At 61.8% G+C, this 56,885-nt stretch carries 56 protein-coding genes (1 of these 56 running past the window's edge); 19 read left to right on the top strand and 37 right to left on the bottom strand.

Annotated features, from left to right (window positions below; all coding sequences use genetic code 11):
• Positions 1-27 precede the first annotated feature (27 nt).
• From SSPSH_RS08800 to SSPSH_RS08865, 13 genes are all read right to left on the bottom strand, one after another.
• Positions 28-531 (bottom strand): chemotaxis protein CheW, encoded by a 504-nt coding sequence (locus SSPSH_RS08800; RefSeq protein ID WP_006912615.1) that lies wholly within the window; start codon positions 529-531, stop codon positions 28-30.
• A gap of 35 nt (positions 532-566) precedes the next feature.
• Positions 567-2,633, bottom strand: a complete 2,067-nt coding sequence (gene cheA / locus SSPSH_RS08805) for a chemotaxis protein CheA (RefSeq protein WP_006912616.1) — start codon at positions 2,631-2,633, stop codon at positions 567-569.
• A 117-nt stretch (positions 2,634-2,750) separates the two neighbouring features.
• Positions 2,751-3,689, bottom strand: coding sequence for a flagellar motor protein MotB (gene motB, locus SSPSH_RS08810; protein ID WP_006912617.1), 939 nt, complete (start codon positions 3,687-3,689; stop codon positions 2,751-2,753).
• The gene (motA, locus tag SSPSH_RS08815; RefSeq protein WP_021031614.1) at positions 3,686-4,567 is read right to left on the bottom strand and encodes a flagellar motor stator protein MotA; all 882 of its coding nucleotides are present in this window, start codon (positions 4,565-4,567) and stop codon (positions 3,686-3,688) included. Before motA ends, motB begins: the two co-directional genes overlap by 4 nt.
• Before the next feature lie 123 nt (positions 4,568-4,690).
• Positions 4,691-5,245, bottom strand: coding sequence for a flagellar transcriptional regulator FlhC (gene flhC, locus SSPSH_RS08820; RefSeq protein WP_006912619.1), 555 nt, complete (start codon positions 5,243-5,245; stop codon positions 4,691-4,693).
• A 12-nt stretch (positions 5,246-5,257) separates the two neighbouring features.
• On the bottom strand, positions 5,258-5,716 hold the full coding sequence (gene flhD, locus SSPSH_RS18430; RefSeq protein WP_006912620.1) for a flagellar transcriptional regulator FlhD: 459 nt from the start codon (positions 5,714-5,716) through the stop codon (positions 5,258-5,260).
• Between the two features lie 346 nt (positions 5,717-6,062).
• A complete protein-coding gene (locus tag SSPSH_RS08830; protein WP_006912621.1) occupies positions 6,063-6,365 on the bottom strand; it encodes an EscU/YscU/HrcU family type III secretion system export apparatus switch protein in 303 nt (100 codons plus the stop codon).
• The gene (fliK, locus tag SSPSH_RS08835; protein WP_152522772.1) at positions 6,362-7,495 is read right to left on the bottom strand and encodes a flagellar hook-length control protein FliK; all 1,134 of its coding nucleotides are present in this window, start codon (positions 7,493-7,495) and stop codon (positions 6,362-6,364) included. Before fliK ends, SSPSH_RS08830 begins: the two co-directional genes overlap by 4 nt.
• Positions 7,496-7,538: 43 nt before the next feature.
• Entirely contained in the window at positions 7,539-7,880 is a 342-nt protein-coding gene (gene fliT / locus SSPSH_RS08840) for a flagellar protein FliT (RefSeq protein ID WP_006912623.1), read from the bottom strand.
• A 4-nt stretch (positions 7,881-7,884) separates the two neighbouring features.
• The gene (gene fliS, locus SSPSH_RS08845; RefSeq protein ID WP_006912624.1) at positions 7,885-8,331 is read right to left on the bottom strand and encodes a flagellar export chaperone FliS; all 447 of its coding nucleotides are present in this window, start codon (positions 8,329-8,331) and stop codon (positions 7,885-7,887) included.
• Positions 8,332-8,353: 22 nt separating this feature from the next.
• Positions 8,354-9,763, bottom strand: coding sequence for a flagellar filament capping protein FliD (fliD, locus tag SSPSH_RS08850; protein ID WP_021031615.1), 1,410 nt, complete (start codon positions 9,761-9,763; stop codon positions 8,354-8,356).
• Positions 9,764-10,354: 591 nt separating this feature from the next.
• The gene (locus tag SSPSH_RS08860; RefSeq protein ID WP_006912627.1) at positions 10,355-10,777 is read right to left on the bottom strand and encodes a hypothetical protein; all 423 of its coding nucleotides are present in this window, start codon (positions 10,775-10,777) and stop codon (positions 10,355-10,357) included.
• Complete coding sequence (locus tag SSPSH_RS08865) at positions 10,774-11,148, bottom strand: hypothetical protein (protein ID WP_006912628.1); 375 nt, start codon at positions 11,146-11,148, stop codon at positions 10,774-10,776. The genes SSPSH_RS08860 and SSPSH_RS08865 overlap by 4 nt, the downstream gene beginning before the upstream one ends.
• Positions 11,149-11,279: 131 nt before the next feature.
• Here SSPSH_RS08865 and SSPSH_RS08870 point away from each other — a divergent pair, with 131 nt between their 5' ends.
• Genes SSPSH_RS08870 through SSPSH_RS08880 form a run of 3 tightly spaced genes read left to right on the top strand, consistent with a single transcriptional unit; the run spans position 11,280 to position 13,490 of the window.
• Positions 11,280-12,125: a uroporphyrinogen-III synthase gene (locus SSPSH_RS08870; RefSeq protein WP_006912629.1), complete on the top strand. Its 846-nt coding sequence runs from the start codon at positions 11,280-11,282 to the stop codon at positions 12,123-12,125.
• Positions 12,126-12,163: 38 nt separating this feature from the next.
• Complete coding sequence (locus SSPSH_RS17910; protein ID WP_006912630.1) at positions 12,164-12,610, top strand: DUF3429 domain-containing protein; 447 nt, start codon at positions 12,164-12,166, stop codon at positions 12,608-12,610.
• Entirely contained in the window at positions 12,603-13,490 is an 888-nt protein-coding gene (locus SSPSH_RS08880; RefSeq protein ID WP_006912631.1) for an alpha/beta fold hydrolase, read from the top strand. The genes SSPSH_RS17910 and SSPSH_RS08880 overlap by 8 nt, the downstream gene beginning before the upstream one ends.
• Positions 13,491-13,546: 56 nt before the next feature.
• Here the strand turns inward: SSPSH_RS08880 and SSPSH_RS08885 are convergent, their stop codons facing one another.
• A complete protein-coding gene (locus SSPSH_RS08885) occupies positions 13,547-14,911 on the bottom strand; it encodes a 3-oxoacyl-ACP reductase (RefSeq protein WP_006912632.1) in 1,365 nt (454 codons plus the stop codon).
• A gap of 293 nt (positions 14,912-15,204) precedes the next feature.
• Here SSPSH_RS08885 and SSPSH_RS18710 point away from each other — a divergent pair, with 293 nt between their 5' ends.
• Together SSPSH_RS18710 and SSPSH_RS08895 are read left to right on the top strand one after the other, a co-directional pair.
• The gene (locus SSPSH_RS18710) at positions 15,205-15,420 is read left to right on the top strand and encodes a hypothetical protein (RefSeq protein WP_021031617.1); all 216 of its coding nucleotides are present in this window, start codon (positions 15,205-15,207) and stop codon (positions 15,418-15,420) included.
• Positions 15,417-16,541, top strand: a complete 1,125-nt coding sequence (locus tag SSPSH_RS08895) for a hypothetical protein (protein WP_006912634.1) — start codon at positions 15,417-15,419, stop codon at positions 16,539-16,541. Before SSPSH_RS18710 ends, SSPSH_RS08895 begins: the two co-directional genes overlap by 4 nt.
• Before the next feature lie 10 nt (positions 16,542-16,551).
• Here the strand turns inward: SSPSH_RS08895 and SSPSH_RS08900 are convergent, their stop codons facing one another.
• From SSPSH_RS08900 to SSPSH_RS08915, 4 genes are read right to left on the bottom strand one after another with little or no spacing between them, the layout of a single operon-like run.
• Entirely contained in the window at positions 16,552-16,830 is a 279-nt protein-coding gene (locus SSPSH_RS08900) for an acyl-CoA-binding protein (protein ID WP_006912635.1), read from the bottom strand.
• Positions 16,831-16,855: 25 nt separating this feature from the next.
• Positions 16,856-18,157, bottom strand: a complete 1,302-nt coding sequence (locus SSPSH_RS08905) for an alpha/beta hydrolase (protein WP_021031618.1) — start codon at positions 18,155-18,157, stop codon at positions 16,856-16,858.
• Positions 18,158-18,163: 6 nt separating this feature from the next.
• Positions 18,164-19,426, bottom strand: a complete 1,263-nt coding sequence (locus tag SSPSH_RS08910) for an EstA family serine hydrolase (protein ID WP_006912637.1) — start codon at positions 19,424-19,426, stop codon at positions 18,164-18,166.
• Positions 19,423-21,921 (bottom strand): acyl-CoA dehydrogenase, encoded by a 2,499-nt coding sequence (locus SSPSH_RS08915; protein ID WP_006912638.1) that lies wholly within the window; start codon positions 21,919-21,921, stop codon positions 19,423-19,425. The genes SSPSH_RS08910 and SSPSH_RS08915 overlap by 4 nt, the downstream gene beginning before the upstream one ends.
• A 145-nt stretch (positions 21,922-22,066) precedes the next feature.
• Here SSPSH_RS08915 and SSPSH_RS17915 point away from each other — a divergent pair, with 145 nt between their 5' ends.
• A complete protein-coding gene (locus SSPSH_RS17915; protein ID WP_021031619.1) occupies positions 22,067-22,777 on the top strand; it encodes a TetR/AcrR family transcriptional regulator in 711 nt (236 codons plus the stop codon).
• Between the two features lie 54 nt (positions 22,778-22,831).
• On the opposite strand, the gene SSPSH_RS08925 is transcribed toward SSPSH_RS17915, so the two are convergent.
• The 7 genes from SSPSH_RS08925 to SSPSH_RS17920 form a co-directional block, all read right to left on the bottom strand.
• Positions 22,832-24,664, bottom strand: coding sequence for a long-chain-acyl-CoA synthetase (locus tag SSPSH_RS08925; protein WP_006912640.1), 1,833 nt, complete (start codon positions 24,662-24,664; stop codon positions 22,832-22,834).
• A gap of 103 nt (positions 24,665-24,767) precedes the next feature.
• Positions 24,768-25,508, bottom strand: coding sequence for an Abi-alpha family protein (locus tag SSPSH_RS08930; protein ID WP_006912641.1), 741 nt, complete (start codon positions 25,506-25,508; stop codon positions 24,768-24,770).
• Between the two features lie 52 nt (positions 25,509-25,560).
• A complete protein-coding gene (locus SSPSH_RS08935) occupies positions 25,561-26,829 on the bottom strand; it encodes a DUF445 domain-containing protein (RefSeq protein WP_006912642.1) in 1,269 nt (422 codons plus the stop codon).
• 176 nt (positions 26,830-27,005) lie between these two features.
• On the bottom strand, positions 27,006-28,442 hold the full coding sequence (locus SSPSH_RS08940) for a TolC family outer membrane protein (protein ID WP_021031620.1): 1,437 nt from the start codon (positions 28,440-28,442) through the stop codon (positions 27,006-27,008).
• Positions 28,439-31,564, bottom strand: coding sequence for an efflux RND transporter permease subunit (locus SSPSH_RS08945; RefSeq protein WP_006912644.1), 3,126 nt, complete (start codon positions 31,562-31,564; stop codon positions 28,439-28,441). The genes SSPSH_RS08940 and SSPSH_RS08945 overlap by 4 nt, the downstream gene beginning before the upstream one ends.
• On the bottom strand, positions 31,561-32,718 hold the full coding sequence (locus SSPSH_RS08950; protein ID WP_006912645.1) for an efflux RND transporter periplasmic adaptor subunit: 1,158 nt from the start codon (positions 32,716-32,718) through the stop codon (positions 31,561-31,563). The genes SSPSH_RS08945 and SSPSH_RS08950 overlap by 4 nt, the downstream gene beginning before the upstream one ends.
• Positions 32,715-33,200, bottom strand: a complete 486-nt coding sequence (locus SSPSH_RS17920) for a GbsR/MarR family transcriptional regulator (RefSeq protein ID WP_006912646.1) — start codon at positions 33,198-33,200, stop codon at positions 32,715-32,717. The genes SSPSH_RS08950 and SSPSH_RS17920 overlap by 4 nt, the downstream gene beginning before the upstream one ends.
• Positions 33,201-33,358: 158 nt before the next feature.
• Between SSPSH_RS17920 and SSPSH_RS08960 the strand changes: the two genes are divergently transcribed.
• From SSPSH_RS08960 to SSPSH_RS08975, 4 genes are all read left to right on the top strand, one after another.
• Positions 33,359-34,459 carry a permease gene (locus tag SSPSH_RS08960; RefSeq protein ID WP_006912647.1) on the top strand — a complete coding sequence of 367 codons (1,101 nt, stop codon included), beginning with the start codon at positions 33,359-33,361 and terminating at the stop codon, positions 34,457-34,459.
• 121 nt (positions 34,460-34,580) lie between these two features.
• Positions 34,581-35,654 (top strand): sulfite oxidase, encoded by a 1,074-nt coding sequence (locus tag SSPSH_RS08965; RefSeq protein ID WP_006912648.1) that lies wholly within the window; start codon positions 34,581-34,583, stop codon positions 35,652-35,654.
• Between the two features lie 3 nt (positions 35,655-35,657).
• On the top strand, positions 35,658-35,972 hold the full coding sequence (locus SSPSH_RS08970) for a DUF202 domain-containing protein (protein WP_006912649.1): 315 nt from the start codon (positions 35,658-35,660) through the stop codon (positions 35,970-35,972).
• Between the two features lie 72 nt (positions 35,973-36,044).
• Entirely contained in the window at positions 36,045-36,740 is a 696-nt protein-coding gene (locus SSPSH_RS08975) for an HAD-IA family hydrolase (RefSeq protein ID WP_006912650.1), read from the top strand.
• A gap of 52 nt (positions 36,741-36,792) precedes the next feature.
• On the opposite strand, the gene SSPSH_RS08980 is transcribed toward SSPSH_RS08975, so the two are convergent.
• The gene (locus tag SSPSH_RS08980; protein ID WP_006912651.1) at positions 36,793-37,110 is read right to left on the bottom strand and encodes a DUF190 domain-containing protein; all 318 of its coding nucleotides are present in this window, start codon (positions 37,108-37,110) and stop codon (positions 36,793-36,795) included.
• Between the two features lie 16 nt (positions 37,111-37,126).
• Positions 37,127-37,522 carry a fluoride efflux transporter CrcB gene (gene crcB / locus SSPSH_RS08985; RefSeq protein ID WP_006912652.1) on the bottom strand — a complete coding sequence of 132 codons (396 nt, stop codon included), beginning with the start codon at positions 37,520-37,522 and terminating at the stop codon, positions 37,127-37,129.
• A gap of 174 nt (positions 37,523-37,696) precedes the next feature.
• Here crcB and SSPSH_RS17925 point away from each other — a divergent pair, with 174 nt between their 5' ends.
• Positions 37,697-38,104: a hypothetical protein gene (locus tag SSPSH_RS17925; RefSeq protein ID WP_006913670.1), complete on the top strand. Its 408-nt coding sequence runs from the start codon at positions 37,697-37,699 to the stop codon at positions 38,102-38,104.
• Between the two features lie 87 nt (positions 38,105-38,191).
• Here the strand turns inward: SSPSH_RS17925 and cyoD are convergent, their stop codons facing one another.
• The 5 genes from cyoD to SSPSH_RS09015 all read right to left on the bottom strand — a co-directional run bounded on the left by cyoD (position 38,192) and on the right by SSPSH_RS09015 (position 43,653).
• Positions 38,192-38,527, bottom strand: coding sequence for a cytochrome o ubiquinol oxidase subunit IV (gene cyoD / locus SSPSH_RS08995; protein WP_006912654.1), 336 nt, complete (start codon positions 38,525-38,527; stop codon positions 38,192-38,194).
• The gene (gene cyoC / locus SSPSH_RS09000) at positions 38,524-39,144 is read right to left on the bottom strand and encodes a cytochrome o ubiquinol oxidase subunit III (RefSeq protein ID WP_006912655.1); all 621 of its coding nucleotides are present in this window, start codon (positions 39,142-39,144) and stop codon (positions 38,524-38,526) included. Before cyoC ends, cyoD begins: the two co-directional genes overlap by 4 nt.
• A 28-nt stretch (positions 39,145-39,172) precedes the next feature.
• Entirely contained in the window at positions 39,173-41,251 is a 2,079-nt protein-coding gene (locus SSPSH_RS09005) for a cbb3-type cytochrome c oxidase subunit I (RefSeq protein WP_021031621.1), read from the bottom strand.
• Positions 41,252-41,274: 23 nt separating this feature from the next.
• Positions 41,275-42,216: a ubiquinol oxidase subunit II gene (cyoA, locus tag SSPSH_RS09010; RefSeq protein WP_006912657.1), complete on the bottom strand. Its 942-nt coding sequence runs from the start codon at positions 42,214-42,216 to the stop codon at positions 41,275-41,277.
• A gap of 459 nt (positions 42,217-42,675) precedes the next feature.
• Positions 42,676-43,653: a YeiH family protein gene (locus SSPSH_RS09015; protein ID WP_202962145.1), complete on the bottom strand. Its 978-nt coding sequence runs from the start codon at positions 43,651-43,653 to the stop codon at positions 42,676-42,678.
• Between the two features lie 158 nt (positions 43,654-43,811).
• Between SSPSH_RS09015 and SSPSH_RS09020 the strand changes: the two genes are divergently transcribed.
• The 3 genes from SSPSH_RS09020 to SSPSH_RS09030 all read left to right on the top strand — a co-directional run bounded on the left by SSPSH_RS09020 (position 43,812) and on the right by SSPSH_RS09030 (position 46,308).
• Entirely contained in the window at positions 43,812-44,759 is a 948-nt protein-coding gene (locus SSPSH_RS09020) for a LysR substrate-binding domain-containing protein (protein WP_006912659.1), read from the top strand.
• A gap of 70 nt (positions 44,760-44,829) precedes the next feature.
• Positions 44,830-45,417, top strand: coding sequence for a PRC-barrel domain-containing protein (locus SSPSH_RS09025; protein WP_006912660.1), 588 nt, complete (start codon positions 44,830-44,832; stop codon positions 45,415-45,417).
• A 168-nt stretch (positions 45,418-45,585) separates the two neighbouring features.
• Positions 45,586-46,308 (top strand): DsbA family protein, encoded by a 723-nt coding sequence (locus tag SSPSH_RS09030; protein WP_006912661.1) that lies wholly within the window; start codon positions 45,586-45,588, stop codon positions 46,306-46,308.
• Positions 46,309-46,332: 24 nt separating this feature from the next.
• Here the strand turns inward: SSPSH_RS09030 and SSPSH_RS09035 are convergent, their stop codons facing one another.
• The 5 genes from SSPSH_RS09035 to SSPSH_RS09055 all read right to left on the bottom strand — a co-directional run bounded on the left by SSPSH_RS09035 (position 46,333) and on the right by SSPSH_RS09055 (position 52,115).
• Positions 46,333-46,611, bottom strand: a complete 279-nt coding sequence (locus SSPSH_RS09035; protein WP_021031622.1) for an AMP-binding enzyme — start codon at positions 46,609-46,611, stop codon at positions 46,333-46,335.
• A complete protein-coding gene (locus tag SSPSH_RS09040) occupies positions 46,601-48,082 on the bottom strand; it encodes a DUF3482 domain-containing protein (protein WP_006912663.1) in 1,482 nt (493 codons plus the stop codon). Before SSPSH_RS09040 ends, SSPSH_RS09035 begins: the two co-directional genes overlap by 11 nt.
• Position 48,083: 1 nt before the next feature.
• The gene (locus SSPSH_RS09045; RefSeq protein ID WP_021031623.1) at positions 48,084-49,511 is read right to left on the bottom strand and encodes a DUF2868 domain-containing protein; all 1,428 of its coding nucleotides are present in this window, start codon (positions 49,509-49,511) and stop codon (positions 48,084-48,086) included.
• A 205-nt stretch (positions 49,512-49,716) separates the two neighbouring features.
• Positions 49,717-50,724 (bottom strand): cytochrome d ubiquinol oxidase subunit II, encoded by a 1,008-nt coding sequence (gene cydB, locus SSPSH_RS09050; protein WP_006912667.1) that lies wholly within the window; start codon positions 50,722-50,724, stop codon positions 49,717-49,719.
• Positions 50,724-52,115 carry a cytochrome ubiquinol oxidase subunit I gene (locus tag SSPSH_RS09055; protein ID WP_021031624.1) on the bottom strand — a complete coding sequence of 464 codons (1,392 nt, stop codon included), beginning with the start codon at positions 52,113-52,115 and terminating at the stop codon, positions 50,724-50,726. Before SSPSH_RS09055 ends, cydB begins: the two co-directional genes overlap by 1 nt.
• A gap of 235 nt (positions 52,116-52,350) precedes the next feature.
• Here SSPSH_RS09055 and moaA point away from each other — a divergent pair, with 235 nt between their 5' ends.
• The 5 genes from moaA to ligD form a co-directional block, all read left to right on the top strand.
• Positions 52,351-53,412 carry a GTP 3',8-cyclase MoaA gene (gene moaA, locus SSPSH_RS09060; protein ID WP_006912669.1) on the top strand — a complete coding sequence of 354 codons (1,062 nt, stop codon included), beginning with the start codon at positions 52,351-52,353 and terminating at the stop codon, positions 53,410-53,412.
• A 134-nt stretch (positions 53,413-53,546) separates the two neighbouring features.
• Entirely contained in the window at positions 53,547-53,771 is a 225-nt protein-coding gene (locus SSPSH_RS09065; protein WP_006912670.1) for an addiction module protein, read from the top strand.
• The gene (locus SSPSH_RS19885) at positions 53,768-54,070 is read left to right on the top strand and encodes a type II toxin-antitoxin system RelE/ParE family toxin (protein WP_084623537.1); all 303 of its coding nucleotides are present in this window, start codon (positions 53,768-53,770) and stop codon (positions 54,068-54,070) included. The genes SSPSH_RS09065 and SSPSH_RS19885 overlap by 4 nt, the downstream gene beginning before the upstream one ends.
• A 30-nt stretch (positions 54,071-54,100) precedes the next feature.
• The gene (gene ybaK / locus SSPSH_RS09070; RefSeq protein ID WP_006912671.1) at positions 54,101-54,574 is read left to right on the top strand and encodes a Cys-tRNA(Pro) deacylase; all 474 of its coding nucleotides are present in this window, start codon (positions 54,101-54,103) and stop codon (positions 54,572-54,574) included.
• Positions 54,575-54,679: 105 nt separating this feature from the next.
• On the top strand, positions 54,680-56,885 hold the 5' portion of the coding sequence (gene ligD, locus SSPSH_RS09075) for a DNA ligase D (RefSeq protein WP_021031625.1). It continues 335 nt past the right edge of the window; only the first 2,206 of its 2,541 coding nucleotides appear in the window; its start codon is at positions 54,680-54,682; its stop codon lies beyond the right edge, outside the window.

Raw genomic sequence — 56,885 nt, forward strand, 5'->3', positions numbered from 1 at the left:
GATGAACAACCTACTGAAAGATCACAGCTATGACGCGATGGCTTCGACGTCTTCGACGAGCGCGAGTTCGCGACTGCTCATCATTTGATCAATGTCCACCAGAATGAGCATGCGGTCATCGACACTGCCCAGCCCCAGCACATGCTCGGTCGATGTCGCCACACCGAAATCCGGCGCCGGCTTGATCTGCTCGGGCGTAAGCGTCAGCACATCGGATACGCTGTCCACGACCACGCCAACCACACGCTCACCGACGTTGAGCACGATCACCACGGTGTGCTGATCATAGGCGGCATTTTCCAGGCCGAATTTGATACGCGCATCGATAATGGGAACGATGCTGCCGCGCAGGTTGGTCACACCCTTGACGAAATCCGGCACGTTGGCGATTCGGGTCACCTGGTTATAGCCGCGAATCTCCTGAACCTTGAGAATATCGACCCCGTATTCCTCGCCGCCTAGAGCGAATACCAGCACTTCCATATCCGCGGTCGCATCACGCGGGGTTTCATTAGCAATGACTTCAGCCATGTCGTTTACTCCGTGTAACGTCCATGTATAAGGGATCAGGCGGGCGCTACTTGCCGCACCTGGGTTTCGCTCTGACGGCCTGCGCGGGAAAGCGCAACCACGTCGAGAATCAGCGCGACGCTACCGTCGCCAAGAATGGTGGCCGCCGAGATACCCACCACCTTGCGATAGTTGGTTTCCAGATTCTTGACCACCACCTGGCGCTGGCCGACGAGTTCGTCGACAAGCACCGCGAAATGGCGGCCTTCGCTTTCGATCACCATCACGATGCCGCGCAGCACATCCGTCTGGGCACCATCGATATCGAATACACGATGCATCTCGACGAGCGGCAGATATTCGCCGCGCACATACACGAGTTGCTTGTCCTGCGACACACGCTTGAGCTGGTCGGCCTGAACCTGCATCGATTCCTTGATGGCGCCCAGCGGCATGATGAATACTTCTTCACCGACGCGGATCAGCATGCCGTCCATGATGGCCAGCGTCAGTGGCAGCACGATACGAATCGTCGTGCCCTGGCCGGCCGCGGACCGAATATCGACATGCCCGCCGAGCTCCTGGATGTTGCGTTTGACCACATCCATGCCCACACCGCGCCCGGAGACGTCGGTGACCGCTTCGGCGGTCGAGAAACCCGGCGCGAAAATCAGCTGCCAGACTTCATCGTCGCTCATCGTGTCAGTGACCGATAAACCGTTCTGACGCGCCTTCGACAGAATGCGCTCGCGATCAAGGCCGGCGCCGTCGTCGGAAATATCGATGAGAATGCTGCCGCCCTGGTGCTGGGCAGCCAGCGTCAGCGTACCTGCAGCCGGCTTGCCGGCCGCCGTGCGCCGTTCCGGGGTTTCGATGCCGTGATCCAGGCTGTTGCGCACCAGGTGGGTCATCGGATCCATGATGCGCTCGATCAAACCCTTGTCGAGCTCGGTCGATTCGCCTTCCGTCACGAGATTGATTTCTTTACCCAGCTTGCGGCTGAGATCGCGCACCAGACGCGGGAAACGATTGAAGGCATAGTCCATGGGCATCATGCGCACGGACATCACCGCTTCCTGCAAATCGCGGGCGTTGCGCTGCAGCTGATTAAGGCCCTCGAGAAGCGCGCTATGCGCTTCGCTATCGAGCCCGCCGATGGTTTGCTCCAGCATCGACTGGGTGATCACCAGTTCGCCTACCAGGTTGATGATTTCATCGACCTTCTCGGTCGATACGCGCAGCGAACTGGATTCGCCGGCGGACTTCGCAGCGGCTTTCGGCTTGGCAGCCGGCGCCGCGGGCGTTGCGCTGGTCGGCGCCTTGGCCTCGTCTGAGGCAGCCGCGTCCTGCGCCCGGCTTGCGTGCTCTTCGGCAACGACCTCGCTCACGGCCTGGGCTACAACAGTCTCAGCTTGCGCAGCGGCATCCTCGGCCGCCGCGCCATTGAAATGCAGCTGGTCGGCATCGACAACGAAGCACAGCACCGATTCGATATCCTCGGCGCTGGCGTGCCCAGCTAGCGTCACTGTCAGCGTGTCGCCTTCGAATGTCTGACTTTCGATATCGCCGAACAGGCCAAGCTCTTCGACAAGTGCCGCGCATTTGCTTTCTTCGATTCCACTGATCGAAACCTGGCGTACCGCGCCTGCGGGCGGCGCAGACTCGGGTTGCGCAGCCTCGGCGGTTTCACTCGCAGCAGCCGCCGCGCCTGAATCGGCCGCCAGTGCACCGCTACCTTGTTCGTCGAGCGTTCGCAGACGTTGTGCCATATCGTCGAACGCCTGCTTGTCCGGCTCGGCCGAGGCACGATAAGCATCGATCTGGCCCTTGAGTACATCGCGGCACTCGAGAAACAGATCGACCGCTGTACGATCCAGCACCAGCTCACCGTGACGCGCGCGGTCCAGCAGGTTTTCCAGCAGATGCGTGGTTTCCTGCAGATGCGTGAACCCGAACGTTCCGGCACCGCCCTTGATGGAGTGCGCTGCCCGGAAAATCGCGTTCAGATCTTCACTGTCCGGCGTCTCGATATCGAGATCGATAAGCAGACGTTCCATTTCGTCGAGCAGTTCGTCTGCTTCGTCGAAAAAGGTCTGGTAGAACTCGGCGATATCTAACGTCATGCCTGGTTATTCCGCTGTCGCTCGTGGTCGAACCCGAAAACTGATGTCCTAGGACATATCGTTCGATCGAGACATTGCTTTAGGTTTCGATCGGATATGAATCGCAATTACACGTGATCAGCCGGATTTCGCGTCGGCCGGCGGCTCGTTCGCGTCCACCTTGACCATGCGCTCGTTGGCCCCGCTGTGCGTGTCGGCATCAGCGGACAGCGCCTGCGGGGGCGCCGCGCTTTCATCCTCGATCCGCATTTGCGCGTGTTCGTTTAGCACCAGGATGCTGATACGGCGGTTGGCTGGCGCGGCCGACGATTCCACGCCCGGCCGACTCGCCGTTGCAGCCGCGCCGATCACGCGCAAGAGCTTGTCGGCTTGCATGCCGCCCTTGATGAGCGCACGCCGTGCTGAATTGGCACGATCGGCCGAGAGTTCCCAGTTGCTGTAGCGGTGATCGCCGGAAGCAAAACGCAGATCGTCCGTATGCCCGGTCAGCGTGATCGGGTTGGGAAACTCGTTCAGCTTGGGCGCGATCTTGTAGAGCAAGGCGCTGATATAAGGCGCAAGCTCGGAACTGCCCAGCGCGAACATCGGCCGCTGCTTGGTATCGCTGATCTGTATCAGCAGACCGTCTTCGACCACCTTGAAGCTCAGCTGCGAGCTGACGTCGTCCAGCCTCGGATCGGACTTGATCATCGACTCCAGGCCGCTTTGCAGATCACGCAGGGGCCGATGGCTGGGACGGTAATTGGTAGCATTCGGCGTGGTCAACGAGACCTCCCCTTCCGAATGCATCGGATCGTCGCCGCCACCGGGAATGGCACTGTTGCTGGCGGAAGCCTTATCGCCGCCCATGATCGCCACCTTGAGCGGCGTACGAAAGTATTCGCTCATTTCCTTGAGCTCAGCCGAACTCAGCCCCGACAAGAGCCACATCACCAGAAAGAACGCCATCATCGCGGTCATGAAATCCGCATAAGCGATCTTCCATGCACCGTGGGTTGCGTGACTCGCCGCCTTCTTGCGGCGAATGACGATCGGCCGTCGATTCGGATCGCTCACGGCGCGGCCTGCGCTGTGCCGCCCGACTTGACGCTGCGCACATGCTCTTCAAGTTCGTTGAACGAGGGGCGCTCGCTGGAGAACAGCGCTTTGCGACCGAATTCGATCGACAGCGGCGGCGCATAGCCGTTGAGATTCGCCAGAAGCGTGACCTTCACGCTCTGCATGATCTTGACGACTTCCTCGACCTGCGATCGCACACGCGCCGACAGCGGGCTCACGAAACCGTAAGCAAGCAGAATACCCAGGAACGTACCCACCATCGCGTGCGCAATCAGCGGGCCGATTTCCGATGGATCGAGCGCCGCCGACCCGAGCGCATGGACCACACCCATGACCGCCGCAACGATACCGAAGGCCGGCAGTGAATCGCCCATGGCCGCCAGGCCGTGCGCTGGAATCTCGGCTTCGTGCTGGAAAGTTTCGATCTCGTGGTCCATCAACGCCTCGATTTCGAAGGCGTCCATGTTGCCGCTGATCATCAGGCGCAGGTAATCAGTCAGGAAATCCATGATCAGCTTGTCTTCGACAAGCTTCGGGTACGCCGAGAACAGCGTGCTTTCACGCGGGTTCTCGATATCCTGCTCGAGCGACATCATGCCGGACTGTCGCGCCTTGGCGAGCAGCAGGTAAAGCAGGGTCATCAGATCGACGCAGATCTCTTTGGAATACTGCGAGCCACGCAGGAGTTTCGGCAGCACACGAACGGTCGCGCCGATGCCCTTGCCGTTGTTGGCGGCCACGAACGCGCCGATACCGGCGCCAAAAATGATGACGAGCTCTGCCGGCTGATACAGCGCCCCCATATGCCCGCCGACCATGGCATACCCACCGAGCACGGACCCGATGACGATGACGTAACCCAAGAGTATAAGCACTGTCGCCTTCCCTGACTGGACATGGCCGTAAATACGGACCGGCAATCTCTAGGGAGTGTTAGCGGCCGACAGGCCAATAGCTTGAATGGGTCGATGCCGAGAACTGCGGTCGTTACCGCGCGCTTATTCCTTCGGCTTGCGACTTTTCGTCTTCTTGAGCGTTTTGCCCGCGCGGGATGGCGGCTGGCAAATACCGCAGACAAAATCCTGATCGAGACTGTAAGCGCGGTTCACGAACTTGCCTTTGCAGCGATTACACACCGACAGCATCATCATGTCGCTTTCGAAGAAGCGCACCAGCATCCAGGCTCGAGTCAAGCTCAAAACCGGCTTGCCATCCTCCTGTAACGGCGTCTGTTCGTTGTAAAGCCGATAAGCATTGACCACGGCTTCCATGCGACTGCGCTCCTTGCGCCGACGCAGGTAGCAGTAGGTGTTGTAAAACAGCGACGAATGAATGTTCGGCAGCCAGGTCACATACCAATCGGTAGAAAACGGCAGCATGCCCTTAGGCGGCGAGACCCCGTGGATTTCCTTGTACAGATTGATCAGACGACGCCGGCTGATGTCGGTTTCGGTCTGCAGCACCTGAAGTCGGGCACCAAGTTCAATCAGCTCGATCGCCAAGCCGATCTGCTTGGCTTCGTCGATGACGCTCTTGTTCGTCGTCGTATTCATGCGGCTCGTTAGCTACCCTTCACCACTGCCGCTTTTGCGTTCCGCTTCGCGGTCCGCCTCACGACGTGGCTGCTTGCGGCGAGCCGGCGCCTCCGTATCCCCACCACCGTCGCCTTCGCGGCGGTCGCCAGCGGACCGACGCTCGCCGCCGCGGCGATCGCTTTTACGCTTGTTCTGCGATGACAACAGAATGCCGGCGTGCAAGCGCCGCATATCGTCATCGCGCGGCGCATTGACCAGCGCAAACAGTTGTTCCGCGCTGTCGAGGGAGAAATGACATAGGAGTTGGTTGCACCGGGCGAGCTTGGCGAGATCTGCGACCGGGATCTGGCTCAGCAGATCCGCCATGTCTTCATCAATCTTGAGACGGAACATCGCCAATTCGCGATCAGTATTGATCAACCGCTGCATCAGAATCAGATAGGACAGATTCAGATCGCGAACATCATCGAGTAGATGCTCAACACTCATTGGTGCCTCCCCGAGAATACGCCGCGTTGTGCAAAGCGAACTCTTGAATTTCTGGCGATATCTCCCGCTCGAAAACTGTGGTTATCCTTTGCATCGACGCGTTGCCCTTTCGCGCCGACCGATAACACGCTATCAGCAAGGAACCCCTATTAACTTTGCCTTTACAAAAATGTCGCGCCAATTGCTTATTCCGGAACGCTATATTGTCCAAAATGCTACACGGCGTAGTAAAAAGCAAAAGCGCGCAGCGACGAACTGTCGCCGATAGACGACAGCCTATTATTCTATAATGGATTGTGCGCTATTAACACGACCGAAAATCGATCGCGCCGAACAGGGTTTGCGCTTAATCAAGCGATTGCGCGTCGGCTGCCGTTTCGAGCCGGTAAACCCAGGCCAGTAATTCGGCCACAGCCGTATACAGCTCGGGCGGGATGCGCTCATCGAGATCGACACGCATGAGTAGACGCACCAGCTCAGGCGAGCGATGCACGTGGAGACCGTGTTTTTCCGCTCGATCCATGATCGCCTGCGCAATATCACCGTACCCCTTGGCCACGACCCGTGGGGCATCATCCTGTTCGGCATAGCGCAGGGCAACGACGCCTGCACGATCATCGCCAGGCCGAGAACGATCGACCGCGCTCATAGGACATCAGCCTCGATCAGTTCGACATGCGCTCGGGTGAACCCGGCCTGTTCGAATCGCTCCTTCAATTCGCTTGTGGCGGGCGAAACCGCGGCCGCGCCCCGTGCGCTCGACGCGAAGGCATAGACCTCGATTCCACCGCTTGCGAGATTGAGTGCGACTTCAATCTTGCCCAGCTTGGGAAGGTCCAGATGCAGCCGCGTCGAAAACGACGCCTGCTCTTGCGAGGCCGTCTCGTCGCCTGAGTCTCCCTCATCGACGTTTTCGTGAATCTCCCAGTGCATGTCGACACCGGGCCAGGCCGCACCATGCCAGCGAAAGACCGGATTACTGAGTACATCGAGCTGCTGGCGTACGACAGAAAGCAGACGCTCGTCGACGACTTCGCCGCGCGCGCCATCACCGCGGGCGTTCGATGACGTGTCCTGGAATGTGCCGGGCGCGAGCAATGCGTTGGCGACCGAATTCGACAGCGTCTGTCGAGAGGTCGCCGGTACCGGTTGCCCCTGCGCCCTGGCCTCATTCGAGGCAGTCGTTTGCGGCTTTTGATTGTGCGGTTCTTCGAGCAGCTCCGCGAACGGGCGCTGCCCGTCGAACCACTTGCTCAGGTGCGATTCATAGAACAAACCGCTGTGCGCTACCTGCTGCCCGAGTATGGCCGCCAGAATAGGCGTTGCCGGTACGCGTGCTGCCCCGAAAAGCGCCGCGGCATGAGCCGGCGTCGTATGCGCAACCGGGGCATCCCGGCGCGCCAGAAGCGAGGCAATCAGCCCACCCTCGCGACTCAGCTGTGCACGCGCCGATTCACTGTGATTGCCGCCTTCACTGCGAGTGGCCGGCAGGTAACGCTGGCTGTGCGTGATCTCACGCATAGCCGGCTTGTCCGGGCCCTGGCGTGAAGCCGGGTTATTACCCGTTGCGATCTCACCATCCGCCGAGCCACGGCCACGCAAATTGTTTGCGCCCGTACCCGGCGTGGGCCGATCAAACCCATCGGTTCGCACGCGGGCCACGGGATCGACCGGACCGAGCGGCACATTGACCCGTCCGCCGGTAAACCGCGCCATATCCGCACGGCGCCCGAGCACCTGCGGCAACAGCGTGTCGAGCATGGGCGTGATCGTGCTCACAATGGCATCTTTCGCTAGGGCCTATCTCGCAGTGCGCACGGCACTAGCAAATGGCTGCCTTTTCGTAGGCCTTTTTGACACGACGCTGGGAGCGCGCCTGCGAAATAGCACCGGAAAGTTCGTCCATACGCAGTTGTAGCCGATCTCGCAGTTCCTGCTCGGTCGCTGCGATCTGTATCAGTACCGCACGCTTGGCTTCGCGAAACGCGTCGTTCACCGCGACGTCATATTCGATACTCATGAGCGTTTCCACCTGACACAGGTGTTCGCTCTTCATTTCCACGAGGTTTTCCCACTCGCCGGCGACCGCGATCTCGATCATTTTCTTGTTGAGTTCAAGAAGCGCGGCGTAGCCAGCGACGATATCCTGCTGCTGCTCATTCATGATCTCAGGCCTGCTGTAGCGAGGAAACGGGCTGCGGCGCTGCCACCGAGGGCATGCTCGGCACGTTGCCTATTTGCTTCCATGCCGAACCGATATCGTCGAGAAGCGTATCCACCTGGGCGATCAGCGCCGTATCGCTCTTGATATTGGCACGAATCAATGTACGGGTCATATAGTCGTAGAGGGCATCCAGACGCTCGGCGATTTCGCCGCCACGTTCGATATCCAGCGCGGCACGCAGACCGAGCTCGATGATATCGATGGCTTTCGACAACGCCTGGCCCTTGCCGGCCTGGTCGCTCTGGGAAATAGCCCATTGAGCACGCCCGAGAGCGCTGCGTGCGCCGTCGAACAAAAGCACGATCAATTGATGCGGGCTGGCGCTCATCGCGGCGGTTTCGACGCCGAGTGTCTTGTATGCGCTTGCCGCCCGGTTTGCATAAGAGGCCATGAGCGTTCCTTGCTATGAATGCCTAATCGCTCGATTGGTTGAGCGATGCGAATTGCTGGGTGAGGTAGTTGCTGGTCGAGTTGATCGACGCCATGATCGAGTCGAGCTGCACGAACTGTTTCTGGTAGCGCGCGATGGTCGAATCGATCGATTCCTGCTCGCGTTCCATGCTGTCGGTTAAATTATCAATACGGGTTTTCATCCCGTCGCTGGCCGATTGGAGCAGACCCTGCTCGCCGGCAACGGCCTCGAGCGTGGACACGAGCACCTTCGACAGACCGTCGTTATCGCCCGTGCCGCCCATTAGCTGGCCGATGTCGGCGAGGTTGTTTGCCAGAGCCGCGTCGAGCTTTTCGTCGTCGATCTCCATGGTGCCGTCGCGCTGCAGGCTGATGCCGATTTCCGCCAAACTGGAAAAGGCACCGCCGCTGATCGGCGTATTCAGTGCGCTACGCACGCGCGTCTCGGCGGTGCGGGCAGTGGAATCGCCCAGCAGAACGCCGCTGACCTTTTCTTCCGCGTCGAAAGCCGTGAGCTTGTCGGAGAGCGAATTGACGCTGTTATAGGCCTTGACGAATCTCTGCAAGGCCGATTTAACCGAATCGGTATCGCGCGTGGCTGTCAGAGCCTGCGGCTCGGTCGTGGTCTTGCTGAGCGTAAGAGTCACGCCCGCAATGGCTTCCTCGACACGATTGGTCTGGCTGACGATCGCAATCCCGTTCACCGAAAGCTTGGCGTCACGCGCGGCGACGGTCTCGCTCATCGCGCTGCTGCCCGCGGCGCTGTCATAGCTCAGCAGATCGCCCAACGGCGTCGAGCCGTCACCATTTGTCTCTGCCACGCTTACAGAAATTTGTGACGCCGTACCCGTGGTATTGGACGAGAGCACGAGTCGGTACGGCGTACCGCTGCCGTCGTTGACGATCGAGGCATTGACGCCGATATCGGCCGCATTGATGGCATCGCGGATACCGGACAGGCTGCTATCCGCGCTGTCGATATCAATATCGACGGTTTCGCTGACGTTACCGCCAGTATCCCCGAGAGACAGCGTAATCTTGCCGCCGTTACCGATCTTGTCGTCTACGCTGGCCTCGCCGGCGCTGACCAGTGACTGGCTGCGCGCCAGCTGATCGACTTCGATGCTGTAGCTGCCCGGGTCGGCCTTTTCGCCGGCAACCGCGGTGAATGCATCGCTATCGGTGGTGGTCTTCACACCATCGTAGAGACTCGCCTTGCCCAGGGCTTCGGCCGAGGTCTGGAAATTGGCGAGCGAACTCTGCAGCGTGCCGTAGGCCGACAGCTTGGTGTTATAGCTGCTCGCCTGTTTCTGCAACGGCACCAGGCGCTGCTGTTCGGAGCTTCGAAGTCCGTCCAGCAACGAACTCAGGTCCAGACCCGAACCGATTCCAAGTGAAGATGTGACTGCCATGGCGTACCTGCGAATAACACGTGCTCGATACAACGAGCTTGGTTGCAGAGCCTATCGGCGCCGGGGTGCGAATCCTTTAACGTATTACGACAATGACGGAATTTTTTTTCCGGCATGGCTTCGTGGCGTATGCGCGCTACGTTTCAGGGCGATGTAGACCACGTCCGCGCAGGCTCGTCGGCCTGCTGCCCCGCCGGGCACTCGATCGTTCGCGTGGTGTAGGTTCGCCCGCTTTCCCCACGACATATCGTTGCTCGATCCGGCTCGCCGTCGTAGCCATCGAGCCGATAGTTGTCGGGCACATAATTCGATGGCCAGTGCTCGCTTTCCGGATCCATATAGATCTGGATTTCCGGGCCCGAATGTCGATACCCCCCGCACGCATGGGGATCGTATCCACCGTGGCCGTGAACACTCGCCCGCGAACCGGCTGACGGTGCGCCTGCGGGCTGTGCCAAGAGAGGCGAGATACCGAGCGGCACAAGCGCGAGCATCAGCAGGCTGGCATACGCCGTCATGGAGTTTGACCGTTTCATCTTGGGATTAACGGCCCGATGCCTGCTTACTTGAGGCCACTCGCCGTTATCCGGATCAGGGCTTGTCAGACGGGCCATTACGGCCATTGTTCGAACCCTGTTTTTCACGCCATTCGTCGAGGCTCTCGCTGTGTTTCTTCGGCCCCGGCGCGAACAGCCCGGAGACCGTGCGGCCTAGATTGCGGTTGAAGGCACGCACGTTGTCGTAGACGCCTTCGCCGGTATTCTGTTTTCCGAACCAGCCGGAAATGGTGCGATGCGCGGTCTGCAATCCTACCGTGCCGGTATCGACCACCTGTTCGACGCTTTCCTGGCGGCGGCGAAAACGCTTTCTTGCGTCGACCAGAAGGCCCGCATCGCCGTAGCCGGCCGCCAGTACCCGAAAACGCGCGCGGGTGTCGGCAACCGCCATATTCAACCGTATGGCGGCCACGATCAGGGCGACGAAGGCAATGGATACGGCGACAATGACCATCATGAGCCGGTCGGATGGAAGATATCCAGATGCGCCTCGACCCCTTGAGATGCCAGCTGCTGTTTCATCTCCCGGGCAACAATTTCATACACCCGGCGTCGGATCATGCGCGGCGCCACGCCCACCAGGGCTGCTCCCCAGCGCGATCGCGCCCGGGCCAGGGTCATCGGATTGATGACCTCCACGATAATACGGCTGCCGCTGACCTCGGCCAGCACGCCGGCCAGCTCTTCGTTGGCATGTTCCAGATCGTGGGCGAGTTGGGAAATCTCGGCGTTAAGCGCGTCGAGACGACGGTACGCACGCCAGAGCAGATAGCCTACAACCGCCAAGGCTAGCGCGAAAACAATACTGATACCGACTGCAAGCGTCATGGACTGTCTTCCGGACCGTGCCAATAGTCGATGTCAGTGTGACGTGATCCATTGAGCGATGGCAACTGCCGTATGCGAGCGCGCTCGGTACACTCACGATATTGTCTTGATGCGCTGACTGGACCCGACACATGAGTAGCACGCGCGACGTACGAGATCTCGAAGGCCGTCGTATCGGCGTTCCGGAATCCCGCCAACTCGATCTGTTTGCCGACATGATCGAGCGGCGTGGCGCACAAGCCGTGCGCTGCCCGTTGGTCGATATCCGCGATACGCCGGATGAAGCGCATGTCGGGCGCTGGCTCGACGAGGTCATCGAGCACGGCCTCGACGACATGATCTGGCTAACCGGCGAAGGCGTGCGCCGGCTGCGCAGCTTTGCCGAGCGCGACACACCGGAACGCCTGACCCGCCTCGTCGAGCGTCTCGATCAGGCGCGCGCTATCACACGCGGGCCGAAGCCCGGACGAGAGCTGCGCGCGCTCAAGCTGCGCAGCGATCTTGCCGCGACCCAGCCAACCACGGCCGGCGTAATCGAAGCGCTCGCCGATATGGACCTTACCGGCCATCGGGTCGGTGTGCAGCTTTACGGTACCGACCCGAACCGACCGCTGATGGACTTCCTTGCCGATAAACAGGCCGAGATCCACGCGGTCGCACCCTATATCTATGCTGACGAAGCCGAAACGCCGCAGGTGCTGGATTTCATCGATACCATCGTGGCCGGCCAACTGGACGCCGTAGCCTTTACCAGCTCGCCGCAGATCAAGCGCCTTTACAAAGTGGCGCGCGCCAACGAACGCGCCGACGCGCTCACGCCGGCCCTGAACGGGCTTTGTGTGGCAGCGGTTGGCCCGCTCGTGGGCGAACGCCTCGAGGCCGAAGGCGTGCAGGTCACTCTCATGCCCGACAGTAACTATTTCATGAAGCCCCTGGTACGGGCGATGGTGGCGCACTTCAACGCGGCTTCCAGTTGAACGCGTAAGATCGCGTCTTCGTTCAATACGTTCCAACCATGGCCAAGAAACGATCCGCCCTGCCCGCTGCCTGCGCCCTCGGCCTGCTCGCACTGCTGCCCTTCGCGGCGGGGGTCTATTACGCCTACGATGGCTATTCGCTGAATGCGCGCACGGCGCTGCGCTGGCTGTTGCCCTATCTCGCCACAATCGTTGCCTTTATTGGCGGTGTGCAATGGGGGCGTATGCTCTCGGCCGGACGCGCCTCCGGGCTGGACATGACACTGGCCGTAGTCCCTGCCATCGTGGCTTGGGGCGCCTTGCTCACGGCGGCCCCGTGGCGTGCCGTCCTGCTGATCGTGGCCTTGCTCGCCGCCTGGCTCATCGACGAACACGGCGCCCGGCGCGGGTGGCAAAGCCGTGGCTTTCTACAACTGCGCCGACTGCTCACGTTGATCGTGACGCTATGCGTCGCCGCGATCGCCTGGCGGGTGACCGGTGGCTAAATCGCGCGATACCACGCCGCTGGGCATTACCGAGCATACGCTTGCAGCAGCCGATGACGGTTACTGCAAACTCACTGCGGTGCATGCACAAGGCGTTACAACAATCGCGCCCACGGTTTTGGTCTCAGGCATGTTCACCGGACGGCGATTCTGGCTATCGGACAAGCAGGTCGGCATGGCCGCGTATCTCGCGCGCCGCGGCTATCCGGCGTTCATCGTGCAACGCCGCGGGCTATCCGACTCGCCCCGGTGCGCCGCACGCGCGGGCCTCATCGACCACGTCAAATACGACCTGCCAGCCGTCCAGCGACAGGTCAGCGAGCGCTACGCGCAGCCGGCTTTCTGGATTGGGCATTCATTCGGCGGTGTGATGAGTGCGATCGCTTGTGCGCGCTATCTCGAAACGCAGTCGATCGCGGGTCTTGTGCTGTTCGCCAGCCAATTCGAGGTCGGCAAGCGCATGCTCGACTGGCCCGCCAATCGAATAACACGCGGACTGGCTTGGCTACTCGGTTATTTCCCGGCACGCGCGGCCGGTCTCGGCCCGGAGAACGAACCCACGGCAGCGCTGATGGATGCCACCCACTGGGTCGAAACCGGTCGGCGCCAGGCCTATCTGCGCGACATGCTGAGAGGCATCACGCAGCCGGCACTTGCCGTTTCCGGCGCGGCCGACCGTGTCGACCCGAGCGCGGGATGCGAGCGTTTCATTAGCCATTTTTCGAGTATCGACAAGCATTTCGAACGTGCCGGCACGGCCAACGGCTACAGCGTGGACTTCGACCATCCGGGGATCGTGGTGAGCAAGCCCGCACAGACCGAGGTGTGGCCGTTCGTTGCCGATTGGCTAGACAGCCGCGCAGCGGCGCGGCGGGCATAAAAAAGCCGGCCTGAAAACAGGCCGGCTCGCCATCTTTCGAGACGCGTCGAAGACGCTTATGCGCCGATCAGACTCTGGCCACACACGCGCAGCACGTTGCCGGATATACCGCCCGCGCCCGGCGTGGACAAGAAGGTGATCGCTTCTGCCACATCGCGCGGGGTGCCACCCTGCGACAGCGATGACAGACGCCGACCGCCCTCGCGTACACCGAACGGCATTTCGGCAGTCATCCGGGTTTCGATGAAGCCCGGTGCGACCGCATTCACGGTGACGCCGCGATCGCGATCGGTCTCGCCACGGCGTTCCACGAAACCAATCAGGCCGGCCTTGGTGGCGCCGTAGTTGGTCTGACCGCGGTTACCGGCGATACCGCCGATCGAGCATAGACAGATCACGCGACCGTGTTCGTTGATGACATTTTCGGTCGACAACAACTCGTCGACCTTGATGATGGCCTGCAAGTTGATGCTCATCACCATGTCCCAGTAGTGATCGGGCATGTTGGCAAGCGTCTTGTCGCGGGTCACGCCGGCGTTGTGGACAACAATATCCACGCCACCGAATTTCTCCTGGAAGAAATCGGCGATCTGACGCGGCGCATCATCGGCGGTGATATCCAGCGGCAAGGCCGCGCCGCCGAAACCAGCGACCGTTTCTTCAAGCGTGTCCTGATCCTGCGGAATATCCAGACACACCACGGTGGCGCCCTCGCGCGCCAGACGCTCGGCGGTTGCCGCGCCGATACCGCGCGCGCCGCCGGTGACCAGCGCCACCTTGTCCTTCAACGGCTGCGTCGCCGGCAAGGCCTCCGGCATACGTCCGGTCTTGGTCACGGTCAGCGGCTGACCGTCGACAAACGTGCTGTAGTCGGACAGTAGAAAGCGCAGCGGCGTCGCGACGCGGTCCTCAGCCCCCGGCTCTACATAAAGCATGTTCGCAGTGGAGCCCAACTGGCCGATTTCCTTGGCCAGCGAACGCACGAAGCCTTCAACGGCACGCGCCGCTGCAGCGGCGGATACGCTTTCCATCGCCGAAGGCAGGCTCGACAGAACGACGATGCGCGCGTTGCGCGTGAGCTTACGCGCAATCGGATGAAAGAAGTCATAGAGTGCATTCAGCTCGCCAACATCCGTCATGTTCGTGGCGTCGAACACCAACGCATCGAACTTCTCGTCGTCTGCCGGCGTCGGCTTATCCGCGCGTTGCACGTTCGCGCCGGCGGCCTCCAGCGTGGTGCCGATCGTTTCGATCACGCCCGCGTTAGCGGTCGCGCCGGTCAGAATCTTCTCGTTGTCGAGAAAGCGCTCCTGGTAAGCGCCTTCATCACGCGCAAGCTCGGTTGGCGTGGGCAGACCCAGCGTCTTGATGACGTTTCGAACCGTCGAGTTCGACGAGGCCCGGACTAGATAATCACTCATTTCGACTCCTCGATTGTATGGCGCCGACTCGGCCTCACAGCCGGTCATCGTGCACCGCAACATGATTAAGTTTAGGGTACCCACTTGTCAAAACAAGCCTCGTAACGCCCTATTTTTGGCAAATATCTCTTCCCGCATCCGGACTTTCGCCCGCACGGCGCCGATACGGGGCCGTGTTCGCTGCGCCCTGCGTGCGCACGCGCCTTGATGTAGCATCGTCCCGACATGGGTTTTTCGAGCGGCATGGCCGCTCGCGCATCGCGCCGGCGAATGGCGCGCGAGGCCTGGACGACATGACTCGTGACGACGATCGCCTGCCGCTGGATTCCCGCACTCAGGCCGTGATCGACGGCCTGCCGCCGGACGAACGTGAGCACCTGCAGATCTTGATGAAAAAGGCGGCCCGCCATCAGCGTACGATGCTCGAAAAAGCACTCGACGAGGCTGTCGGCATGGTGCCCGCGCCGCTACGAAAACGCGTGCAGAAACTATTCCTGGGCTCGTCATGAGAAATCCGGCCATACAGGCGGAGCTGGTCAAGCTCGCGCGCGTTCTGCAAACCGAAATCTCTGAACTCGAACATCTGGACTACCTCGAAGCCGAGCGTTTGCGCACCTTGCGCGAAGGCATAACAGAAGCGCTTTTCGAAAAATTTCGGTCGACGTTCACCGGCTTTGCGCGGCTGTCCTCGATGTTGCCATTGGCCATCAGTGCGCGTATTTCAGAACGCGTTCTGGGGCCGACGCTGTCGGGGCGAATTGCTGGTGAAATGCCACCTGAAAAAGCGATCGATCTGGCGGCGCGTCTTTCTGACAGTTTTCTGGCCGATACCTGCCTGCATATCGACCCGGTTCGGGCCAAGCCGATTATCGCCGGCTTCCCGGTGGATCGCGCGATCGCGATCACACGCCTGCTGCTCGAACGCGGCGAAATGATCACGATGGGCCGCTTCGTGGATGTCCTGCCGCAGCAAACGCTGTTTGCAGCAACCGACGCCATCGAGGATGAGAGCGATCTGCTGAAAATCGGCTTTTTCGTCGAAAACAGCGCCCAGCTCGATCGTGTCATCGAGCATCTGGATACGCGTCGACGCGAGGCGATCGTCACAGCCGCAGCCGCCGAAGGATTGTGGCCCGAAGTGATCGCAACGCTGCTACGCATCGGCCAAACGTCGCGCCTGGCGATGGCCGAACTGGCCATGGCACAGGAGGCAGCGATACTGGATTCGCTCATTCGTGCAGCGACCGAAGATGATTTGTGGCCAGCGTTGTTACAGATTGCCGATGAAATGCCGAGCAGCGTGATTGGCACGCTTGCCCATGAACCTGCCTTCGCGGAAGCGGCTGTGGTTCGCAGTGTGATCGACTCGGTCATAGCCAACGATCTCTGGACCCGGTTTCGCAACCAGACGCCCTCGATGGGTGCGACGCGTCTGGCCCGGGTGTTGGAGGTCGCAGCCGACGAGCGCAAACCGTTTCTGTGGGAACTGGACCGACGCCTGCACGAAGGGGACAGCGACCTCGCAGCACTGCGCGAAGCAAGCGCGCAACTCCCACCCGCAACGCGCGCTCGCGCGCACAACGCTTGTGCCAATGGACTCCTCGCCGCGACGCTCGCCGCCGACGCTTGAAACGCGGAACCTAGCCGTATTCGGCTTCGACTTTTTCCACCTCGGCAACGTACGCCTGCATCGCGTCTTCGCTGCTCTTGCCTTTCATGTCCGCCCAGGCTTGCCATTTGTAGCGCGCGATCGGGTTGAGCATACCGGGCTTTTTGCCCTGTACGTCGCCGTCGACCGCTTGGCGATAGAGCGCATACATCTTCAACTTGTATTCGTTCGACGGCTTGAAACCGCCGTCTTCAGGGGCGCTACGGACTTTCTCGACCGCCTCTTGAAAGCGGCTTTCCAGATCGGACATGTCAACAAGACTCCGTGGTAATGAGTTAATGCGTGGCCGACGTCAGACGCGGCGCGAGCCATTCGGCGATCGCGGCGTAGACATCGTCGTGATGTACGAGCGCAAAATGGTTCATGCCATAGAAAATACGGCCATCCTGATCGCGTGCGGTAAAGCGCCGGCTCGGCACGTCGGCATGGCCGACCGCACTGGACACCGGCACGAGCAAATCGCCGAACCAGCGGCCTAGCGGATCGTCACCGCGCCGGCCCAGCGTGGCCGCAACCAGAAAATGACCGACATGATCGGGCGAGGCGAGCGCTTCCGGCGGCGTGGGCGCCGGATCGGTATCGCGCTGCCAGTCCTCGTCTCGCAGATGCCCGTGACTGAGATCCTTGACGCCGGCACTGCGTATCTCGCCGATCGCCGAGAGCGGCTGTGTATAGGGCAGCCGGGTCAGCGTATGGGTAACCTGGCGGCCGAGTCTTTCAAGCGGGGCGCCGAGGTGCGGCGAACCCAGCAGAACCATATCGGTGAGCGCGTCGAGCCAATCGTGGCCAGCCTGCTTGCCGTAATGACAGGCGCTACGGGCCACCAGCCCGCCCATACTGTGGCCGACGATCGTCAGCCGTTCGATCGCTGCCGGATAAAAGGTATACAGCGCCTGCAACAAGGCGGCGAAATCGCGGCCGTTCTGTGAAATATGGCGACCGCTGTTGTAGCGCAGGCGCAACGCCGTATAGCCGAAATCGTGCGCCAGGCGCTGGCCGAAGTCGTCACGACCGGCCTGGCGCCATTGCTGGTCGTTCATGCCCAGACCATGCACCAGTATCACCACCCGCGATGTCGGCTCGTCAAGCGCAGCGCGCAGGCCCTGCGCCGACACCTCGATATCACGGCCGGCGTCATCGACAAGCGTCATGGCCAGCGCAAGCTCGTTGTCGCTGCGTTCGAGATAGTCGCCGAACGCGCCGTTAAGGGCGCTGTGTATACCCAGCGCCAGACGCTGCGGCATATCGCGCTTGCGCCCCGGCACCAGCGTCTCGGCCAGACCGGACGCTTGTCGTACGCCAAAGAAACTCAAGCGGCCGATATCGCGTACGCGACCGTAAACAAAGTCGCTGCCCCGGCCGATCGGCCGGGCAGGCGGGGCCAGACGACCCACGGCCTGGGTCACGGTCTGATGAATGCCGTTAACAATATTCACCGATCCGACGAAGGCATCCGACGCCATGGACAATCCGCCGCGCAACCATACGCCGCGATCGGCCACCGAGCGCCTGGCCAGCGGTTGATGAGTCGGTTCGGATGACTTGCGTTCGTGGGGCGGCGTTCTCGAATCAGACATGAGGGTTCAACCTCGACATTGCCAGGACAACGTGCTCAAAAGCTGGCCGAGCGCGAGCAGGTGGCCGCCGAGAATCGCCTTTCCGGTCACCATCAACGACGCCGCGATATCGCGATCCGGATCGGCCCAGCCCAGAATATTCATGAAACCCAGATGGCCGTATGCGTTGCCGGTCATTGGCCCGTACAAGCCGAACGGGTTCACGCCCAGCATCATCCCTTCGCTGTAGCGCATGGGGATCTTGAGAGTATGGTCGTAGCGCAGCCGTACCGCGGGCTTTATGGCACGTCGGATGGTGGCCGGCGCCATGATCTGGCGACCTTCGTAGACGCCACCGTCAAGCATCATCTGATAGAAGCGCGATAGCTCCTCGGCCGTGGCATAGAGATTGCCGGCCGGCACCACCGCGTCCATGAAATAGTCGCGATTTGAGACATCGACGACTTCGGCAAAATCGGCCGAAAGCGCTTGTTTGGCCAATAATGAAATGGGAAAGCGCACCGGCTGGCCGGCAATATAATTACGCGCTGCCCGCGCCCGCGACGACGATTCCAGCCCGAAGGTGAAATAGCGCATGTTCAGCGGCTGGCGAAATCGCGTGTCCAGATAGTCGGTAAACGCCATACCGGTCACACGCTGAATCACCTCGGCGAGAATGAAACCACCGGTAATCGCATGATAAGCCAGCCGCTTGCCACCCTTCTCGGCGGGTGCGGCACAGATCAACTCGATACAGCGATCCCAGTCGAGAAGCGTTTCCGGCCCCTTGTCAGCGGCGTTCACATGGAACATGGGAAAGCCGCCCTGATGCGAAAGCACCTGGGCAATGGTCGTGCGGTCCTTGCCACCCCCCGTAAATTCCGGCAAGTAGCGGGAGACGCGATCATCGAGATCGATACCGCCCTCTTCCGCCAGTTTGTGGACCAGCATGGCGGTGATCGCCTTGCTGGCCGAAAACAGACACACCGGCGTATCGGGCTCGGCCAGCCGTGCGTGCGGCCCGCGACTTTCACCCGGGCCGCCGCCCTGGGCATAACCGATCGATCGATTAAGCACGATCTCGCCACGCCGGCGAAGACAGAACGTCACCGCCGGATAGGCGCCCGTACGATAGAGCGCTTCCACGCTCGACCAGATCGAGTCGACCGCGTGGGCGGTGAGCCCCGCGGCTTGCGGGGCCACCTCGGTGGCTGCGTCGACTGCGGTTATTCCAGCCAGACTGCCGTCGCCCACTTCGACCAGTCGCGAGCCAAGCAAACTCCGGGTCATGAGGCGATACGCAGATCCGCCGGCCGGCCTTCAGCGCGCCGCGCCTGTTCGGAGAGCGGATTCGCGAGATATTCCTTGCTGAAGTCATCGGTCAGCAGCACGTCGTAGCGCAGACGATCGTATTCGCGAATCTGATCGGCCTGATCGGCCGACAACAGTTGTTTGGAGACCGCGTCCTGCAACTGCGTTTCGACCGTTTCGCCTTCGATCTCGCCGTGCTTCACGCCACGCAGGAATTCGCTGTAGAAGCTGTCCACTTCCTGGAGTTTCTCGAAAGCGGTCATCAGACGACCGGTGGGATCGTTTTCGCCGCGACCGATATACAGGTCATAGCTCATGCGTTTGCCGAACGGCGTATCCAGCTTCATGTTCAGCATCATGTCGCAAAGCGCCGCGTTCTGGCTATCGGTCGGGCCCGAGAAGCGCCGGCCGCTGGGCAGTGCAATCAGCTTGAGCACCGGACGCACTGCCTTGATCGGATAGTTGCGCACGAACTCGTGGAACGCATTTTCGATCTCGTGCAGGTGGTACTCCAGAGCCCAGGTCGCATGGACCTTGTCTTCGTCGGTACCGCCATTGACTTCGAAGCCCTTGAGTGTGGCGGACGCCATGTACAAGTGGCTGAGCACGTCGCCCAGACGCGCCGAAGTGGACTCCTTGAGCTTCAAGGCGCCACCGAGCGTGCCCATGGACAGATCGGCGCAGAAAGCCAGCGCGGCAGAGAAACGTTCCAGATGACGATAGTAGTCGGACATCGCATTGTTGACAGGTGATTTGGCCAACCGTGCGCCGGTGATACCCAGCGTAAAGCCGCGCACCGCCCGGTTGATCGAATATCCGATATGGGAAAACAATAGGCGATCGAACTCTTGCAGACCAGCGTTGAAATCCGGGTTATGCGCTGCTTCCATCTCGCTATAAACGTACGGATGGCAACGAATCGCACCCTGGCCGAACACCATGAGACTACGCGTCATGATATTCGCGCCTTCCACGGTGATCGCCACCGGCAGGGCCTGGTAAGCCGCCGCCAGATAGTTGCGCGGGCCCATGATGATGCCGCGCCCCGAGTGGATATCCATCGAATGATTGATGATCGTGCGCATCATTTCGGTGGCGTGATACTTGATCATCGCCGTAACCACGCTCGGCGTGCAGTGATCCACGCCCGAGGCCGTCAGATTACGCACGTTTTCGAGGATATAGGCATAGCCGCCGATTACGCCCAGACCTTCCTGTACGCCTTCGAAGTTGCCGATCTCGGTGCCGAACTGGCGACGGATACGCGAATACGCCGCGGTGATGCCATACATCCCTTTGCCGGTGGCCGTAGAAAGCGCCGGCAGTGAAATACCACGCCCCGCCGACAGACACTCGACGAGCATGCGCCAGCCCTTGCCAGCCTTGTCCGGACCGCCGATGATCGAATCGATCGGCACGAACACGTCCTCGCCCTGGATCGGGCCGTTCATGAACGTCGCACCTGGGAAATGACGACGGCCGATCTTCACGCCGGGCGTATCGGTGGCCAGCAGTGCACAGGTAATACCGTAGTCGACGGTTTCCGGATCGCCCAGCAGGCCATCCGGGTCCTTGAGCTTGAAAGCCAGGCCCATCATCGTCGCGACCGGCGCCAAGGTGATATAGCGTTTGTTGAAGTTCAGGGACAGACCCAGCACTTCCTCGCCGTCGACGGTGCGCTTACACACGATGCCGGTATCGGGCATCTTCGTCGCATCCGAGCCGACCTCCACGCCCGTCAGCGCGAAACACGGCAGTTCCTTGCCGGACGCAAGACCGGGCAACCATTTTTCCTGCTGTTCCTTGGTGCCGTAATGGGTGAGCAGTTCGCCCGGGCCGAGCGAGTTCGGGACCATCACTGTCACGGCTGCCGTAAGCGAACGTGTGGCGATCTTGGCCACCACGCAGGACTGGCCATAGGCCGAAAAACCGAGGCCGCCGTGCTCTTTGGGAATGAGCATGGCAAAGAAGCCGTTGCTACGGATGTAGTCCCAGACGTCTTCGGGCAGGTCCTTGAGCTCGAAGTTGACCTGCCAGTCGTCGATCATCGCGCACAGCTGCTCGGTCTCGTTGTCGAGAAACGACTGCTCTTCGGCGGTCAGCTTGGTCAGCTGAAAATCGTGCAGCTGCTTCCAGTCAGGACGGCCACGAAACATCTCGGCTTCCCACCAGACATCGCCGGCTTCCAGCGCTTCCTTTTCGGTCGGGCCCATTTCCGGGAGAATTTTGCGGAACACGCCATACAGACGTTTGGTCATCAATGCGCGCCGCAGCGGCACGATATTGAAGATAGCCAGCGGCACGCCGATCAATACAGCAACGACAGCCACACCGATCGGCCCAAGTACGCCGACAGCCCATAGCGCAGCCACGACAGCGACCGTTACGCCGGTAAATACCGGCAGCGATACACCGCGGTAGAGCAACGTCCAATACAGGCCAACCAGCACTAGTGCGACAATAACTGCTGTCATGACTTTAAGCTTCCGTCTTTGAACGGGTTGTCATCGCCGCCGCCGCCCTCATCTCTAGATAGCGTGACGGTACAGCCCGTTTTCGAAAAAGAATGGTTTTCAGATAATAGCAAGACGACTCTGCTCGTCAAGCAGGCATAAGCACGTGAAAGAAACAGATCCGAAGTCATCCACTCGCAAGCCGCGCCGCCGCGGTTATCGCGGATTGAGCGCTGAACAGCTCAGAACGCAGCGCTATCAGCGGCTTATAGCCGCCGGCACGGACTTGTTCGGCGAACGCGGATATGCCGCCACCCCGATCGAGGCCGTGTGTTCGCATGCCAAGGTTTCGACGCGCCACTTCTATGAACAGTTCGAAGGCCGCGAATCGATTTTGCATGCCGTGCACGCCGAGCTGGTGCAACGCATGGACCAGATCGTGCGCGCGTCGTTGACCGAAACGCGCACGCCGCTGACCCAGCGTGTCGCCGACACCATCGAAGCTGCGGTCTATTTTCTGCTCGACGACCCCAGGCGCGGACGCATTCTCTGTATCGAGGCAGTGGGCGTATCCGAAGTCATGGAGAAAAAACGCCGCGAAACCACGCATCAGCTGGCCGAAATCATTCGTCGTTACGCCGAACTGATGGCTGACAACGGCGTATTGCCCACGCGGGACTACCATCTGCCGTCGGTCGCGCTAGTCGGCATGTTCAACGAGCTGATCGCGGAATGGCTCACCGAAGATACCGGTCTCACAGCGACGGAAATGGCACGCGAAGCCAAGATCATGTTCCGGGCGATGATCTTTGGTGCCCAGCATTACGAAGCCACCGAATCCGGCGACGACGCGTTCGACGCCGCCGCCTCGGAATAAAGCCGCAGGGCTTGAGCCCGGGCGGCAGACGAGCGCCGCCCGGGCACGCGGCGACTACAGGTTGATATCGCCGTCAGCGAGCGCTTCGCGCGTGGTGTCGTCGATCGCTTCGTAGCGGTCGGCGCCGGACTTGAGCATATAGACCGGCTCATCGCCTTCCGGGCTATAGCTCTGCTTCTTCAGGTCGACCTTGCGATACTTCATCGTACCGGTGACTTCCTGTTCCGGACGCAGGCGGATGAATACCGGCACCGCGTAGTCCGGCAGTTCGTCACGCAGATGGCTCACCAGCGCCGCCCAGTCAATATCTTCCAGATCGCGTACCGGCGTGATCGCGGCCATGCCGGCCCGGCCGTCGCTATGGGGCACTTCCACGCCGTAGACCACCGATTCCTCGATCTGGCTAAAGGCATTGAGCGCGTTCTCGACCTGCGTGGTCGCCACGTTCTCGCCTTTCCAGCGAAAGGTATCGCCCAGCCGGTCGACGAAGGCGATATGACGCATGCCCTGGCGACGCACGAGATCGCCGGTATTGAAATAGCAGTCGTCCTTCTTGAACACGCCGCGAAAGAGCTTTTTCTCGCTCGCCTCGGGGTCGGTATAACCTTCGAAGGGCGCGAAATCGGTTACCTTGTTGAGTAACAGACCGGTCTCGCCTTTCTTGACCTCTTTCATCCGGCCGTTGTCGTCGGTGACGGGCTCTTCGGTCTCCGGGTCGTATTCGACAACGGCAAACGGCAGCGGACAGAAACCGGCGGTACGATCCATGTTGAAGCCATTCACGAAGACCAGGTTGCCTTCGCTGGCGCCATAGAACTCGCAAACGCGCTCGATGCCGAAACGGGCCTTGAACTCGTCCCAGATATCCGGGCGCAGGCCGTTGCCGATTACCGCGCGAATGGCATGGTTGCGGTCGTTTTCGTCCGGGTCTGCCTGCAGCAGGTAGCGGCACAACTCACCGATATAACAGAACACCGTGGCCTTGTGGCGCCGCACATCCGGCCAGAAGTTGCTCACACTGAACTTCGGCGCCAGTGCAAACGTCGCCCCGGCACATAGCACCGACGACCACGACACCGTCAATGCGTTGTTGTGATACAGCGGTAGCGGGCAATAGAACCGATCATCGGGCGTCAGGCGCAGCCCGGCCATACCCAGGCCTGCGCCGCCGCGCAGCCAGCGCACGTGGCTCATGCGCGACGCCTTGGGCATGCCGGTGGTGCCCGAGGTGAAAATATAGAAGCAGGTATCGCTGGAAGAAACGTCGGCGGCATCGTCGAGATTGCCGGTCGGCTGGTTGGCGGCCTCGGCAAGAAAATCCGTCCAGCCTTCGGGCGCGGGAGATGCAGCGGCACGGCTGCTGTCCGGCACCAGCCATAGCGGGCTCAGACCGGCGATGCCGGACTCGCCACGAATTTCCTCGAACGCATCGAACAACTCATCGCCAACCAACATCGCTTTGGGCTTGACCGTGCCCAGGCTATGCGCGAGCACATCGCCACGCTGTTTGGTATTGCACATCGCCGCCGCCGCGCCGAGTTTGGCCAGCGCGGCCACGATGAACAGCGTCTCCGGCCGGTTGCCGAGCAATACGCCCACCACATCGCCTTTTTCGATGCCGCCCGCCTTGAGCACGCGTGCGTAGCGATTGGCATTGGCATTGAGCTGGGCGTAGGTATAACGCTGGTTTTCGAACGTGATCGCGTCATGCTGCGGCCGACGCCCGGCATGGCCCTCGATCAAAGTCGCAATCGTGATGTTGTCCTGGAATTTGGACTTGAGCAGGATACCTGCGCCCATGAGCAGCCGGTCGACCCCGCTGAGCTTGTCAGCGGTGGGTTTAAGTACGTCCCAGACACTCAATGTGTCGCGCTCGGATTCACTCATCGGCCGGTCTCCTCGTGGCGGTATGAATTCTGTATAGCGAAACGATCCCTTTTCAGCTTTACAGCTTAACAGCCCGGTGCGCGTGCGGGCAGCAGCGTGCGCTCTAAGCGCCCTGGGTCGGCGCGCTCGATACGACCTCCGCCGGGCGGCAGTCCTGCCAGAGCGCCTTGCCATAGTCGCTCATATGTACGCTAAAGCGCTGAAGCCGCGGGTAAAGCTTCATTTCACGCCGAACCCGGTCCATGGTCTTGCGCAGCTGCGTGTCGGCGAGCAGCAATTCATACTGATCCGCCAGGCGATCATCTTCGGGGCCGGCTTCGAATACGCCCAGCGCCAGCATTTCACTCATGTACTGGGGCACATAGTCGCGCAGCAACACGCCGGCATCACGCCCCAGCGAACTGGCATTGGCGAGCACCACCACACTCACCGGCCCGGCCGGCAGGCGGCCGGCGGCGACATTACACAACGGCGCGATTTCCCGATCGGCGAGCAATGCCATCATCGCGACCTGGTCGGGCACCAGCCGCGACAACGTCTGGCGATACATCCAGACGCGCGCGGCTTCCGGATCGACCCCGCGCGACTGCGTGATCAAGCGCGCCATCATGTCCCGCGGTGCAGGGCCTTCGACCGCCGGGCCACGCGTACGCGCTCGCTCCTGCGGCGCGTCGGACATCGCATCCAGACGCTGCTTGAGTTCGGCCATGGCCCAGGTCTCGGCGTCCTGAAAACGGCGTACCGCAGAGCCTGCCACCGGCCATTCCTCGGCGGCACGCGCGGCCTGGCGCAGGAACTGGAACGCTCGCGGGGTACGCACAGTCAGATTCTTCTTGCCGGCCATCGTTTTATCTCCAAATCGAATCGCCCGCCTGCTTGGCGAGCCGTCATCAGCTTCAACCCAAGCCGGGAATACCACCAAAACGTTCCATGAAAACGCTCGAGAACAGCGCGATCAGCTGGAACCAGCCAACGGCCAGTCCGAGTGCGGCGCCGACCGCGATCAATATCCACTCGTCTTCCTCGAATGCCGGCCGAAGCATGCCCTCGAACTGAAGCGGGGTGAGATTCTGCAAGCGCGTGATCAATGTTTCCTGAATCGCCATCGCATCTTCGGCATAGCCCGTCATATGCGAAAGCGTTTCCGGCATACGAGCGACGACTTCGGCCACAGCCTCCGCCTTGATTCGCTCGTAATCCTCGTTGCCCAGCGTCCAACTCACGAACGGACGCGCCACGCTGGCGCTGGAATCGATCGCACGCTGCACCTCGGTCTGTACCAGCGCGAACAGTTTATCGGCATACGGGCCGGTGAGAATCTCTTCGAGAATATTGGCCGGGGTGAGAATCTGCGTGGCCACGAGGCTGCCATAGTCCGCGGCCACCTCTTGCTGACGCTTGAAGAACAGGCCCTGGATCGTGAAGCCCGCGATCCGAAACGGCTTCTTCGGGTTGAAGATCATCTTCAGCGCCAGCCAGTTGGTCGCCCAGCCCACCAGCAACCCGAACAACGGCAACAACCACCAGGCCTGGAAGAACACCCAGATCAGCATCTGGATCAAACCGAACGCAAACCCGAAGTAGGCGCCGGAACGGCCGATGAAAATGAATTCGTTGCGACCGGTCTCCAGAAAGATGCGGTTGAGCAGATTCTTTTCGCGCACCAGCACACGCGTGATCATGCCCTTGAGATCGAACATGTAGCGCACGTTGGTGCGCACTTCGTTCATCAGCTCGCGGATGATCGTCGGCGCCTGGGCGCGCACGCGGCGCTTGATCTGGCTGCGCACGACCAGCGGCAGCGCCTCCCACAGCGTGGGGTGGTGGCGATGCATCACCGTATCGGTAATCTCGTCGGTCAGCTCGATCATCGGACCTTCGAGTTCATCGGCGACACGATCGGGATCGAGCCGGCCAAAGATCTCGGCTTCGGTAATCAGCGACTCGGTGATGGTATCCACCGAAATACCGGTCATCTTCGAGGCCTTGCGCGGCACGATGCCCTGCCAGCCGAGCCAGGGTTTATACAGCCCCCAGAACTCGATCGGATGAAACATCATCTTGATCGCCACGACGTTGGTCACATAGCCGACCACCGCGCTGATCACCGGCATGGAAATATATTTCCAGGTCTCGACACTCAGATAGAGAAAACTGCCGTCCATGCATCGGTGTGGCGCCTATCGCTGCACGGGCGCCATGCTCCTCGAACTTGTCGTCGTTATTATGATGCGCACATCGCGAGCGGCGTATCGTCGCCGCTGACATCAAGCGATGTCGATCATAACAGCCGCACACCTTCGCGCCGGCAACGACGCCAGACAAATCGCAAAGCGGCGTCTCAACCGGTGGTGCCGGCCTCGGGCGCCCCGCGCAGCCGAGCATTAATGCGGGCCAGCTCGTTGAAATCGAGCACACCGGCGGCTTCGCGTAGCCGCAGCCGCGCCAGCGCATGGTCGTACCAGGCCTGCTTGCGATCGGCCCGGCGTTGCACCAGCGTGATCTGTGCATCGATCACATCGAGAATAGTGCGATTGCCCAGCCGATAGCCCGCCTGCGCAGCCTCGAGCGCCGTCTGCCCGGATGCGATCGCCCGATCGAGCGCTGCCAGACGGCGCTCGGTGGTCTGTACGTTGCGATAGGCCTCGTTGATATCGATAAGCAATTGGCGACGCGCGGAAATCACATCCAGACGCGCCTGCTCCGCGTTGTATTCGGCCTCTGAGACCGCCGCTCGTGTTGCACCACCGGAAAAAAGCGGCATCTGCAGTTCGACGCCGATAGAGCGGGTTTCATCGACGAGATTCGCCTGCCCGCCTGCGCCGAGTGGAAACAACTGCTCCTGGCGACCGACGCGTCCGACCAGATTGACCGTCGGCAAGTGCCCGCCCCGCTCGGCGCCGATATCCTCGCGCGCCGCCCGCCAGGCTGCTTCCGATGCCGCCACCTGGGGCGAGCGTTGCAGTGCGACCGCAAGCCACGCATCGCGGTCTCGGCCTGCACCGTCGACGGCCATATCCGGCATGGTTTCGGTCACATCGATACCGGACAACGCATTCGGCGTCCGCCCAGTCAGCGTGATCAATGCATCGCGCGCGCTGGCGAGCTGGTTCTCCGCGTCGATCGCATCGACCATGGCGCTGTCGAGACTGGACTGTGCTTCCTGCTGGTCGGTGATCGGATCGAGGCCGGCCTCGAATGCGGCCTCGGCGCGATCGAGCTGGCTCTGGATCGAACGCTGCTGTTCACGGGCCGAGTTCAATGCATCGCGCGCGGCCAGCACATCGAAATACGCCTCGGCCACACGCACGATCAGCGCCTGTTCGGCATTGGAAAGCGATAGCACGGCCTGATCGCGACGCGCGTCGGCGGCATCCTTGGCCTGCCAGGCGGTCCAGTTGAACAGTGGCTGAGTCAGATCGAGCGAATAGGATTGCTGATCGGACGTCGTCGGGCCGTCGTTGCCACCGAAGAAACTCAGCCCGCCGCCGGCGCCGGCATCGCCGCCCTCCGGCGACTCGAAGGTCTGCTCCTGTTCGACACGCGTATAGCTCGCGCTGGCCGACAGCGAGGGCAACAGCTGCCCGCGCGCCTGGCGATAACGCGCATCCGCCGCGCCGGACTCGGCCTGGGCGGTGAGCAGTTCGGTATCGTTACGCAGCGCCTGGTCGTAGGTATCGAGCAGGTTCTGACCGGCCTGGGCCGGCAAGGCAACGGCGAGCGCCAGCAGAGCCGCACCCATGGTTGGCCGGCGGTATCGGCATACGGATCGTGTCATGCAGGATCTCCGCGACGTTTCGACCAGCGCTCGCCCACGCGTGCGCCGAGCACCAGCAAACAGGGTGTAAGCACCAGCGTGAGCAGCGTCGAGAACATAAGGCCGCCGACGATGGCCGTGGCCAACTGTGTCCACCACTGGGTCGAGGGCGCCCCGAAGGTAATCGAACGACCGATGATGTCGACGTTCATCTGCAACACCATCGGCAGCAGGCCGAGAATCGTGGTTACAGTGGTCAGCACCACCGGGCGCAAGCGTTCCGCGCCGGTTTGAATGACCGCGTTCCACGCGTTGAGACCGGCCGCACGATTCACGTTATAGGTATCGATGAGCACGATGTTGTTGTTGACCACGATACCGGCGAGTGCGATGACGCCGATACCACTCATCACCACACCGAACGGCTGGCCTGCGATCAACAGCCCCAACAGCACACCAACGGTGGAAAAGACCACGGCCGAGAGAATCAGAAACGACTGATAGAAGCTATTGAACTGGGTCAGCAGAATCACGCCGATCAGCGCGACGGCTACCCCGAACGCCTTGGACAGAAACGCTTCGGCGTCGCGCAGATCCTCGTCCTCGCCTTTGAACGCGATATCTACACGCGGATTGAGATTGGCGGACTCGACGTTCGCGCCGATCCACTCGCGTAGTGCTGTGAGCTGATCGGCAACGAGCTTGCCTTCGGCCACGCCGGATTCGACCGTTACTGTTCGCTGACTGCCGGTACGTTCGATATTCTCCACCTTGGGCGCAGCCACACGCGTCACGAAATTGGACACCGGCACCTGACCGTCGTCCGTTTTCAGGCGCAGGTTATCCAGTGATTCCAGATTGCGCGCGTCTTCGGGAAAGCGCACGCGGATATCGATTTCGTCGGTGGCATCGTCCGGACGATATTCGCCCACCTTGATGCCCTGGGTGACCAACTGAATCGCCTGACCTATCGAGGCCACATTCGCGCCGTAGCGGCTGGCTTCGGCGCGATCGACATCGATACGCCACTCAAGGCCCTGGCTCGAACGCGTGTCCTGGATATCGGTGAAGCCGCCGACCGAGGCCATGCCGCGGCGCACGAAATCGGCGGCGTCATCCAGTGCCGGCATATCCGGCCCGGAGATCTGCAGTTCGACCGGCTTTGCCTGGGTCGGGCCCTGGGCCTGTTCCTGGACCTCGGTACGAATACCCGGAATGCCGGCAATACGGTCCCGCACGTCGGCCATGATTTCACCCGCCGGCCGGCGTACCCCCCACGGCTCGAACTCGAGCTGGATCTGGCCGATCACATCGTCGGCCGTGCCCTGGCGAAACGACTCCTGGCCGGCGCCGGTACGGGTGTAGACCGATTCGAAACCGGACATCGTCAGCACGCGGTCCTCGACCTGACGCACGAGTCGGTCGGCTTCCGAGACGGATTGCTGACCGCGGGCATGAATCTGGATGACTGCGTTGTCGGGGGCGATATCGGGAAAGAATTCGACGCCCTTGCCCAGACTCGCGTAGGCGAAAATTGCAGCGAAGAACAACAACACTGCGCCGAATGCGGTCTTGCCGGCGTGACGCGCGAAAAACGACAGGGTGGCGACATAGGCCCCGGTCGCGCCGCGCAGCTTCTGGCCGGGCTGCCAGACGGTTTCGGCACCGCCCGGCGCGGAACCACCGATGACGGCACCGAGGGTGGGTACGAAGATCAACGCCATCAGCAGCGATGCACTCAACACCGCGATCAGCGTGATCGGCATGTAGCGCATGAACTCGCCGACCACCCCCGGCCAGAACAGCAGCGGCGCGAACGCGGCCAGCGTGGTCGCCGTCGAGGAAATGATCGGCCACGCCATGCGTTGGGCGGCGTGCATATAGGCTGAGATCTTGCTTTCGCCCTCGGCAAGAAACCGGTCGGCGAGTTCGACCACCACGATCGCGCCGTCCACCAGCAGCCCGAGCGCCAGAATGAGGGCAAACAGCACGACGATGTTCACCGACAGACCGAGCGCGGCCAGGGTGAGAATGCCCAGCAAAAATGAGCCGGGAATGGATACGCCCACAAGCGTACCCGCACGCAGGCCAAGAATACCCACGATCACGATCATCACCAGCAGAATGCCGCTGACCACATTGTTCTGAAGATCGCCCAGCAGTCGGGTAACGTCTTCGGATTCGTCCTGCGAGTAATTGACCTGGATCGCGTCGGGCCAGGCCTGCTGCAGACGCGCGACCGCATCGCGCACCGCCTGATTGGTATCAATGATATTCGCGCCGATGCGCTTGGTGACTTCCAGCGCGAGCGTGGGTTGCCCGTTCAGCCGTGCAAAACTCTCGCGATCGGCAAAGGCCCGTCGTACGGTCGCCACGTCGGCGACAGTGACAACCTGATCCTCGGCGCGCTTGATCGCGGTATTGCGCAGCGCGTCGAGATTGTCAATCACGCCCGGCACCTTGATCGAAAACCGCCCCGTGCCGGATTCGAGCGCGCCTGCCGGCACAAGCTGATTGTTCTGCTGAACCGAGTCGAACACCTCCTGGAGCGACAAGCCGTAGCTTTCCAGCTTGAGCGGATCGATATTGATCTCGATCTGTTCTTCGCGATCGCCTGCGATATCGGCCTCGAGCACGCCGGGTATGGACTCGAGTTCGTCCTGGACATCCTCGGCGAGTGCGACCAGCACGCGCTCGGACACATCGCCGTAGAGATTGACCACGAGCACGGGGAACAGGGCCACGTTCACTTCATTGACCGTGGGCTCCTCGGTTTCATCGGGTAGATCCGCCTTGGCGATATCGACCTGATTACGTACATCGTCGAGCGCGGTATCGGGATCGAAACCGGCCTCGAATTCGAGAATCACGCTGGCATGGCCTTCCGAGGCCGTCGCGCTCATCTCCTTCAGGCCTTCGATCGAGCGCAGCTCCTGCTCCATCGGCTTGACCAGCAAACGCTCGGCGTCCTCGGGCGAAATGCCCTGATGCGTCATCGACACATAAATCGTGGGAATCGTGATATCCGGCGACGATTCCTTGGGAATATCGCGATAAGCGACACCGCCCGCAAGCAGAATCACGATCAGGCCCAGCACGACGGTGCGCGGCCGCGAGAAGGCCGCAGCGATCAGCGCATTCATGAGTCCGAGTCGGCGCCATTCGCAGCCGGCCGTGCATCATCCTGGGTTGGCGCGGCCACGGCTCCACCGGCCGCCGCATCCGCATCGTCCGCGATGCGGACCGGGTCACCCGCGCGCACGAACCCCTGGCCGGTGGTGATCAGACGTACCGTCTCGGGCAGCCCGCCCAGCCATAGCCGCTCGTCATTGCTCTTGACGATATCGGCGGTATGAAAGGCCACGCGCCCGTCTTCGCCGATCGTCTTGATCCCCATGTCGCCGGCTTCGTTGAGCGTGAGCAGATCGGCGGCCACGTCGTGGGCCTCGACCTCTTCCAGCGGCAGGATCAGCTTGGCCGAGGCGCCGGAGACGAGCCGCCCGCTCGGGTTGTCGACTTCCAGCTCGACCGGGTAGGTACGCGTGGCTTCATCCGCTTCAGTGGCGACATAGCGCACCGTACCGTCGACCGTTCGGCCGTCGATCAGACGCGCATGCCCGCTCTGGCCCGGCTCGACAAAAGCGACATCCTTTTCTGCCAGATCACCCCGAACCACGAACGGATCCTGCTGAATGACACGGGCAATTTCATCACCCACCCCGACGTAGTCACCGATTTCGACCGGCCGGGTTTCCAGTACACCGGCAAACGGCGCGCGGATGACGGTGTTGTCGATATCCTGCTGGATCTCGGCGAGCTGAGCCTGCGCGGCTTCCAGATCGGATTTGGCCTGGGCGAGATCGGTCCGGGTCTGATACCCCTTCTCCGACATCTTGCGTACGGCTTCGTATTGCAATCGGCGCTGCTCGACCACGGCGCGCGCCTCGTTGCGCGATGCGCTGCGGTCGTCGACGGCGATACGGGCCAGCACATCGTTCGCGTTCACGCGGGCGCCGCGTCGGGCCTGAACCGACTCAATACGCCCCGCGGTCTGGGCGCGCAGGGTCACGGCGCGATCGGGGGCGGTACGGCCGTTGAGTTCGACCTCTCGCCATACGGACTCGGCGGTCGAGGTGCGCACCGCCACACTTACCGGCTCGGCCTTATCGGCTTTCGGCGCCGCCTCGGCGGCGGATTGGTCTGTATTACCGACCATGCCGGACGCCAGCCAGGCCGCGAGCACGACCACGATAACCAGAACGATCCAGATCGGACGGATATGCGGCATGCGGCTCATGATCGGCCCTGGGGCGGCTTTTCGTCCGCCCTCTGGGCCAGACGCTCGATCAACTCACGGATATTGTCGCGCGCGTTGTCGATAAAGTGGTGCATATCCGCAAGGCGGGCCTGCGCATCGTCCCAGTCGGCCGGCAGTTCGCGTTCTGCCTGAGCCAGCGATGTGCTCATCGTTCCCATGCGTTCGACATAGCCTTCGAGCAGTCGCAGGTAGTGGCGTTCGGCAAGCTGATAATAGTCTTGGCGATCGCCGGGTACGGCGGTGGCTTCGAGCACGCCCAGATTACGAAGAATACGCGCATTCGTGCTCACGCTCGCGCGCGAAACCTGCAGCGAATCGGCCAGGGCCGCCAGGCTTGCAGGTCCGCCATGAATAATGAAATACCCCAGCATTCGGCCGGCGATGCGCGGCATGCCATCACTTTGGGCAGCCAGCCCCATGCGTTCGATGAAGGCGCTGACGGCCTGGTTTGATTCGCTCATGGCGCAAGAGCCTATAGCGTCCGATTCGTTCAATCAATACTGAATGAACCGAATTTTATATTCGAGTTTGCATCCGTACCCAACTACAGGTCTATTTTTTGGGCATTCATTCGCGGCCTCGCTCTACGGCTCGAACATCGCAGAACAAGGGATGAATTATGAACTGGCTATCGATGCTGGGAGAAACGCTTTACACCATCGCCGGCATGGGCTGGAAAATGCTCTGGGCGCTGGTGGTGGGTTTCGCGATCTCCGGTGCCGTACAAGCGTTCGTCCCCAAACGTCGCATGGCCCAGGTCATGGGCGATGATGGCCCGGCGTCGCTGGCACGTGCCGGCTTTTTCGGCGCGATCAGTTCGTCGTGTTCGTACGCAGCGGCGGCAATGAGCCGTAGCGTGTTTCTGCGCGGCGCCCACATCACCGCCGCTATCGCTTTCATGATCGCCGCCACCAATCTAGTGATTGAACTGGGTTTCGTGCTCTGGTCGCTGATGGGCTGGCAGTTCGTGGTTGCCGAGTTCGCGGGCGGTATCGTGCTGATCGCGATCATGGCGCTGCTCATGAAGAGCTTTGGGCCGGCCCGGGCTTTCGAGCGCCTACGCGAAGCCGCATCCGATAACGACGACGTCAGTAATGATGACGTGCCCAGTTTGTTCAGCCTCGACGGCTGGCGCATGGCAGCCGCGCGCTTCGCCATGGACTGGTCGATGATCTGGAAGGATATCGTCATCGGTATCGTCGTCGCCGGCGCCGTGGTTGTCTGGGTGCCCCAAAGCTTCTGGCAGGCGCTGTTTCTCTCGTCGGGCGACCAGGTCAGCTGGCTACAGATGATCGAAAACGCTTTGGTGGGGCCGCTGGTCGCGGTGTTCAGCTTCGTCTGTTCGGTGGGCAACGTGCCCATGGCCGCAGCCCTGTTCAATGGCGGCATATCCTTCGGCGGGGCCTTGGCTTTCATCTATGGCGATCTGATCGTGATTCCGATGTTGCTGGTCTATCGCCAGTACTACGGCACCAAGCTCGCCGTTCAACTCGGGGCGATCCTTTATATCGCCATGGCGCTGACCGGCTTTCTGATCGACGTCGTCTTCACCCTCGGCGGCTGGGCCCCAGAAGCAACAGCCGTGAGCGTCGGCTCGATGGAATTCTTCAAAATCGACTACACGTTCTGGCTGAATCTGGTTTTCACCGTAATCGGCCTTGGCCTGTGGCGGCTGTCGAAACAAGCATCGCAGCCGGCGCACGGTTGCCATCACCACTAGTCCGGCACGTATCTGCCCGGCCTGGAGAGGGTGTGTTCAGGCCGGCTGACGACGAGTGCCTTGCGTAAACACCGGTTAGCGCCGAGTATTTCGATCACAAGATCGCAGATCGGACGAGGCGGTGAGCAACGATACGAGCGGCATAGAAAAACCGACGCCGAACGACTGGTTCAGCATTCCCGAACACGGCGAGAACAGTAATGCCGAAACGCGGCTCGCCGAGCTCGAAGGCTACATCACGCCCAGCAGCCGATTTTTTGTACGCAGCCATAATCCAACGCCGACGATCGATGCAGCCAGCTGGCACCTGCGCTTGTACGGCGACGGCTTGGCCGAGCCTATGGAACTCGACTATGCGGCACTACAAGCCATGCGGCAGACCGAGATAACCCGCGCGATCGAATGCGCCGGCAACGCACGCGCCTTCTTCGCCGAACACTACGGCCAACAGGCCGGCGGCGCCCAGTGGCATACCGGCGCCATCGGCGTGGCACGATGGGCCGGCGTGCGTCTGCGCGACGTACTCGAAAACGCGGGCGTGACCGCCCACGCCTGCGACGTATTACCGGTTGGCCTAGACCACAAGGCATTCGCCCGTCCGCTGCCGATCACCAAAGCCATGGCCGACGATACGCTCATCGCGTTGCGCATGAACGGCGAGCGGCTGCCGGCAGACCACGGCTTTCCCGCCCGGCTGGTCGTTTCGGGCTGGCTGGGCGCAGCCAGCATCAAATGGCTGGGCGAAATCCAGGTGTCGACACAACCTCTGCACACGCACTGGAACACGCGTGACTACACACTCGCCGGGCCGGCCTATCCGCCCCAACCGCCTGCCGACGGCATTCCTATTACGGTCATGCCGGTTATGAGTGTGATCGAACTCGATTGGAACGCCGAACTGAGCGCCGGCACCCGGACCATACGGGGGCGTGCCTTTTCCGGCGAGGGACGGGTAGCCCGCGTCGAGTATGCAGTCAACGACGACCCGTGGCGCAACGCAACGCTCGAAGAACCCAATATCGCCGCGGCCGGCGTGCGCTGGGTGTTTTCCTGGACGGCCGACCCCGGCGAACATGTCGTTCGTATCCGTGCGACCGATGAAAACGGGCACGTCCAGCCGGAAACCGTTCCATGGAACGATCATGGCTGCCTCTACAATGCGATCATCGCCCATACCGTACGTGTGACCGGCTGACCCATGCGTCGACACGAACCCTACGACGACATCGATCCAGATACGCTCATCGCCCGCGACTGGCTGGCGCTGTCTCGTTCGCGGCTGGCCAACGAGCGCACGCTGCTGGCTTATATTCGTACGAGTCTGTCGATGATCGGCCTTGGCGCCATACTCGCAAAATGGATCGAACACCCGAGCGCGCTCGTCGGCGGTATCGTTCTTGGCGGTACCGGCGTGTTCGTCCTGATTATAGGCGGCGTGCGGTTCGTTCAGGAAAACCGGCGCTACCGGCGTTTGACCAATCAGCCGAATGGATTGGGCACAGACGGGTTTTAGCGGCTGACTTCGCCCCCATGATCGGGAACCCGTCTGCCGCAACCGCGGCCGATACCTGTTCGAGATTTGTCGATGACCTACGCCTCCCCCACCGCGCCGTCGCGAGTCGACGCCGTTATCTTCGATTGCGACGGCACGCTCGTCGATAGCGAGCTGCTCAACGCCCAAGGCGTGGCCGAAATGTTCGAAGCCGATTACGGCGTCGTACTCGACGCACGGGCTATCGAGTCGGAATTTCGTGGCGGCCAGTTCGAACAGATGATCGATACGCTGGCCGAGCGCCACGGCGTGACTATCCCCGCCGACTTCACACCGCGTTATCGCCAGCAGATGATCGACCTGTTCTATCGCGAACTGCAGCCGATGCCGGGCGTGCGCGCAGCAATCGAGGCGATCGATCTACCCAAGTGCGTCGCATCGAGCGGCCCCGAGAAAAAGCTGGCTGCTGCCCTCGATGCAACCGATCTGGCCCGCTATTTCGGCGACTTCGTTTTCAGCGCCTATACCATCGGCGTATGGAAGCCCGAGCCCGATCTGTTTCTCACCGCAGCGGCCGCGCTCGATGTCGCCCCCGAGCGCTGCGTGGTTATCGAAGACAGCGATGCCGGTGTTCTGGCCGGTCATCGCGCCGGTATGCACGTGCTGGGCTACGACCCGCACGGTGCGATCGGCTCGCATCCGGAGATCGCTCTGACTCGCTTCACGCATTTCGACGAGCTGCCCGGGTTGATCGCTCGATTGCACCAGGGCGGCGAGCACGCCGGCTGAGAGGCAGGCGCAGGCGCCGGCTCCGGTTGTAGCTTAAGGGTCGCAGCCGCAGTCACTCTTCGCCAAAGTGCCAGTACTCGATCGCGCGGCGTACGCAAAACACCGGCACCGCGTGTTCGTCCACACTTCGAATGAGTGTGTCGGCCTGGCCACCGTCGAGTACGAACATCAGCTCTTCCGGCTCATCGGCCTGCTCGAAGAAATGCGCGGAGTGGGTATGACCGCTCATACCCGTTCCTTCGGCGTCCACCCGGCGAGTGCTGCGCTCGATACCCTGGTCGCGTGCAAGCTCCGCCACCGTGTCCAGTGCCGGCTTACCGTGATGACGGCGCGAGCGCGGCGCCATGAAGATCAGTTCGAAGCCTTTCATAATCTGTTGCTCCCGTTCATCGTCCGATCTGGCGCAACAACGCCACCGCGCCCATGCCCAGACCGGTCATCACGAGCGAGCCGGCCACGTGCGCGGCGATGCCCACAAAGGCCCAGCCCAGACGCCCGCTCTGGATCTGGGTGAATATCTCGGCCGAGAACGTTGAAAACGTGGTCAGTGCGCCGAGGAAGCCGGTAACAATCGCCAGTTTCCAGAACGGCGAAAGCTCCGGCATGGCCGCAAACGTGGCAATGGCCATGCCGATCAGCCCGGCGCCGAGCAGGTTTGCTACGAGCGTGCCGGGCGGCAACGCCGGGAACAGCGCGTTGAGTGCAAGACCCAGCGCCCAGCGCAGATTGGCACCGCAGGCCGCACCGAGCGCGATGGCCAGAATGGAAGCGGGTATGGACATTCGCTTACAGCACCATAAACCAAAGTCGCAAGGTTACAAGCATGAGCTATGGCTGTCCTGCATGCATTCGACGAAGACGACCGGCGCCCGTTCACCGCGGATTCAGGCCGCCAAAGTAACCGTGAATACCGAAGGCGCACGGTCGCCTGGATCTACAAACGACGAGGAGAACTCATGTACAAGCAATTTGCCATCGCCACGGCTACCGCTCTGGCGCTGACCGGCGGCGTCGCAATGGCCGATACGGCCACCGATGCGGATACCGCCACGGGTACGAACGCGGGCGTGAACGCCGATGTCGGCGTCGATACCGGAGCCAACACCCAATCCGGCTCGGCCGGCGGCATGAATGGCACCGACGGCACGGTAGGCGGCCAGGCCGGCGGCAGCACGTCGATCGGCGTCGATACGGATACCGATGTCGATACGTCGACCTCATCCGGGGCCGAACCCGCTATGAACGGCGATATGGACAACGATACGGGCGTGTCGTCGGATACGTCGGCGGCGGCCAAGGCCAACGCCGGTGCCGATACCGATACCGATACCGATACCGATACCGATACCGATACCGACGATTAACTCTCGGTCGGCACGAAAGAAAAAGCCCGTGTCGCATGCGACACGGGCTTTTTTACGCGAGCGCTGGGCGGCCTGGGCCTGCAGCGGTCAGTAGCCCACCATCATATGCCGTGCATACAAGCTGTAGAACAGCCACAGCGTACCGCCCACCATCACGAAGATGGTAAACACCGAGAACAGCACCGATATCGTATTCCAACGCTGTTCCTGCGACATATCGAGATGCAGGAACAAACGCAGGTGCACGCCTAGCTGCAGGACGGCCGTCACCGCAATGACGAGCAGCATCACACCAGGCGAGAACGCCTCGTAATACACCGCGCCGAAGGGAATCAGCGTGAGTACGAGAGCGAGCAGATAACCCGTGATATAGGCGCCCGCGGTCGGCGCGTGGCCGGGGGTGGCGTCGTCGGAATGGCTCATGCGCTGCCTCCTTGAATCAGTCCGGGCAGGTAGACGGTCGAGAACACGCAGATCCAGACCAGATCGAGAAAGTGCCAGAACAGGCTCAGCCGTGCCAGACGCGAACCGATGGCCGGCGTAAGCCCGCGCAGCGCGATCTGCGCCACCATGGTCAATAGCCAGATCATGCCAAAGAACACGTGCGCGCCATGGGTGCCCACCAGCCCGAAATAGGCCGACAGGAAACCGCTGCGATCGAACGAGGCGCCTTCGTGGATGATATGCACGAACTCGCTGACTTCGTGCCAGAGGAAGAAAGCGCCCAGCACGAAGGTGGCCAGCAGCCAGCCGATGATGTGGTTCTTCTTACCCTGGTGCAGGCTGACCATGGCCAAGCCGAAGGTGAGACTGGATGCCAGCAGGGCCATGGTTTCGAGAAACACGCCATGCAACGAGAAGATCTCGCCGGGAGTCGGTCCGCCGGCATATCGCTGTGACAGGTTCACGTATGCCAGAAACAGCATCGAGAACAGAACCACGTCGCTCATCAGATAGGCCCAGAAACCGAAGTTGACTTCAGTATCCGCCCGAGCTGCGGCGCGAACGCGGTTTAGATCGTGGGATGGGCTTGACGCCATGAACTATGCCTCTCGAATACCTTTCGTGTCAGCCCGGCACGCCGGACGTGGCCCGGGTTGTCGGTTCGATGAACTCGCCGTTGGGCGTGCGCTCATCGCCATACTCTTTGATGTCCTTCATATGCTCAAAGACATCAGCGTCCTGAAGCCGGCGATGGAAGGCATCTTCATCGGCCTCTACCTCGGCGGCAGGAATCACGAACTCGGTCTCGTCGTTAAAGCTGCGCACGATCACCGCGGCTACAGTGCCCAGCACACACAACCCGGCAAGCCACCAGATATGCCAGACGTAGGCGAAGCCGAAGACGAACGATAGCGCTGCGATCACGATGGCCAACGGTGTCGACTTCGGCATATGAATATCCTCGTACGCCGACGGCCGCTGATAGGCCCAGTCGTTAACCTTCATTTCCATGAACGCATCGCGATCACGCACTTCAGGCACCACCGCGAAGTTGTATTCCGGCGGCGGCGACGGGATCGACCATTCGAGGGTACGCCCGCCCCAGGGATCACCGGTCAGGTCGGCATTCTTCTCGCGATCGCGCCAGCTCACATAGATCTGCATGAACATGGCGAAGATGCCATAGGCCACGATGATGGCCCCGATGGCCGCGATCACCAGCCAGAAATGCCAGGCCGGGTTGTCATAGGTGACCATGCGCCGCGGCATACCCATGATACCGAGCATGTACAACGGCACGAACGCCACATAGAAGCCCACGAGCCAGCCCCAGAAGGAATGGCGGCCCCATTTCTCGTCGAGACGGAAACCGAACACCTTCGGGAACCAGTAATAGAAGCCGGCCAGCAGCCCGAACATCGTGCCCGGGATCAGCACGTTGTGGAAATGCGCAACCAGAAACAGGCTGTTGTGCATCTTGTAGTCGGCACCCGGAATGGCCAGCAGCACGCCGGACATGCCGCCCATGACGAAGGTGATCAGAAAGCCCAGGGTCCACAGCATCGGCAGCTTGTACTCGATACGACCGCGGAACATGGTCCAGATCCAGTCGTAGATCTTCACGCCGGTCGGGATCGCGATGACCATGGTGGCGATACCAAAGATCGAGTTGCGCAGCGGATCCTGACCCATGGTGTAGAAGTGATGCACCCATACGCCGAACGACAGGAAGGCGATCGCCATGGTCGCCCACACCATCGAGGTGTAGCCGAACAGACGCTTGTTGCAGTAGGTGGTCACCACCTCGGAAAAGATGCCGAAGGCCGGCAGCACCAGAATGTAGACCTCCGGATGGCCCCACAGCCAGAACATGTTGATGTAGAGCATCTGGTCGCCACCCATGATGCTGGTGAAGAAGTGCGTGCCCACCGAGCGATCGAGCGCGAGCAGGGCCAGGGCCGCGGTCAGCGCCGGGAACGACACCACGATCAGAATGCTCGTGCACAGCACCGTCCAGGTAAACATCGGCATGCGCATGAGCGTCATGCCCGGCGCGCGCTTCTTGAGTATGGTGGTCACGAAATTGACGCCGGTCAGCGTGGTACTGATACCGGATATCTGCAACGCCCAGATCCAGTAATCCACACCCGGGCCCGGGCTATGAGCCAGCCCGGAAAACGGCGTATAGCCCGACCAGCCCGCTTCCGAGAAGCTGCCCACCAGCAGCGAGATCATCACCAGCGCACCAGCGGCTGCGGTCAGCCACACGCTGATCGCGTTGAGCAGCGGAAAAGACACGTCGCGCGCGCCGATCTGCAGCGGAATCGCGATATTCATCAGTCCGACCAGAAACGGCATTGCCATGAAGAAAATCATCATGGTGCCGTGGCCGGTGAACAGCTCCGCGAAATGGGCGGCCTCGAGATAACCGTCCATGCCCGGGCCGGCGCTCGCCTGCTGGGCACGTACCATGGCCGCGTCGATAAAGCCGCGCAGCAAAAAGATCAAGGCGATCACGATATAGATCACGCCGATCTTCTTGTGGTCTACCGTCGTGAACCACTCGCGGTAAAGATAGCCCCACTTGCGGTAATAGGTCAGCGCGGCGACCACGGCCAGCCCGGTGCCGATCATGATCACATTCGCGAACACGATGATCATGCTCGAATGGTGGAAGGCGTCTAGGGTGAGTTTTCCAAACATGTCTTCTCCCGGCTCGCGGCGGGCTAGTGGGCATGCCCGTGCTGGGCAATGTCGTCGGCGGTCAGATCGCTTGGCACTGCATCAAGCGGAATTTTTCCATCGCCGACCTGGAAGCGGTGCATGACATAGCCGAACAACCCGTCCGGTACCGACGAATATAGAATCGGGTCGACATTGCGGCTGGGCTCGACCAGGCTGCGATAGGCACTCAGATCGAGCGGCTGCCCCGAGCTGCGCGCCTTGTCGATCCAGCCATCGAAATCGGCCTGGGACAGTGACTCTGCTGTAAAGCGTTGATCGGCGAACCCGTCGCCGCTGTACTGGTAGTTCTTCCCGAAGAACTCACCTTTCTCGTCCGCCATGAGGTGCAAGCGCGTACGCATACCCGACATGGCCATGACCTGGCTGCCCAGCCGCGGAATCATGAAGCCGTTCATGACACTCGCCGAGGTCAGATCGATCTGCAGCGGCGTATCCACCGGCATGGCCATCTCATTGACCGAAGCCACGCCGTAGTCGGGGTAGATGAACAACCACTTCCAGTCCATGGCGATGGCTTGCACGCGTATCGGGTCGTTCTCGGCTTCGATCGGTTTATAGGGATCGAGATCGTAGGTAGAGACGACGGTCACCAGCGCCAGAACAAGGATGATCGCGATCGGCCCGCCCCATAGAAAAGCTTCGAGCAGGTTCGAGTGGTGCCAATTCGGTGTGTAGGTATTCTTTTTGTTGTTGGCACGATAATGCCAGGCAAACCAAAGCGTGAATCCGACAACCGGCACCAGCACGAACAGCATCACCATGAAGGTGAACAACATGACGTTGCGCTGGTAGGCCGCGACCGGCCCGGCGGTGAAGAACGTCACCAGCTCGTTGAGATAGAAGGTGTCGATAAACCATTGCGCGCTACAGCCGCCAAGCAACAAGGGCAGCGCGACGATCAGCGGCACCCGCAGGCGACGCATCGTTCTTCCAAACGTTTCGATAGACATTACATGCATTCCAACGGGTGACCGCGCTCAACGTATCGAGCCGTAGCCCACGCTACGATCTTTCCTACGTCAGTTCCACCAGATCTGTTGCAGGCTATTTCCTGTGTAACGATCATTGTGCAGTGCAACCAATGGTACCCATTTCGCCAACAAAACGACAGCGAACGGTTTCGCTTTTTTACACTGGCCATCGCGCCCTGAGCGGGTGGCGGGCAGACCCGCCAAGCCTGCGCGCCGTGCGCAAATGATGCTGGCGTACATGTCCTGCATGTCTGGCGCGGGCTGATGGCGCCACTTCGATCACAGTGCCGTTGGTTTCACTGCCTTGCTGAGCCGTGTCCGCGACCCGCTACGGGGAGACCGAAAATCAGCTCGTCATCGTATCGTCTGGATTCATTCTGAAAGACGCACGCGGGCGCCCCGGCAAACGAATCAACCGATGAGAACGGCACCGATCAGGGCCACCACACTGATCCAGATCGCGACCGCCAGGCCCAGAGCGAGCGGACGCCAACCCAGGCCGATCACCGAAGACAAGCGGGTCTGCAACCCCATCGCGACCATGGCCGCAGCCAGCAGTGCGGCATCGAAACGCAGCAGCCCCGTGTGCAGCGGCGCTGGCATGCTCGCCAGGGAATTGATGCCGACCACGATCACGAACAACACCACGAACAACGGGAATGGCGCTGCGCGATCGCTTTCGCCGCTGGCCGCTGCACGCTGGCGCCACCATAGGGCCAGCACTGCACAAACCGGTACCAGCAGCGCCACCCGTGACAGTTTGTAAAGGCTCGCGTGCACGCCCGCAGTCTCGTCGAACGCGAACCCGGCAGCCACCGCCTGGGCGACTTCGTGAATGGAACTGCCTGCCCAGGCTGAATACATCGGTTCACTCAAGCCGATAAGCGGCGCGATCGCCGGATAGACGAACATCGCTATGGTGCCGAAGACCGTGACCATCGCTATCGCGCAGGCAACATCCTGTTCACGCGCGCGAATCACGCCGTCGACCGCGACGACCGCCGAGGCGCCACAGATGCCCGTACCGCAGCCGACCAGCACACTCAGCGTGTCGGGCAATTCGAGCACACGGCCGAGCGCAACGGCTAACACGATGGTGCTGCCCACCGCGACTGCCACCAGCGTCAGCCCACCGATACCAACCGACAACATATCCTGGGCCACGACCCGAAAGCCCAGCAAGACGATCCCGGCTCGTAGGAGGTAGTGCAGCGTCCAGCGAATACCGGGCTCCACTTGCGCCGGCAACGCCACGCACAGCCGCAGCACGACGCCAACCAGGATGCCGACCGTCAATGCGCTCAATGGCACGACACGGTTGAGCACGGGCCAGGCCGCGATCACATAGGACAAGCCTGCCAAGGCCAGACAGAGCGACAGACCAGGCAATATCTGCGCAAATCGATTCGTCGCCTGACGAACCGGAAAAGCTAGCGCCCATGTATCGGACAATGACATACGCATTACAAGGCTTTTGCGTGGTTGTATAAAGCTCTACGCGCTCGGTATTAATTTAAATCGATTTATATCAAACTAATAGTTTGGCTATGCCGAACAATAAACCCGTGGCTGAGCGTTTGCGCTTCACATTGCGACAACTCGAGATATTCGCTGCGGTGGCACGAACCGGCCAGGTACGCCGCGCCGCCGATGTCTTGCATCTGAGCCAGGCGGCCGTCAGTCAGGCAATCGCAGAGCTGGCCGACGCGCTGGGCGTCGCGCTGTTCGAACGCCACGGCCGCGAGATTCAGCCCACGGTCGCCGCGCGCCAGCTGCTCGCACTCGCGATCGAGCCCATGGACGCCCTGGCACAACTACCGGAGCGTCTCGCGCCATCACCGGGCGGCTCCGCCGTGCTCAGCGGCACGATCCGTCTGGCCGCTTCGAGCACCATCGCCCGCTACGTACTGCCTGCCGGCCTGGCTCGAGTACGGCAAAGGCATCCGCAGCTGAACATACGCGTGTTTTCCGGCAACAGCGCCCAGGCCGAAGCGCGTGTCGCGAATCTGGACGCCGATATCGGCCTGATCGAAGGTCCGCCCCAGCGCGACGATCTCGATATCGCCCACTGGCATACCGACACGCTGCAGGTGATCGCCCCGCCCGGCTATGACATTGAGGCGATCGAGCTTGCCCATCTGGATCGTCATGCCTGGGTGGCACGCGAGCCGGGCTCGGGCACCCGGGCGGTCTTCGAACAAAATCTGGCGCTTGCCGGCTATACGGCGCCGCCCGCACATCTGATCATCGATGACAGCGGCGCAATCGTGCGTGCGGTCGCCCATGGGGCCGGGCTCGCCTGCGTTAGCGGCCTCGCAGCCGAGCAGGCCAGCGCCTCCAACCCGATACAGTTTGTCGCGCTTGCCGGGCTTTCACTGGCCCGCCCGCTCTGGCGCCTGCATCGCGCCTCGACCGCCAGCAGCACATCGCTGCTGAAACGATTCGAGGCCGAACTGGACGCAACGCTGGATCGACCCACCAAACTGAAATCGTGATTTTCAGTTTTTGTTCAGCCTTGGCGCCTACCATCCGCTCCAGTATTTCCAAGTAACCGAGGACATCACCATGGCAGTACGTAAGACGAGTGCCATTGCTTTGACCGGTATCACGCTGGCTGCAACCAGCACCTTCGCGCTGGCGCAGCAGAAGCCGGACGGCCTTTATTCCGCGGATCAGCTGCTGGACGCCGAGGTCTACGCCCAGGGCTCGGACAAGCAGGTCGGCGAGATCGACGACGTTATCCTCGACAACAACATGACGATCAAGTCGTTCGTGGTCGAGACGGAAAACAACTTCGGAATGGATGGCAAATCCTATGTCGTATCGCCTGACCAGCTCAGTGTCGAAACGATGCAGGGAGAAAAGGCCACCGAACCGCAGTACCGCATTACCTTGATGGCCGACGGCCAGGCCTTGAGCAGCTATCCGGTCTACAACGACTCCTGGTGGAACAACACGCAGAGTCAGGCAGCCGATGCCTGGGACCAGACCAAGCAGTCTGCAAACAGCGCGTGGACGCGCATCAAGGACGGCACAACGGAACTCATCGACGATACGCGTGACGCCATCGGCGGCGCAGCCGACGAGACCGGCGATGCCACCGACAATGCCGCAGACGAAACACAGGACGCGGCCGAAGACGCCAGCAACTGATCATTGCCGGCGATCATCGTGTGTCGAGGAGGGGCTATTCGCCCCTCCTTTTTTTTGTGCGCGCTCTATACAACTCGGTCGAACACTGGGCGCCCGGCCTGACCTGCGACAGCACACACGGTATGATCCGGACCTGTCGCCCACCCTGTCGGCCCGAGGAGTCGTCGTATGAGCCCACAGAACACCGGCCGCTCCAGCCTGTTTGGCGCCCTGTTCGTTCCCGCCCTGATTCTAGGCGTTCTGATCATTCTGGCGATTCTGGTCATCAGCTTTCGCGGTGGCGACGATCGCGCGTCCTCCGGCGGCGACAACAAAGCACGCACGCTCTCGGCCGACACCATGAGCGCATTCGACAATGAATACGATGCGATCGGCGAGTCGGTCGGCAGCCCGGACGCACCGGTCACCATTCGCGAGTTCGCCGATTACCAGTGCCCCGCCTGCGGCGCATTCGCCCCGACGGCTCAGCGCATTCGCGACGAACTCGTCGAATCGGGACAGGCGCGTTTCGTGTTCTTCGATTTCCCGCTGCCCATGCATGCGCACGCACAGGAAGCCGCGGTCGCCGCGCGTTGCGCAGCACGTCAAGACAAATTCTGGTCGTATCACGATCGTCTGTTCGAAACCCAGCGCGACTGGTCGCAGCGCGACGACCCGACCTCGATGTTTCTGGACATGGCCGTCGAATCCGGCGTGAATGCCCGGCGCCTGGAAGCCTGCATGACCCAGGGCGGACCCGACGACGTGATCGCGCGCAATCAGGATGCCGGCAAGGCCATCAGCCTGCGTGCCACGCCGACCGTGATCGTAGGCGACCAGATGTTTTCCGGTGTGGTCGGTTACGACAAGATTCGTCAGGTCGTCGAGCAGCAGGCCAGCGCCAGCGACTGATTGGCCCCGAGGAGAGCGCTCGCCTCAGACGCTCTCCTCGACTTGGTCGGCAACGCGCCGGGTCAGTGCCTTGCGGTCCAATTTTCCTACCGCGTTTTCAGGCAGCCGATCGACCACCATCACCGCCTCCGGCCGATGGATACGCGATAACCGCGTGACGACCGCGTCGCGGAGGCGTTCGGCATCGACATCAGCGCCGGCACGAGCCACCACGAACACCACTGGCACCTCGCCCAGATCGGCACCCGGGCGCCCGACCTCCAACTCCAACCCGCTAGCGTAAGCGCTTGCGCTATAGCTCATCTTCAATGGCAGCCAGGGTATCCAAGAGCGCACGCCAAGCGGCCTGGGCGCGTTCGTCGTTGTCGTCCGATTTGGCGAGGCTGCGAAACCAGCGGGCGAGCGCCTTCTGGCGCTCTCCGGGCAGCGCACGCGCGATACTCGCCGAAGGCTCGTCATCGCTTGCCAGCGCATCGCCGCGCCTTGCATGTGCCCGCGACAGAATCTGGCGATAGCGGATCAGGAGCGAATCCAGCAGTACCCACGCGAAATTCGGATTGCGTGGTGGACCGACGGTAATGCGCTGGCCACCGAGCGGGCCGATACGGGCTAGATCGAGCCTTAGCGTGGGGATGGCGTCGCCCTTGAAAAAGGCGAGTGCGCCACCACCCAGCCCGCCGAGCAACGCACCGATGCCCAGCGAATGCCCGAACGTGGCCGCATCGACACCGATACCGGCACTCGCGCCCACGGCTGCGCCAACGAATGTCAGCTGTTGGCGTGTGAGCCCCAGCCGGCGCCAGGTTTCGTCGCTGGCCAAATCCAGATCTTCACTGAAGCCGGTCATCGCTTCGGCCTGGATCGCGGTATGGCGATACAACGCGAGCAGATCGTTCGCGGCCTCTCGCTCGAGCGCGGCGATGCGATCGAAGTAGCGGCGGCTGGCCTGCTTTATTGCCGCGCGCTTGGCGGCCTCGGCGGCCGGCGCATCTTCGCCGTAGTGCCCCCGTTCGCGCAGTTTGAGCGCGCTCCGAAGAAAGTTCTGAATACGTTCGGCGGCCTCTTCGCGACGCTGCTGCCACTCGGCGTCGAGTAGCGCCGTGGTGGTTTCCAGATGGGCGCGGTCGCGCTCGTCGATCTGGTTGAGCGCGGCAAGCAGATCGCGTCGTGTGGCAAAGCGCGCGCGATGCGCATCGAATACGCGCACCAGATTGAAAGCCTTGCCGAGATGCTCACGCCATTCGGCTTCGCGCGCACCGCCATCTTCGCCGCGCTGATTGAGCAGCGCCAGGCGCGCGCGCCCGGAAAACCGCAGGATCTCGATCTCGGCAAGAAAGCTGTCGTAGACCGGCACGCCCGGATCGATCACATACAGAATGCCGGCGCCCTGGAGCAGTGGTTCCAACAGCCGGCATTCGTCCTCGAACGCGCCGGTGTCTTGATATTCGTCGACGAACGCCTGCAACGTGGCCAGGCCCGGCGTGCCGGTTTGACCACCGTGCAGCGCCCGGATCGCGCGTAGCGCCTCGATCGGTTGCTGAAAACCGGGCGTATCGATGAAACGCAGCCGCTCGGCGCCATCGAGCACCAGCGACAGACGCTGACAACGGGTCGTTTCGCCCGGCTCGGGGGAAATGCGGATGATGCGGTCGTCGTCTTCTTCCAGCAGGGTCGCAAGCACCGCGGACTTGCCCATGTTCACCTTGCCCACCACGGCAAAACAGGGAATGTCGGCGACTACCCACTCGGCGGGTTGGGTCGTACGCATCGCCATATCAAAGACCCGGGTCGTAGGCGACGATTTCGGCCGCGGGATCGCGCAGGCCGTCGATAAAACGGGTCCAGCGCTGCAAATGGTCTGAATCCGGTGCGCCGGGGCCGCGCTCGGCGCGGGTGAAGATCAGCCACGTTACCGGCGTCTGCGAACCGACCGCCTTGCGCACGCGCGCATGCAACGCGCCGACCTGACGCGGCGACAAACCCCAGTCCTCCGCAGCGAGTACAACGTGGTCGGGCTGCGCCGCCAGCGCCGTATCAGCCGCAGCTTCGGCAGCCTCGTCGAGCACGCCGATCCGCTGCTCTTCGTGCGGATTCACCCGCAGCGAGCGCAACAGAAAACCACGAATCGAGGCGGCCGATATACCGCTACCACCGACATCGAGCACCAGCGCACTGTCGGCCACGGGTGCCGCCACTGCGCCGCGTTCGATGCGCGTCAGTGCTCGCCAGAGACTTCGATGACGCGGCGATTGAAAATCCAGTGCGGCGAGCGCGCGCCGTTCGATCCCGGCGTAGCACAACACCAGCAGCACACGCGCCAGTAGTCCCCATACCAGTAACGACATGAGTAAAAACCGCCACCACACGGCCGTACTCGCCGGCGTTGCCGGCACGCGTCGGCTACCATCGACATAGCGTGCACGACTGGCTTCGATCTCCGCGGCCGTCGGCGCTGCCGCTGGCCAGACACCGCGCCAGGGCGCCGCAACGACGCCGGTCGCCGACGCCACCAGCCCGCTCGTCTGCGGGGTAGCTTCCCAGTAGAAGCGCACATCAAACACCAACAACGAACCCACGAACGCCAATACCAATCCGATATTGAAACCGACCGCGCCGATCTGCAGCGTGCGCGCGAGCGCGGCCTGCAATGCACGACGCGGCACAGCGGCATCGGTTAGACGCTCACGTAGCAATCGAAGCCGTTGCCGGCTGTCTTCGCCGCGCGAAGGCGCCGCCAACGACATCACCCGGCCCGCGCAGCGAGCGAGCAGCGTCGATGAACCACTGCCTAGAAAGCGGGCGAACATGAACAGCGCGAACACCAGCCAGGGCAGCACCAACGTTACCCCGAAAAACAGAATGACGTGCACGCCGGGATTCGCGCCCGCACACAGGCCAGCCACCAACGCGAAGCCGATCGAGGCCATGCCAACCAACAAAGCGACCTGGACCAGGCGCAGCCCTTGTTGCCAGAACGATCCGGTTTCGATCGCTCCGGCCTCACGCCGATACACCAACCACGCACGCAAACCCGCACGCCGGCGAGCGCGCTCATCGCCATGGGGCAAGTCGGGCCGGATATCGCGGTTGAATATCAGCCGATCATGTTCGAGCGCCGTCTCGTCGACGCCGGCCAACAGGGTCTCGAAATCGATGAGATCGGCCAGCGTCCAGCGCTGGCCCGCAGCATGGGCAGCATTCATGCACGTATTAGAACATCGCGCGCGGCCGAAGCGCGCGTCAATCGTACGCTCGCGTAAGCCAGCTAATGCTCAAGCACGAAAAAGATGACTTCTCGAAACAGGAACGCCGCAGCGCCCCAGGCCAGAAGACTGACGGCACCCAACCCGACGAACCAAAGAAGACGACGCGGCGTTTCACGCATGGCGGCTCCTTGCGAGACCCAGGCTAGTGATAGCCCATATCACGACCGGCCTTGCCGCGAAAAATCCAGTACGACCAGGCCGTGTAGAACAGTATGAATGGCAACAGAATCACCAGACCAACGATCAGAAAGCTCTGCGTCTCCGGCGGCGACGCGGCGTTCCAGATAGTCAGATGCGGCGGAATGATATGCGGCCAGAAGCTGGCTGCCAGCCCGCCATAGCCCACCGCGAACATGCCCAGCGACAGCAGAAACGGCCAGTACTCACGGCGCTCGGCCACGCTGCGGTATAGGAAATACGAAACCACGACACCCAACAGCGGAAACGGCACGAGCAACAGCGCGTGCGGGAAACCGAACCAGCGTTCGGCATAGTCGCCGTCGAGAAATGGCACGTACACGCTGACCAGCGCCATGAACACGATCACCGCGGTCAGCAACGCCCGCGACCAGCCATAGGCTCGATCCTGCAAAAGACCGGTGGTTTTCATCACCACCCAGGTCGCGCCCAGCAGTGCATAGCCGGCGATCAATGCAACGCCGGTCAGCATGGTGAAACCGGAGAACCAGTCGAACGCGCCCCCCACATACTGTGCGCCATTGGCTTCTATACCTTGCACGATCGCGCCGAGCGTCACCCCCTGGAAGAACGTCGCAACCAGCGACCCCAGCGTGAAGGCGAGATTCCAGCCCAGCTTGCGGCGCGCCTTGAAGCGGAACTCGAATGCCACGCCGCGAAAGATCAGCGCGATGAGCATGCCGGTCAGCGGCAGATACAGCGCCGGCAGCAATACCGTATAGGCCGGCGGAAATGCGGCCAGCAGCGCTACGCCACCCAGCACCAGCCAGGTTTCATTGCCGTCCCAGATAGGCGCGACCGAGTTCATCATGATGTCGCGCTCGGCTTCGCCATAGGCCACGCCGCACAGAATGCCGATGCCCAGCACGAAACCGTCCAGCAGCACGTACATGAATACGCCGAAGGCGATGACGGCAAACCAGATCAGCGGCAGAATTTCGATGCTCTCCATCATTCTTCTCCGACCGGTTCATTCGGGTACGACAGCGGCCGTGCCGGCGTGGCGTACGGATCGGGCACGGGCTGTGTCGGGACCTTCTCGGGCCCGGTCCGAATCACGCGCATGATGTAGTACAACCCCGCCCCAAATACGATGCCGTAAACAATCACGAAGGTGATCAGCGTGGCCGCCACGCTGGGTGCAGCAACCGGCGACAGCGAGTCGGCGGTCCGTAACAGACCGTAAACCGTATAGGGCTGGCGCCCGATTTCCGTAGTGAACCAACCGGCCAGCACCGCCAGAAAGCCCGACGGCGCCATCGCCACCAGATAGCGATGGTAGCCACGCGCATCGAACAGGCGGCCCCGCAGTGCCAGCCACAGCCCCGCCACGCCGGCGATGAGCATGAGAATGCCCAAGCCGACCATGAGCCGGAACGAAAAGAAGATGGGCGCCACCGGCGGGCGTTCGTCCCTGGCGAAATCCTTCAGCCCGACCAGCTCGCCATTCCATTCGTGCATGAGAATGAGGCTCGCCATATTCGGCACGGATATCTCGTAATGGTTGGTCTCTGCGGCTTCATCCGGCCAGGCGAACAACGCCAGCGCCGCGCCCTGTTCGGTTTCCCAGTGCGCCTCGAGCGCGGCGATCTTGGCCGGTTGATGCTCGAGCGTATTCAGGCCATGAAAATCGCCGGCGACGATCTGCAGCGGCGTGACGATCGATACGAATGCCACCCCCATGACCAGCATCACCCGCGCGGCTTCATGCGCGGTGCCTTTCAATCGATACCACGCACCGACGCCCAGAATCACGAACGCCGTGGTCAGATACGCCGCCAGCACCATGTGCACGAGTCGATAAGGGAACGACGGATTGAACACGATTGCCCACCAGTCGGTGGGATAGAACACGCCGTTGCGCAACTCGTAACCGGCCGGCGTATGCATCCAGGAGTTGGCCGATAGAATCCAGAACGCCGACAACATGGTGCCGAAGGCGACCATGGCGGTAGCAAAGAAATGCAGCTTCGGACCGACCTTGTTCCAGCCAAACAGCATGATGCCGAGGAAGGTCGCCTCCAGGAAAAAGGCAGTCAGCACCTCATAGGACAGCAGTGGCCCGAGCACCGGTGCCGTGGCTTCGGCGAATACCGACCAGTTCGTGCCGAACTGGAAGCTCATCACGATGCCGGACACCACACCCATGCCGAACGATACGGCGAAAATCTTCACCCAGAATTGATACAGGCGGCGAAACACGTCGCGCCCGGTGAACAGATGCATGCCTTCGCACATCGCCAGCCAGCTCGCCAGGCCGATGGTGAAAGCCGGGAACAGGATGTGGAACGAAACCACGAACGCGAACTGAATCCGCGACAGGATTTCTGCATCGAGCGCCATGGAAAACTCCTGCAGGGGCACGTCGGGCGCGATCGCGAGCATCGCGCGCACACCATACTACGAAAGGATGAGGCCGGCGGTTGCACGCTCCAACGGTCCGGGCCGCTACCGAATGATATTCGCATTCCCATCCCCGGCACGCGAATACACAAGTTGCACGATCAACCGGCCAAGCCCGAACACTTCGTTATGGCCCGCGCTTGAGACTGGCGCGCGTAACCCTGATTATGACGTCATGGCCAGCCAGAACCACCCACCCGATCAAACCACGCCCGGCGTCACCGACCGGTATGCGCGGCCGCTGCAGGATCTGCGCATCTCGCTGACCGACCGCTGCAACTTTCGCTGCACCTACTGCATGCCGCGCGAGCTGTTCGGCAGCGAGCATCTGTTCTTGCCGCGCCGCGAGCTGCTGGATTTCGAAGAAATCGAACGCCTGGCGCGTATTGCAGCCGGCCTGGGCGTCACCAAACTGCGCCTGACCGGCGGCGAACCACTGCTGCGCCGCGATATCGACGTGCTGATTGCACGGCTGGCGGCGATCGACGGCATCGACGATATCTGCCTGACCACCAACGGCTCGCTGCTCACCGAACAGCGCGCCCGTGAATTGAAAGCCGCCGGCGTAAACCGCGTCACCCTCAGCCTCGACGCCATCGACGACGACGTCTTCAAGGCCATCAACGATGTGGGCTATCCCGCCTCGAAAGTGCTCACCGCCATCGACAACGCCAAGGCCGCCGGCTTGACGCCGGTGAAGGTCAACTGCGTGATTCAGCGCGGCGTCAACGAAGACCAGATCCTGCCGATGGCCGAATACTTCCGACACTCGGACGTGGTGCTGCGCTTCATCGAATTCATGGACGTGGGCACCTCCAACGGCTGGCGCATGGAAGAAGTCGTCCCCGCCCGCGAGATCGTCGAAACGATCCGTACGCGTCACGCCATCAGCCGCCTACCCGCGAACGTGCCCGGCGAAACCGCCAACCGCTGGGTCTACGACGACGGCGCCGGCGAGATCGGCATTATTGCCTCGGTATCGCAGCCGTTCTGCGGTGGCTGCACCCGCGCACGCCTGTCCGCCATCGGCGAACTCTATACCTGCCTGTTCGGCGTACACGGGCGCGACCTGCGTACCCCGCTGCGCTCGGGCGCAAGTGATGACGAGCTGCGCGCGCTACTCTCCGGCATCTGGGCCGCCCGCGACGACCGCTATTCGGAGCAGCGCGGCGAAGAAACCGCCAACCGGCGTGGCGATGCCGATGGCAAGGTGGAGATGTCGTATATCGGGGGGTGAGCTTCGGCGCGTATGCGCGGTTTATACGACATGCTTTATCCTTGAACAGGTCGCGCGTTTGCCTCAGCGACGATCGCAAACGGCACGCAGACGAGTAGCTCACGACTCGAAACTATCGTCCCCAGGAGGCCACGATGAATTCGCTCGATGATCTCGAACGTCAGGCCAGGGCCTTAAGCACGGCCGAGCGTGCTCGCCTGGCCGAATTACTGCTGGAGTCGATCCAGCCTCCCGTTTCGACCGTGGAAGCCGACTGGAATCGGGAGATCGAAGCGCGGGTTGCGGCGTTCGACCGCGGCGAAGTATCAAGCCAGCCTGCCGCCGATGTGTTTGCCGAAGCGCGCCGCCTCGTGCGGTGAAACCCACACGGTTTATAGCTGCGGCGCGGGACGAGTTCCTCGCGGCGTTGGCCTACTATCGAGACATTGACCCGGAGCTGGCACGGCGCTTTAGCCGGGAGGTCGAAGAGGTACTGCAGCGAGCGGTCGCCTTCCCCGAGTCGGGAAGCCCGAGCGCTGCAAATACGCGTCGCATGTATTTACGAGATTTCCCCTTTGCCCTGGTGTATCGGGCGACAGACAGCGCAATCGTTGTTTTCGCTCTGGCCCATCATTCCCGACGCCCCGGCTATTGGCGCGACCGCGGAACACCACCGTAAACATCCGATGAAACCTAATTCACGGTACGCATGACACCCGCGACTCAACTTCTGGACGAACAGAACGTCCCCTACCAGCTGCATCAGTACGAGCACACCACCGCCCATAGCGATTACGGCATCGACGCCTCGCAACAGCTCGGCGTCGCGCCCGAGCAGGTGTTCAAGACGCTGGTCGCCGAACTCGACAACCACGCACTCGTGGTGGCCATCGTGCCCGTCTCCGGGCGGCTGCACATGAAAAGCCTCGCGGCTGCCGCGCATGCCAAGAAAGCCTTCATGGCCGACCGCGCGAAGGTCGAAAAGACCACGGGCTACGTGCTTGGCGGCGTCAGCCCGCTGGGCCAGAAGAAGGCGCTGGCCAGCTTCATCGACGAGTCCGCGATTGCATTCGACACGATCTTCATCAGCGGTGGCCGGCGCGGACTGGAAATCGAGATCGCGCCGTTCGCCCTGGCCGAGGCGATCGACGCGGGCTTTGTCGCCATCGCCGATACTGCGTAGTCCGCCGCATGGCAGCTAGCTGCCAGCCTGCTATGGTCGACCCCAGAATTTTCGGCCACGACGCCTGCTCATGCGTTGTCGTTTGACCTGTCCTGCGAGCTTGGCGTGAGCCGGCTCGACGACTACCGCAACAAGCGCGATTTCACCCGCAGCCGCGAACCCGCGGGCGACGATCACAGTCCCGCCAGCGAGTGGCCGCGCTTTGTCGTGCACAAGCACGCCGCCTCGCATCTGCATTTCGACCTGCGCCTGGAAGAAGACGGTGTGCTGCGCAGCTGGGCGCTGCCCAAGGGCCCGAGCCTGAAACCGGGCGAAAAACGCCTTGCCGTTGCAGTCGAGGATCACCCGCTCGACTACGGCGATTTCGAAGGCACGATCCCGAAAAAACAGTACGGCGGCGGCACGGTCATGATCTGGGACGCCGGCCTGTGGCGCGAAACCAGCCAACGCAAGAAAGACCGCATCGATTTCGAACTCGCCGGCGAAAAACTGGCCGGGCATTGGACGCTTGCCCAGATGGGTGGCAAGGCCGGGGACGGCGGCAAGAACTGGCTGCTCATCAAGCGCCGCGACAAGCACCAACCCATCGACGAACCCGACGAGGCCGATACGAGTGTGGCCACCGGCCGCACGATGGCCGAAATCGCCGACGGCGCGGCCGCCAACCACGAACCACAAACGCCTGCCCCCACGCTCGATCTCGACCCCGGCGCGCTCCACGGCGCCCGTAAACGCGCGCTGGCCCGCACGCCCAAGCCGCGGCTGGCTACCTTGTCGGACAAAGCCCCCGCCGGCGACGACTGGCTGCACGAAATCAAGTTCGACGGCTATCGCATCCTCGCGCGCCTGGAGAACGGGCGCGCAACGCTGCTCACCCGCAACGGCAAGGACTGGACCGAGCGCTTCGGGGCCACGCGCCGCGCCGTCGAAGCCCTGCCCATCGATCACGCCCTACTCGACGGCGAAATCGTCGCCCTCGATCGCGACGGCATCAGCCGCTTCGGCCCACTCCAGGATGCCATCGCCAACCGTCGTACCGACCGGCTCGTCTACCAGGTGTTCGACCTGCTCCACGCCGGCGAGCACGACCTAAAAAAGGTCGCGCTGGTCGAACGCAAACGCCTGCTCCAAAAGCTCTGCGACGCGGCCGAGGCCAACCGGGCGCTGCGCTATACCGACCATATCCAGGGCCAGGGCCCGGCGTTTTTCGAACAGGCCAGCGCGAGCGGGCTGGAAGGCATCATCAGCAAACGCGCCGACGGCGCCTACAGCGGCGGGCGCAGCAAACAGTGGCGCAAGATCAAGACCAGCCATGACGACAGCTTCGTGGTCGGCGGCTATACCGAACCTTCGGGCTCGCGTGCCGGCTTCGGCTCGCTGCTGCTCGGCACGTACGACGAGCAGGGCCGCTTCGCCTATGCCGGGCGGGTCGGCACCGGCTTTTCGGACCTCCAGATCGAAGATATTTCCTCGCGGCTCGACCAACTCGGCGTGTCCAAACGCCCCTTCGTCGAGCCCGTTCCGGACGCCGACACCGCCCACTGGGTCCGCCCCGAACTGGTGGTCGACGTCACGTTTACCGAACGCACGGCCAGCGGCGTACTCCGCCACCCCAGCTTTCGCGGCCTGCGCGAGGATCGCGATGCCGATTCAATCGGCGCCGGCCCGCACGCCGCGCCAGAGCACAACGGCGAATCGACCGGCCCAAAGAAACTGCCCCGCAGCGAGAACGCCAACCGAAAACGCCGCGCCGTCAAACTCGAAGGCATCCGCCTGACCCACCCGGATCGCGTGGTCTACCCGGAAACCGGGCTCACCAAGATCGAACTCGCCCGCTACTTCGTCGCCATCGCGGACTGGATTCTCCCGCATATCGCCGAGCGCCCGCTGTCGCTGCTGCGCTGCCCCGACGGCCAGCACGGTGAATGCTTTTTCCAGAAGCACCCGCGGACGGCCTTCCCGGACAGCCTGCCGACCGTCGCCATTGCGGATAAAAAAGCGTCCGACGACACGCAGGATTATGTCTATGTACGCGACGCGGCCGACCTGGTCGCCCTCGTTCAAGCCGGCGTGCTGGAAATCCACCCCTGGGGCGCGCGTATCGACAACGTCGAACGCCCCGATCAGCTCGTCTTCGACCTGGACCCGCATACCGACGTCGAATGGGCGGAAACCTGCCGTATCGCCCGCGACCTGCGTGCCTATCTCGAAGAACTAGAGCTGACCGCTTTCCTGCGCACCACCGGCGGCAAGGGCCTGCACCTGGTCGTCCCCATCGAACGCCGCACGAACTGGGACGACGCCAAAGCCT

Source organism: Salinisphaera shabanensis E1L3A (genome assembly GCF_000215955.2).
GTDB lineage: Bacteria > Pseudomonadota > Gammaproteobacteria > Nevskiales > Salinisphaeraceae > Salinisphaera > Salinisphaera shabanensis.

Bases quoted from the DNA above. Each gene is read 5' to 3' on its own strand.
- SSPSH_RS08800 (WP_006912615.1), bottom strand. From the start codon at position 531: ATGGCTGAAGTCATTGCTAATGAAACCCCGCGTGATGCGACCGCGGAT.
- cheA (WP_006912616.1), bottom strand. From the start codon at position 2,633: ATGACGTTAGATATCGCCGAGTTCTACCAGACCTTTTTCGACGAAGCA.
- flhC (WP_006912619.1), bottom strand. From the start codon at position 5,245: ATGAATACGACGACGAACAAGAGCGTCATCGACGAAGCCAAGCAGATC.
- flhD (WP_006912620.1), bottom strand. From the start codon at position 5,716: ATGAGTGTTGAGCATCTACTCGATGATGTTCGCGATCTGAATCTGTCC.
- SSPSH_RS08830 (WP_006912621.1), bottom strand. From the start codon at position 6,365: ATGAGCGCGGTCGATCGTTCTCGGCCTGGCGATGATCGTGCAGGCGTC.
- fliT (WP_006912623.1), bottom strand. From the start codon at position 7,880: ATGAATGAGCAGCAGCAGGATATCGTCGCTGGCTACGCCGCGCTTCTT.
- fliS (WP_006912624.1), bottom strand. From the start codon at position 8,331: ATGGCCTCTTATGCAAACCGGGCGGCAAGCGCATACAAGACACTCGGC.
- fliD (WP_021031615.1), bottom strand. From the start codon at position 9,763: ATGGCAGTCACATCTTCACTTGGAATCGGTTCGGGTCTGGACCTGAGT.
- SSPSH_RS08860 (WP_006912627.1), bottom strand. From the start codon at position 10,777: ATGATGGTCATTGTCGCCGTATCCATTGCCTTCGTCGCCCTGATCGTG.
- SSPSH_RS08865 (WP_006912628.1), bottom strand. From the start codon at position 11,148: ATGACGCTTGCAGTCGGTATCAGTATTGTTTTCGCGCTAGCCTTGGCG.
- SSPSH_RS08870 (WP_006912629.1), top strand. From the start codon at position 11,280: ATGAGTAGCACGCGCGACGTACGAGATCTCGAAGGCCGTCGTATCGGC.
- SSPSH_RS17910 (WP_006912630.1), top strand. From the start codon at position 12,164: ATGGCCAAGAAACGATCCGCCCTGCCCGCTGCCTGCGCCCTCGGCCTG.
- SSPSH_RS08885 (WP_006912632.1), bottom strand. From the start codon at position 14,911: ATGAGTGATTATCTAGTCCGGGCCTCGTCGAACTCGACGGTTCGAAAC.
- SSPSH_RS18710 (WP_021031617.1), top strand. From the start codon at position 15,205: ATGACTCGTGACGACGATCGCCTGCCGCTGGATTCCCGCACTCAGGCC.
- SSPSH_RS08895 (WP_006912634.1), top strand. From the start codon at position 15,417: ATGAGAAATCCGGCCATACAGGCGGAGCTGGTCAAGCTCGCGCGCGTT.
- SSPSH_RS08900 (WP_006912635.1), bottom strand. From the start codon at position 16,830: ATGTCCGATCTGGAAAGCCGCTTTCAAGAGGCGGTCGAGAAAGTCCGT.
- SSPSH_RS08905 (WP_021031618.1), bottom strand. From the start codon at position 18,157: ATGTCTGATTCGAGAACGCCGCCCCACGAACGCAAGTCATCCGAACCG.
- SSPSH_RS08910 (WP_006912637.1), bottom strand. From the start codon at position 19,426: ATGACCCGGAGTTTGCTTGGCTCGCGACTGGTCGAAGTGGGCGACGGC.
- SSPSH_RS08915 (WP_006912638.1), bottom strand. From the start codon at position 21,921: ATGACAGCAGTTATTGTCGCACTAGTGCTGGTTGGCCTGTATTGGACG.
- SSPSH_RS08925 (WP_006912640.1), bottom strand. From the start codon at position 24,664: ATGAGTGAATCCGAGCGCGACACATTGAGTGTCTGGGACGTACTTAAA.
- SSPSH_RS08930 (WP_006912641.1), bottom strand. From the start codon at position 25,508: ATGGCCGGCAAGAAGAATCTGACTGTGCGTACCCCGCGAGCGTTCCAG.
- SSPSH_RS08935 (WP_006912642.1), bottom strand. From the start codon at position 26,829: ATGGACGGCAGTTTTCTCTATCTGAGTGTCGAGACCTGGAAATATATT.
- SSPSH_RS08940 (WP_021031620.1), bottom strand. From the start codon at position 28,442: ATGACACGATCCGTATGCCGATACCGCCGGCCAACCATGGGTGCGGCT.
- SSPSH_RS08945 (WP_006912644.1), bottom strand. From the start codon at position 31,564: ATGAATGCGCTGATCGCTGCGGCCTTCTCGCGGCCGCGCACCGTCGTG.
- SSPSH_RS08950 (WP_006912645.1), bottom strand. From the start codon at position 32,718: ATGAGCCGCATGCCGCATATCCGTCCGATCTGGATCGTTCTGGTTATC.
- SSPSH_RS17920 (WP_006912646.1), bottom strand. From the start codon at position 33,200: ATGAGCGAATCAAACCAGGCCGTCAGCGCCTTCATCGAACGCATGGGG.
- SSPSH_RS08960 (WP_006912647.1), top strand. From the start codon at position 33,359: ATGAACTGGCTATCGATGCTGGGAGAAACGCTTTACACCATCGCCGGC.
- SSPSH_RS08970 (WP_006912649.1), top strand. From the start codon at position 35,658: ATGCGTCGACACGAACCCTACGACGACATCGATCCAGATACGCTCATC.
- SSPSH_RS08975 (WP_006912650.1), top strand. From the start codon at position 36,045: ATGACCTACGCCTCCCCCACCGCGCCGTCGCGAGTCGACGCCGTTATC.
- SSPSH_RS08980 (WP_006912651.1), bottom strand. From the start codon at position 37,110: ATGAAAGGCTTCGAACTGATCTTCATGGCGCCGCGCTCGCGCCGTCAT.
- crcB (WP_006912652.1), bottom strand. From the start codon at position 37,522: ATGTCCATACCCGCTTCCATTCTGGCCATCGCGCTCGGTGCGGCCTGC.
- SSPSH_RS17925 (WP_006913670.1), top strand. From the start codon at position 37,697: ATGTACAAGCAATTTGCCATCGCCACGGCTACCGCTCTGGCGCTGACC.
- cyoD (WP_006912654.1), bottom strand. From the start codon at position 38,527: ATGAGCCATTCCGACGACGCCACCCCCGGCCACGCGCCGACCGCGGGC.
- cyoC (WP_006912655.1), bottom strand. From the start codon at position 39,144: ATGGCGTCAAGCCCATCCCACGATCTAAACCGCGTTCGCGCCGCAGCT.
- SSPSH_RS09005 (WP_021031621.1), bottom strand. From the start codon at position 41,251: ATGTTTGGAAAACTCACCCTAGACGCCTTCCACCATTCGAGCATGATC.
- cyoA (WP_006912657.1), bottom strand. From the start codon at position 42,216: ATGCGTCGCCTGCGGGTGCCGCTGATCGTCGCGCTGCCCTTGTTGCTT.
- SSPSH_RS09020 (WP_006912659.1), top strand. From the start codon at position 43,812: ATGCCGAACAATAAACCCGTGGCTGAGCGTTTGCGCTTCACATTGCGA.
- SSPSH_RS09025 (WP_006912660.1), top strand. From the start codon at position 44,830: ATGGCAGTACGTAAGACGAGTGCCATTGCTTTGACCGGTATCACGCTG.
- SSPSH_RS09030 (WP_006912661.1), top strand. From the start codon at position 45,586: ATGAGCCCACAGAACACCGGCCGCTCCAGCCTGTTTGGCGCCCTGTTC.
- SSPSH_RS09035 (WP_021031622.1), bottom strand. From the start codon at position 46,611: ATGAGCTATAGCGCAAGCGCTTACGCTAGCGGGTTGGAGTTGGAGGTC.
- SSPSH_RS09040 (WP_006912663.1), bottom strand. From the start codon at position 48,082: ATGGCGATGCGTACGACCCAACCCGCCGAGTGGGTAGTCGCCGACATT.
- SSPSH_RS09045 (WP_021031623.1), bottom strand. From the start codon at position 49,511: ATGAATGCTGCCCATGCTGCGGGCCAGCGCTGGACGCTGGCCGATCTC.
- cydB (WP_006912667.1), bottom strand. From the start codon at position 50,724: ATGGAGAGCATCGAAATTCTGCCGCTGATCTGGTTTGCCGTCATCGCC.
- SSPSH_RS09055 (WP_021031624.1), bottom strand. From the start codon at position 52,115: ATGGCGCTCGATGCAGAAATCCTGTCGCGGATTCAGTTCGCGTTCGTG.
- moaA (WP_006912669.1), top strand. From the start codon at position 52,351: ATGGCCAGCCAGAACCACCCACCCGATCAAACCACGCCCGGCGTCACC.
- SSPSH_RS09065 (WP_006912670.1), top strand. From the start codon at position 53,547: ATGAATTCGCTCGATGATCTCGAACGTCAGGCCAGGGCCTTAAGCACG.
- ybaK (WP_006912671.1), top strand. From the start codon at position 54,101: ATGACACCCGCGACTCAACTTCTGGACGAACAGAACGTCCCCTACCAG.